Raw genomic sequence first — 55250 nt, forward strand, 5'->3', positions numbered from 1 at the left:
GGAGACAGGTCAGGAATGCCCGCGGAACCCTCCAGCCCCGGGGCGATCTCCTTCAGGTCGATCCCCGCACAAAACGCGGGATCAGCGCCGGTGAGGATGACCACGTCGACGCCATCGTCGGCGTCGGCGTCACGCAACGCGGGAAACAGCTCGTCCCGCAACTTCGTCGACAACGCGTTGCGCACGTTGGGCCGGTTCAGAGTGAGGGTGCGGATCCGGTCCGAGGTGTCGATCAGCAGCACATCATCAGCAGCCACGGCGTTGAGCCTATCGTCGGTGGCATGTGCCGAAACATCACAGAGCTTCGCGGGCTGCAGCCCGCTGCCACCGGCGAAGAGATCGAAGCCGCCGCCCGTCAGTACATTCGCAAGGTCAGCGGAATCACGAGGCCGACCACAGCTAACGCCGACGCGTTCGAAGCAGCGGTCGCCGAGGTCACCGCGATCACCACACGCCTGCTCTCCGAGCTCCCGGCGCGCAAGCAGCCCCCGAAGACGGTGCCGCCGCTGCGCAGGCCGGAAGTACGCGCTCGAGCGGCGAGGAGCGCTCGCGCGAAGAGCAAAACGACCGGGATCTAGCGCTGTCGCGAATGCCGCGCGTTCGGTGGGCGGCCGCGCGCTGGCGCACGGCAGCGCTGGCGCTGTTCGTGATCAGTGTCGCCGCGAGGCTGGCGGTCACCTGGGTCAGCGGCGGGGATTTCGTCGACCTTCATGTGTATGTCGAAGGCGGCGCTAGCCTCACCGACGGTTCGCTCTACTCGTTCTTCTACCAAGTACCGCCGATGACGCTGCCGTTCACCTATCCACCGTTCGCGGCGATCGTCTTCTATCCGCTGCACCTGCTGCCGTTCGGGGTGGTCGGGTTCTGTTGGCAGGCCGGCATCATCGCCGCGCTTTACGGTAGCGTCGTCATTGCGCTGAAACTGATCGGCCGCCACAACACGAGCGCCGCGTTGGCCGTGACGGCGGTCGCGATCTGGACCGAGCCGCTGCGCGGCGACTTCCTATGGGGTCAGATCGGCGTGCTGCTGATGTTCGTCACGCTGTGGGCGGTGTACAGCAAGCGGTGGTGGCTCTCGGGTCTGCTGGTCGGGCTGGCCGCCGGCGTCAAACTCACGCCGGCGGTGACCGGCCTCTACCTTCTCGGTGAGCGACGCTGGCGGGCCGCCATCTTTACGTCGCTCGTGTTTTCGGCCACCGTGCTCGTGGCGTGGCCGTTCGTCGGCTGGAATACAGTCAGCCGCTACTTCACGACGACCGTGCTCGACAGCCATCGGATCGGCTCGATGGGCGACTTCGGCAACCAGTCCTTGCGCGCGGCGTTGGCTCGAATTGCCGGCCACGACATCGGAAGCGCGGTCTACATCGCGGTCGCGGCCGCCGCGCTGCTCTCGTTCTTCGCTTGGCGCGTAATCACTTCCACAGACGGCGACCATCGCGATCGACTCGGAGCCGTCTTAGTCATCCAGTTGTTCGGCCTGATGGCAGAGCCGGTGTCGTGGACACATCACTGGGTGTGGTTGGTGCCGCTGGTGCTGTGGCTCGGGTTCGGGCCGCTGTGCCGAGTCCGGGGTGCCCGCACCCTCGCCGCGGTGTGGTCGTTGATCATCGTCGTCCAGATCCCGTCGCTGCTGATTCTCGCCCAGACGCAACCATGGCAGATCGCTGCGCCCTGGTATCTGGCCTGGCCGGCAGCGATCTACGCGGCGATGTCCTTGATGACGCTCGGCTGGATCGCGGTCACCCCGCGCCGGGCGGGATCCCCCGCGCGGTCGGCTCTTAGAACTTGTAGTAAGGAGCCAGCTGGTTGGCCCGCATCATGTTCTCGGCGGGGCAGTCGACGTCGGGATTCGAGTAGATCGGCGAGTAGAACAGCGACTGCTGGATCACGCCGTAGCTGGTCTTGAACGTCACCATGCAGGAGAACCACCAGCGGTTATTCCAGTCGGTCGGCTTCATCACCCAGAACCATGCGGCGCGGTGGCCGTTGACTGTGGTTTCGATGGAGTCGGGGGGAAGGCTTTGGTCGTAGGTGCGCCAGTAAATCGGCTCGATCGTCATCTGATAATTGGCCGAGTCGTAATGACAGCGCTGTCCTTCTTCGGCCTCGGGCGGCGTGAAGCCCAACCCGAGTTTCTGGATCACGTCGATTGGGATGTCGTCGCACGGAGCAAACTGCGCTTTAGCGTCGATGGTGTCGATCACCGGCCACTTGATGGTCGTACTCGGGCTATCCATCGGCAGGGCGGTGGACCGCAGCTGCACATCACGGTTTCTGGTGAGGCCCCCAGGAGACGTTTGCCACACCACCACCACGGCGGCCACCAGCACGCATAACACCGCAAACAGCCGCAACTTGGTCGCCATTCGCACCCCCTCCGATGGACGGCTGCCGTTTGCGCCCCTCGGGGGAGTGTAACGGCGCGGCCGACCAACAGGAACCTGTTCTAGTTCACTTACCCTGGACAGTTGTGGCGACCGCGAATCCGACGCTCTGGGCAGTGAGTGACCTGCATACGGGTCACACCGGCAACAAGCCGGTGACCGAGTCGCTGTATCCGTCATCTCCGGAGGACTGGCTGATTGTCGCCGGCGACGTCGCAGAACGCACCGACGACATCCGCTGGTCGCTGGATCTGCTGCGGCGCCGGTTCGCCAAGGTGATCTGGGTACCGGGCAATCACGAGCTGTGGACCACGGGTAAGGACCCGGCTCAGGTATTCGGCCGCGCCCGCTACGACTACCTGGTCAACATGTGCGATGAGATGGGGGTGCTGACCCCGGAGCATCCCTATCCGGTGTGGACCGACGCGGGCGGCCCGGCGACGATCGTGCCGATGTTCCTGCTGTACGACTACTCGTTCCTGCCCGAGGGTGCGACCACGAAAGCCGAGGGGCTCGCGATCGCGCGGGAGCGCAACGTCGTGGCCACTGACGAGTTTGTCCTGTCGTCAGAGCCGTATGCCACCCGCGACGCGTGGTGTCGCGACCGCGTGGCGTCCACACGCAAACGGCTCGAGCAGCTGGACTGGATGACGCCCACGGTGCTGGTGAACCACTTCCCGCTGGTGCGCGAGCCGTGCGAGGCGCTGTTCTATCCCGAGTTCTCCCTGTGGTGCGGCACCACCGCGACCGCTGACTGGCACACCCGCTACAACGCGGTGTGCTCGGTGTACGGGCATCTACACATCCCGCGTACGACCTGGTACGACGACGTCCGCTTCGAGGAGGTGTCAGTCGGCTATCCGCGAGAGTGGCGGCGCCGCAAGCCCTATCGGTGGCTGCGGCAGGTGCTTCCCGATCCCGAATACCCGCCGGGTTACCTCAACGAGTTCGGCGGCCATTTCGAGATCACCGCCGAGATGCGCGCCAATGCGGAGCGGATGCGGGCGCGGATCGCCCAGCGGTTCGATTCGCAATGACTGTGTCTTCACGGCTGATCACAGCCGTTGTGCCCGACTTCGTCGCCACGGCCGAGCTCTACTCGGATCCGCCGGGTCTGGTCCCCCTGCCCGATGAGGAGCCGCTGATCGCGCGCTCAGTTGTCAAGCGGCGCAACGAGTTTGTCACCGTGCGGCACTGCGCACGAATGGCGCTGAGCGACCTCGGCGTCGCACCTGCGCCGATTCTGAAGGGGGAGAAGGGCGAACCGTGCTGGCCCGACGGTGTCGTGGGCAGCCTCACGCACTGTGACGGCTATCGCGGCGCGGCGGTCGGCCGCGTCGATACGGTCCGCTCGGTGGGCATCGACGCGGAACCGCACGGGGTGCTGCCCGACGGCGTGCTCGACGCGGTGAGCCTGGGCGTCGAACGCACTGAACTGGCCGCCCTGCCCGCCGGGCTGCACTGGGACCGGATCCTGTTCTGCGCCAAAGAGGCGACGTACAAGGCGTGGTTCCCCCTGACGCGCCGCTGGCTGGGCTTCGAGGATGCCCACATCGCTTTCGGCATCGACTCCGACGGCGCCACAGGCGAATTCGTGTCCGAGATCCTGATCGACCCGTCGGCCCTGTCGGGTCCGCCGCTGACCACGATGCGCGGTCGCTGGACAGTTCGCGACGGGTTGGTGTTGACGGCGATCGTGCTGTGAGCCCACAACCGGGTTTGGTGATCGTCGATAAACCGTCGGGCATGACCAGCCACGATGTCGTGGGCCGCTGCCGGCGAATCTTCGCCACCCGCAAGGTCGGTCACGCAGGCACCCTCGACCCGATGGCCACCGGTGTGCTGGTGATCGGGATCGAGCGGGCCACCAAGATCCTCGGCCTGCTGATTACCTCGACAAAGTCCTATGCCGCCACCATGCGCCTTGGCGCGAGCACGACGACCGACGACGCCGACGGCGAGGTCCTAACGACTGCCCCGGCGGGAACGGTGAGCGATGGTCAGATCGCGGCCGCGATCGCGGGGCTACGCGGCGAGATCAGCCAGATCCCGTCGACCGTCAGCGCGGTCAAGGTCGCCGGCCAGCGCGCATATCGGCTGGCGCGCGAAGGCCAGGCCGTCGAACTCGCGCCCCGCAACGTGCGCGTCGACCGCTTCGACGTGGTGGCCATCCGTCGCGAAATCGATGTGGTCGATGTTGACGTCGAGGTCGACTGCTCGTCAGGAACATACGTGCGCGCGCTGGCCCGCGATGTCGGGGCGGCGGTGGGCGTCGGTGGGCACCTGACGGCACTGCGACGTACCCGGGTCGGACGTTTCGGCCTCGCCGAGGCGCACACGCTTGACGCGCTGACCGACGAGCCGCGCCTGAGCTATTCACTCGATGACGCGTGCCTGCTGACGTTTCCCCGCCGCGACCTCACGGCAGAGGAAGCGACCTCTGCCAGTCACGGCCGACCCCTACCGCCAGCGGGCATTGACGGCATCTACGCGGCCACCGCGACCGATGGCCGCGTGATCGCGCTGCTGCGCGATAAGGAGGATCGCACCGCGTCCGAGGTGGTGTTGCGGCCCGCGACGCTCGCGTAAACCTCGGGCCTAGCAGGGGACAACCCAAATCGATTCCGCCGCAGGGCTTCCCAACTCGACAGTGTGGTCCTCGGAGGCGGGGTCGTGGCCATCGCCGATGGCCACCGACACCGTGCCCGCGAAATCGCGGCGTGCCAGCACGGTCAAGTGCGAGTCCAGCGCAATGCCGACAGCGTCGAAGTAACGCAGCATCTCTGGATCCGCGTCCGAGATGCGCGCCACGGAGCCGTGCTCGCCGTCCCCGCACGTCGACAGCTGCCGAGCCGGTGGCGTCGGCACCTGCCCGTCCAGCGTGGGGATCGGATCGCCGTGCGGGTCACGTTTGGGATGGCCGAGCTTGGCATCGATGCGCGACAGCATCAGATCGCTTACGGCATGTTCGAGAACCTCGGCTTCGTCGTCGACCTCGTCCCAGCTGTAGCCGAGCATCTGCACCAGGAACGTCTCGAGCAGGCGGTGGCGGCGGACCACCGACACCGCGGCGCGGCGGCCTCGCTCGGTCAGCGTCACGGCGCCGTATTTCTCGTGTTCGACGAGGCCCTGGTCGGCCAGCTTGCGGATCGACTCCGACGCCGTGCTCGCCGAGACGCCAAGTCGCTCGGCGAGCATCTTGGTGCTGATTCTTTCGCCGGACCACTCCTGGACCTTCCAGATCACGCGGAGGTAGTCCTGCGCCACTGACGTCAGCCCACGGGCGTCGTCGGCTGCGGTCACACGTCAAAGTTTATGCACTTCGGATTCAGATCGGGGACCTCGCGGGGCGCGGTGTCGGGTGCGTAGGCTTGCCGCTGTGCAGCGCTGGCGTGGCCAGGACGAGATCCCAAGCGACTGGGGGCGGTGCGTCCTAACTATCGGGGTGTTCGACGGTGTGCACCGGGGTCACCAGGAGCTGATCGCGACGGCAGTCAAGTCCGGGCGAGAGCGCAACGTGCCGACCGTGTTGATGACCTTCGACCCGCACCCGATGGAAGTGGTGCACCCGGGCAGCCACCCGGCACAGCTGACCACGCTGACCCGTCGCGCCGAACTGGTCGAGGAGCTCGGTGTGGACGTGTTCCTCGTGGTGCCGTTCACGCCGGAGTTCATGAAGCTGACTCCGGACCGCTACATCCACGAGCTGCTGGTCGAGCGTCTGCACGTCGTCGAGGTGGTCGTCGGGGAGAACTTCACGTTCGGGAAGAAGGCCGCGGGCAACGTCGAGTTGCTGCGCCAGGGCGGTGAGCGGTTCGGATTCGCGGTGCAGGCGATGTCGCTGGTTGCCGAGCATCACGACAACGAGACGCTGACGTTCTCGTCCACCTACATCCGATCCTGTGTCGACGCCGGTGACGTGGTGGCCGCCGCCGAGGCGCTGGGCAGGCCGCACCGTGTGGAGGGCGTGGTGGTCCGCGGCGACGGGCGCGGGAAGGTTCTCGGCTTCCCCACCGCCAACGTTGCGCCGCCGATGTATTCGGCGATCCCGGCCGACGGCGTGTACGCGGCGTGGTTCACGGTGTTGGGGCATGGACCGATCGTCGGCACAGTCACGCCGGGCGAGCGCTACCAGGCCGCGGTTTCGGTCGGCACCAACCCCACGTTCTCAGGCCGCACGCGCACCGTCGAGGCGTATGTGCTCGACACCTCCGCCGATCTGTACGGCCAGCACGTCGCCGTCGACTTTGTCGCCCGAATTCGTGGTCAGCACAAGTTCGCCGAGGTCGCCGACCTGGTCGCCGAGATGGAAAACGACACCGGCCGGGCCCGCACGATTCTGCTTGCGCAGTGATGTCCTGTTACGCTGATCCGCGATAAGGCGGCGTGCTGCAGTCCGTGGCGGCCGCGCCGAAATCCCTGATCACGGACCGAAGCATGGAGTTATTTCGTGGCGCTCACTGCCGAACAGAAGAAAGAAATCCTCACTCAGTACGGCCTGCACGAGACCGATACCGGTTCGCCGGAGGCGCAGATCGCCCTGCTGACCAAGCGGATCAACGACCTGACTGAGCATCTCAAGGTGCACAAGCACGACCACCACTCGCGGCGTGGCCTACTGCTGCTGGTCGGCCGCCGGCGCCGGCTGGGCAAATACCTCTCCGAGGTCGACGTGGAGCGGTATCGCTCGCTGATCGACCGCCTCGGCATGCGCCGCTGAAATCTTGGCCTAACCCGGCGTCTGGCGCCGTACCGGGAAAACGGGTTGCGAGCAGCAGCGGTGTACAGTATTGGCGTTCCGAGCCAGCCGGCTCGGACTCGCGTGTCACGTCAGTGGTCATCCTGAGATCGGGCGGTCATCGGTAGTGGCGGCCGGACTTTAGCCGGCCGCTTCGATCGACGGCCGTAGCCATAATCAGGCCGATGCCGTTCAGGTTGCCCGCCACTGCAGGACAAGCGCGAAGACAACCGAACGAAGGAAAGGCATGCACTTTCATGTCTGTAGCTGAAATCGACGAGGGCGTGTTCGAATCGACCGCCACCATCGATAACGGGAGCTTCGGCACCCGGACCATCCGCTTTGAAACCGGCCGCCTTGCCCAGCAGGCCGCCGGCTCTGTGGTCGCCTATCTCGATGAGGAGACCATGCTGCTCTCGGCCACCACCGCGAGCAAGCAACCGAAGGAGCATTTCGACTTCTTCCCGTTGACCGTCGACGTCGAAGAACGCATGTATGCCGCGGGTCGGATCCCCGGCTCGTTCTTCCGTCGCGAGGGCAGGCCCTCCACCGACGCGATCCTGACCTGCCGCCTCATCGACCGCCCGCTGCGCCCGTCGTTCGTCGACGGCCTGCGCAACGAGATCCAGGTCGTCGTGACGATCCTGTCGCTCAACCCGGACGAGCTGTACGACGTGCTTGCCATCAACGCCGCGTCGGCGTCCACCCAGCTGGCCGGCCTGCCGTTCTCCGGCCCGGTCGGCGGTGCGCGGGTGGCGCTCATCGACGGAACCTGGGTGGGGTTCCCCACCGTGGCGCAGCTCGAGAACGCAGTGTTCGACATGGTCGTCGCCGGCCGCATCGTGGGTGACGATGTTGCCATCATGATGGTCGAGGCCGAGGCCACCTCGAATGTCATCGAGCTGATCGCCGGCGGTGCGCAAGCACCCACGGAATCGGTGGTGGCCGAAGGCCTCGAAGCCGCCAAACCGTTCATCAAGAGCCTGTGCGAGGCGCAGCGGGCACTGGCCGAGAAGGCCGCGAAGGAGACCGCCGAGTATCCGGTCTTCCCCGACTACGCCGACGACGTGTCCGACGCGGTGGAATCTGTGGCGGGCGATGAGCTGACCAAGGCGCTGACGATCGCGGGCAAGACCGAACGCAACGAGCGCATCGACGAGATCAAGGGCGAGGTGCTCGCGCGCCTGGCCGATTCGTTCGAGGGACGTGAGAAGGAGATCTCGGCCGCATACCGTTCGCTGCAGAAACGGCTTGTGCGGCAACGGATTCTGAGCGATCACTTTCGGATCGACGGCCGCGGCATCACCGACATCCGCGCGCTTTCTGCAGAGGTGTCCGTCGTCCCGCGCGCTCATGGCAGCGCACTGTTCGAGCGGGGCGAGACGCAGATCCTCGGCGTGACCACGCTGGATATGGTCAAGATGGCCCAGCAGATCGACTCGCTGGGCCCGGAGACCAGCAAGCGTTACATGCACCACTACAACTTCCCGCCGTTCTCCACCGGAGAGACGGGCCGCGTCGGCTCGCCGAAGCGGCGCGAGATCGGGCACGGCGCCCTCGCCGAGCGTGCGTTGGTTCCCGTGCTGCCCAGCGTCGAGGAATTTCCTTATGCGATCCGGCAGGTGTCGGAGGCGCTCAGCTCCAACGGCTCGACGTCGATGGGCTCGGTGTGCGCGTCGACGCTCGCGCTGCTGAACGCAGGGGTGCCGTTGAAGGCGCCGGTCGCGGGGATCGCGATGGGCCTGGTGTCCGACGACGTCGACACCGCGGACGGCGGAGCGGAGCGGCGCTTCGTCGCTCTGACCGACATCCTCGGCGCCGAGGACGCATTCGGCGACATGGACTTCAAGGTCGCAGGCACGAAGGATTTCGTCACCGCGCTGCAGCTCGACACCAAGCTCGACGGCATCCCGTCCCAGGTGCTGGCCAGTGCGCTGTCGCAGGCCAAGGACGCGAGACTGACCATCCTTGACGTGATGGCCGAGGCCATCGACGCGCCCGACGAGATGAGCCCGTACGCGCCTCGCGTCACCACCATCAAGGTGCCGGTGGACAAGATCGGCGAGGTGATCGGGCCGAAGGGCAAGATGATCAACTCGATCACCGAGGAGACCGGCGCGCAGATCTCCATCGAGGACGACGGCACGGTGTTCGTCGGTGCCACCGACGGTGCGTCGGCGCAAGCCGCGATCGACAAGATCAACGCGATCGCCAACCCGCAACTGCCCAAGCTCGGGGAGCGCTTCCTCGGCACGGTGGTCAAGACCACCGACTTCGGTGCGTTCGTCTCGCTGTTGCCGGGACGCGACGGCCTGGTGCATATCTCCAAGCTCGGCAAGGGGAAGCGCATCGCAAAGGTGGAAGACGTCGTCAATGTCGGCGACAAGCTTCGCGTGGAGATCGCCGATATCGACAACCGAGGCAAGATCTCGCTGATTCTTGTCGTCGATGAAGAAGTAGCGGCCCCTGAGTCAGCCGACGCTCCGGCACCGGCGGATGTCGCGCAGACCAGCAGCTGAGCTGCGGCGCGGGATGCGCGCCGGTGACGCGCCGTCGGCGCTGCGCCGCACGACGCTTCCCGGCGGTCTCCGCGTCGTCACAGAACAGGTCCCGTCGGTACATTCCGCATCGGTCGGCGTGTGGGTCGGTGTCGGGTCCCGAGACGAGGGACCCACGGTGGCCGGCGCCGCGCATTTCCTCGAGCACCTGCTGTTCAAGGCGACGCCGACGCGCACCGCGGTGCAGATCGCGCAGGCAGTCGACGCGGTCGGCGGTGAGCTGAACGCGTTCACGGCCAAGGAGCACACCTGCTACTACGCGCACGTGCTGGACGATGACCTCGAATTGGCCGTCGATCTCGTGGGTGACGTTGTACTCAACGGCATCTGCGCGCCTAACGACGTCGAGCTCGAACGCGACGTGGTGCTCGAGGAGATCGCGATGCGCGACGACGACCCTGAGGACGCGATCGGCGACGTGTTCCTCGGCGCGCTCTTTGGTCAGCATCCTGTCGGCCGGCCGGTGATCGGCACCGTGGATTCGGTGTCGTCGATGACGCGCGACCAGCTCCACTCGTTCCATGTCCGTCGCTACACGCCCGAGCGGATGGTCGTCGCTGTCGCGGGCAATGTCGAGCATGACGACGTCGTGTCGCTGGTGCGCCGCCATTTCGGAGCCAGATTGCAGCGCGGCCGCGACGCGGTTCGCCCGCGCAAAGGTGGCACGCGGGTGGCCGCCCACCCCAGGCTGTCGCTGGGCACCCGTGACGCGGAGCAGACGCACATGGCGCTGGGGGTCCGCGCGCCTGGCCGGCACTGGAAGCACCGCTGGGCGCTCGCCGTCCTGAACCAGGCGATCGGCGGTGGGCTCAGTTCCCGTCTGTTCCAACAGATCCGGGAAGAGCGAGGGTTGGCGTACTCGGTGTATTCGACGATCGACACGTTCGCAGACACGGGTGCGCTGTCGGTGTACACGGCGTGCCTGCCGGAGCGGTTTCGTGATGTCGCGACCGTCACCACCGATGTGCTCGAGGCGGTCGCCCGTGACGGCATCACCGACAACGAGTGCCGCATCGCCAAGGGTTCGCTGCGCGGGGGCTTGGTGCTCGGGCTGGAGGACTCTGCGTCCCGGATGAACCGGATCGGCCGAAGCGAACTCAACTATGGGGAGCACCGCAGCATCGACCACACGCTTGCAAAGATTGACAGCGTCACTCTCGGCGAGGTGAACATGGTTGCTCGCCGCGTGCTGGGCGGGCCGTACGGGGCGGCGGTGCTCGGGCCGTATCAATCGAAACGTCAGCTCCCGCAACGACTTCGCAGGCTGTAGCGCAAGACATGGACATTGAGGGCAAGGTCGCCGTTGTCACCGGTGCGGGATCCGGGATCGGGCGGGCACTGGGCATCGCGCTGGCTGCGGCCGGCGCCCGGGTGATCATCAGCGACATCGACGGCGACCGGGCGGAGCAGACGGCCGGGATCATCGCAGCGAACGGTCATGCGGCGCTGGCGCGTCAGGCTGACGCGAGCGCTGACGGGGACATCGCCGATTTGATCGCCTCGGCGGCTGCCGAATTCGGCCCGGTGGACATCTACGTCGCCAACGCGGGCGTCGGCGGGGCCCCGGGGCTCGTCATTCCCGAACGCGACTGGGACCTCGCATTCGACGTCAATGTGCGGGCGCACATCCGGGCCGCGACCCAGCTGGTGCCGCTGTGGGTCGACCGCGGCGGCGGCTACTTCGTGTCGGTGGCCTCAGCCGCTGGCTTGCTCACCCAGCTCGGCGCCGCCGCGTATGCGGTGACCAAGCACGCGGCACTTGGTTTCGCGGAATGGCTTTCAATCACCTACGGCAACGTAGGAATCGGGGTCAGCTGCCTGTGCCCGATGGGCGTGGATACCCCGCTCTTGACTGAGCTGCGTGAGTCACCCGAGCCCGACGCCCGACTGGCTGGGCTGGCCGTGACCGCCGCGGGTAACGTGCTCGACCCGGATCAGGTGGCGGCGTTGACATTGGATGCGGTGCGGGAGAACAAGTTTCTGGTCCTCCCGCATCCGGAGGTGCTCGACATGTACCGGATGAAGGGCGCGGATTACGACGGCTGGATTGCGGGAATGCGCCGCTATCGGGGGCGCCTGGTCGCCGATGGCTGAGCTGTCGCGACGGCGGGCGCTCGGCGGCTTGGCGTTCGTTGCGTTGACCGCGGCCTGCTCGTCGCGGTCGGTTGCCGACCCGGGGCCGCCGGTGAGTGAGCGCATCGCCGACCTCGAGCGTCGTCACACGGCGCGGGTGGGGGTGTTCGCCGCAGATTTGGCCTCGACACGCACAGTCGAATACCACGCCGACGACGTGTTTGCGATGTGCTCAACGTTCAAGGCCTACGCGGCATCAGCCGTGCTGCAGCGCTGTGACCGGGGCCAGCTTCGCCTGACCGACACGATGTCGGTTGATCCGGGTGTTTTGCAGCCGAATTCGCCGGTCACCGAACCACGGACCGGGCAGGCGATGCCGTTGGGCGAGCTGTGCGCGGCGGCGCTGCAACACAGCGACAACACCGCGGCCAACCTGCTGCTGACCACGCTCGGCGGCCCGCCTCAGATCACCGAGTTCGCACGCAGCATCGGGGACGAGAAGACCCGGCTGGATCGCTGGGAGATCGAGCTGAATACGGCGATCCCCGCCGATCCGCGAGACACCAGCACACCACGCGCGCTGGCGCGCGGGTACCAGTCGGTCTTGACGGGAACGGTACTGGCCCCGCCGAGTCGGCAGCAGCTCGAGGACTGGATGCGGGCCAACGTCACGTCGAGTATGCGCGCGGGGCTGAACCCGGGGTGGACGACCGCAGACAAGACCGGCTCCGGCGACTATGGCAGCAGCAACGACATCGGCATCGTCTACGGTCCGGACGGCCGGAATCTGTTGTTGGCGATGATGACTCGATCAGCCACTGATGACCCAAAGGCCGACGCGCTGCGGCCGCTGATCGGCGAGCTGACCACACTGCTGGTGTCGACGCTGACAGCGTGAGGCCCGGCAGCTTCGAGAAAAGTGACACTGGGCAGCTCCTCAACTGTCAGACTTAGCCATTCGCTGAGGTCGGCGGGAGGTCCCATGTCCAAGGGGGCAGTCAATGTCGGGGGCCCCGACGGGGACCGGCGACCAATTTACGATGCGTTTCTCTCCTACGCGCATACGGATCGGGCGGTCGCGTCGGCGATCCAGGCGGGTCTACACCGAATTGCGCGGCGGCTAGGGCAGTTGCGCGCTGTGCGAGTGTTTCGCGACGACACAAGCTTGGAGGCAACCCCCGACCTATGGGGGAAGATCGTCCACGCGTTGGACGGGGCCGACTTCCTTGTCGTCGTGCTATCTCCGAACGCGGCTGCCTCTCATTGGGTGAACGAAGAGATCGGTTACTGGCTGCAGAACTGGGGCCCCGATCAACTTCTATTCGTTGTTGCGGGCGGTGTCGTGCAATGGGATGCCACCGGGAAGCGATTCGATCCGGATCTCTCCACTGCGGCGCCGCCGGTACTCAAAGAAGCGGGGGCATTACCGACGGAGCCGTTCTACATCGATGTCAGCGGTGAGGCTTCGCTAGATCTACGAAGCCCGACGTTCCGCGACAAGGTCACCACGTTGGCAGCGACGATCCATCGCAAGCCCAAGGACGAAATAGCAAGTGACGATCTACGTGAACAGCGCCGGTTCCGGCGGCTGCGCGCTGCGGCGGTCGCCGGGCTCGCGTTACTGACGGCGCTCGCGGTCGGGGCAAGTGTGTTCGCCTTCAACAAACAACACCAAGCGCTGCAGCAACGAAACGCCGCCATCGCGCTGAGGCTCAATACCGAAGCGCAGTCGATTTTGGCGGCCAGCCGAGCGGGTGGTGATGTGCGCGCGTTTCAGGAATTGCTTGCCGCGCGCACTTTGGCGCCGCCCGATGACGGCATGCTGTTGTCCGCAGCGGCAGAGCGAGCGACGACATTGACGATCGGTGACGCAGGCGATGAATTGTATGGCGTGGCGTTCAGCCCGGACGGGCGCCGCTTCGCTACCGCTGGCGCGGACAAGACGGTGCGGTTGTGGGATGCCGACAGCGGTCGGCCGGTCGGCGAACCGTTGAAGGGCCACACCGGCGCGGTGTCGAGTGTGGAATTCAGCCCCGACGGACATCACCTCGCCAGTGCAGGTATCGATCACGAGGTTCGGTTGTGGGATACCGAAACCCACCAATCTCCGATTGTCATCTCGGGCCACACGGAGTCGGTGAACGGGGTGGCGTTCAGCCCTGATGGGCACCGACTAGCGACCGCCAGCAACGACAGAACTGTCCGCTTGTGGGACGTCGACAGTGGCGTCGCTATCGGCGAACCGATGAACGGCCATACAGCCTCCGTGACGAGCGTGACATTCAGCCCGGACGGGCACCGGCTTGCCACCGGCAGCGAGGATGCGACGGTGCGATTGTGGGATGCCGAGACCGGCAAACCCCTCATGACGCTCGGCCACCCAGACTGGGTGTTCAGTGTCGCGTTCAGTCCCGACGGGCATCGCGTCGCGTCCGCTGGTCGCGGGATCAGCGAGACTGTGCGTCTGTGGGACGCCGACACCGGTCGACAACTCGCCACCCTGAGCGGCCACAGGAACACGGTCTTTGGAGTGGCGTTCACCCGCGACGGCCGCCGTCTCGCCACTGCCGGCGCCGATGACACCGTCCGATTATGGGACGCCGATACCGGCCAACCAGTCACCACTTTGCTCGGCCACGCCGGCCCGGTGCGAGGCGTGGCGTTCAGTCCCGACGGACATCGCCTCGCGTCCGCCGGGACCGACCACACGGTCCGCGTGTGGGACGTGGACAACCCTTTGTGGGGCCACACCGGCGCAGTGTTTAGTGTGGCGTTCAGTCCCGACGGACATCGCCTCGCCAGTGCAGGCGAGGATCACGAGATTCGATTATGGAATGCCTCCAGCGGAAAGCTTCTCACCAGTCTTAAGGGACACAGCGACGGTATTAACGATGTGGCGTTCAGTTCAGATGGGCACCGCATCGCATCCGGGGGAAACGATGGGACGGTGCAGTTGTGGGATGCAGATCGCTGGCAGCCGTTGGGAAGACCGCTGAAGGGCCACACCGGCCCCGTGGTTAGTGTCGCGTTCAGTCCCGATGGGCACCGGTTGGCATCTTCGGGCGTCGACGGGACCGTGCGGTTGTGGGACGTCGACAGCGCCCGGCTCCTTCGAACAATCGCGAGCCACGGGTTGGCGGTGTTCGATGTGGCCTTTAGCCCCGACGGCCACCGGTTGGCCGTCGCCGGTATAGACGATGCCGACGTCGTGCACTCCGTGCAGTTGTGGGATGCCGGTACCGGTACACCTCTGAAGATTTTCACAGGGCATGCCGACGCTGTGACCGCACTGGCCTTCAGTCCCGACGGGCGCAGTCTCGTCACAGCCAGCAACGATCAAACGGTCCGAACCTGGGACGTCGAGACCGGCCAACCGTTGAATACCTTCGAAGGGCACACCGACTCGGTGACGAGTGTGGCCTTCAGCCCCGACGGCCGCCGCCTCGCGTCCGCCAGCGCCGACGCCACGGTGCGGTTGTGGGATATCGACAGCGGCCAACCGGTCACCGAGCCCTTCGCGGGACACACCGACGCGGTGCACAGCGTAGCGTTCAGCCCCGACGGGCGTAGCCTCGCCACCGCCAGCGCCGATAAGACCGTGCGGTTGTGGCCCGCGGTCGCCACACCAGAAATGTTGTGCGACAAGCTGACTACGAATATGAGCCGAAAGCAGTGGCGTGACTGGGTATCGCCCGACATCTCATATCAACCGTTGTGCCCCCAACTGCCCATCGCCGACGACTGATCGGGGCCGCTATTGTCGAATCCATGACGCGCGATTGGGCTCCCGACGCGTGCACGCTGCCGACCGCCGAGCGTCCGCTGCGGCTGTCGGAGTTCGACGACCTCTTCGCTGACGTGCGATCACTGCAACGGCCCTCGTCGACGCAGTTAGTGCTCGTCCTTCCGCCCGAGAGCGAAAATGCAGCACGCGACCTCGCTGGACGGGAGACCGCGTGCTGTTCGTTCTTCAGCTTCGAGTTCGCTTCGGGCGACGGCGATCTCGTCATGCGAGTCCGCGTACCGCCGAACTACGTCGACGTGCTCGACGCCCTCGAGGTGCGAATCAGGCCAGCGCCGTCGCCGGATCGGTGAACGGCAACGCGAGGTCGTGCGCGACGTGTTCGTTGAGCAGCGCACCCTCGTGCGTCGAAAGACCCTTGGCCAGAGCGGCGTCCGCTTGGCACGCGGCACGCCACCCCTCGTCGGCCAGCTTGATCACGTAGGGCATGGTCGCGTTGGTCAGCGCGTACGTCGACGTCCTCGGCACGGCGCCGGGCATGTTGGCCACGCAGTAGAACACGGTGTCATGCACCTTGAACGTCGGATCGTCATGGGTGGTCGGATGTGAATCCTCGAAGCAACCGCCTTGGTCGATCGCGATGTCGACGAGAACAGCACCCGACTTCATCTGTGCGACAGTCGAATTCATGACGAGCTTGGGGGCCTTCGCACCAGGGACCAGTACCGCGCCGATCACCAGGTCGGCCTGCTCGACGGCCTGCTCGAGATCGAGCATCGACGAGTAGCGGGTTTCGATGCCGCCGTCGAACTCGGCGTCGACCTTGCGCAGGGTGTTGATGTTGACGTCGAACACGGTCACCCGCGCGCCCATGCCTTTGGCGATTCGGGCCGAGTTGAGACCGGCCATGCCGCCCCCGATCACGACGACGTTGGCAGGTGCCACGCCGGGAACACCGCCCATCAGCACGCCGCGTCCGCCGTGGCTGCGCATCAGGTGGTACGAACCGACCTGTGCCGCAAGGCGTCCCGCGACTTCACTCATCGGCGCGAGCAGCGGTAGCGCGCCATCGGCGGTTTGCACGGTTTCGTAGGCGATCGACGTCGTGCCCGAACGCATCAGCGCTTCGGTGCACGGAAGCGAGGCGGCAAGGTGCAGGTACGTGAAGAGGGTCTGGCTCTCACGCATCAGCTCATACTCGGGCTCGATCGGCTCCTTCACCTTCAAGAGCAGATCGGTGGTCTCCCAAACTTCTTCGGCGCCAGGAACGATCTCAGCGCCTGCAGCTTTGAAATCTCCATCCGAGATCGACGACCCATCGCCGGCTCCGGCCTGGATGACGACATCGTGTCCGCGCCGCGCCAGCTCTGCGACGCCGGCCGGGGTGATGGCCACGCGGTATTCGTTGTTCTTGATCTCGGTCGGGACGCCTACGCGCATGACCGCACTCCTTCGTCTTATTGGTGACTTCAGTGTGAAGAACATTCGACCGATTGGCAATTAGCCAGAATATAATTCGGTAGTATGCGTGTATGCCAGAACAAGTACCGAAACCAGGGGCAGACTCGCGGGGTGATTCGAAGAATGTTCAGGACGTCGCGATCGACGATGTCGACCGGCGCATTCTCAGCGCGTTGCATGATGATGCGCGCATTCCGAACAGTGTGCTGGCGGACATGGTCGGTATCGCGGCGTCGACCTGCCACGGCCGGCTACGTCGGCTGCAGGATGCGGGCGTGATCCGCGGCTTCTACACCGACGTCGACCCGGCGGCAATTGGGCGTCCGCTGCAGGCGATGATCTCGGTTAGCCTGCAGTCCAAGGCGCGAGGCCGGATCCGGCACTTCATCCACGAGATCCGCAAAGTGCCGCAGGTGATCGACGTCTACTTTCTCGCCGGGGCCGACGACTTCATCCTGCACGTCGCCGCCCGCGATACCGACGACCTGCGGTCATTCGTGGTGGAGAATCTCAACGCCGACCCTGACGTCGCGGGAACGCAGACGTCGCTGATCTTCGAGCATCTGCGCGGCGGCGCCCCGCTGTGATCACCATTTTCCGCGAGCGTGCGTGTCTGCGGCCGACACGCCGTAATGAGTCACAAGTTTGCGCACGTTCGCGGCCTCGTTGAGCGTGCGCGAAGTTGGCCCACGATCGGCGTGTCGCGCAGCAGACACGCACGCTCGCGGCAAGGCGGGGCGGCAGTAGGCTGCCAGCCATGCGAGTCGGAGTGCTTGGGGCCAAAGGCAAAGTCGGCGCGACCATGGCCGCGGCCGTCGAGAACGCGGAGGACCTGACGCTGTCCGCCGAGGTCGACGAGGACGACCCGATCAGCCTCTTCGTCGACAGCGCCACCGAGGTCGTCATCGACTTCACCCACCCTGACGTTGTCATGAACAATCTGAAGTTCCTCATAGACAACGGAATTCACGCTGTCGTCGGGACCACAGGGTTCACCGACGAACGGCTGGGGCAAGTCGAGGCATGGCTGGCCGCAAGCTCGGAAACGGCGGTCTTGATCGCACCGAATTTCGCCATCGGCGCCGTGCTGTCGATGCGCTTCGCGCAGGAGGCGGCGCGGTTCTTCGAGTCCGTCGAGGTCATCGAGTTGCATCACCCCAATAAGGCCGACGCACCGTCGGGGACGGCCACGCGCACCGCCAGACTGATCGCCGAGGCGCGAAAAGATCTGCCGCCCAATCCCGATGCCACATCAACGGCGCTTCCGGGCGCGCGCGGCGCCGACGTCGACGGCATTCCTGTGCACTCGGTGCGGCTCGCCGGGCTCGTCGCGCACCAGGAGGTGCTGTTCGGCACGCGGGGCGAGACGCTGACCATCCGCCACGACAGCATCGACCGCACGTCCTTCGTGCCCGGTGTTCTGCTCGCCGTGCGGCGAATTCGCGAAAGGCCGGGCCTGACCGTAGGCATCGAGCCTCTGCTGGAAATGTGAACCAGGTACGGCGCACTCAGCTCCTGATCGCGTTCCTGTGCATCGCGCTGGCCGTCTACTTCTACCTGTTGTGGAGAATCGCGGCGGCACTCGTGTTGTCCGGGCGGCCGGCTGCCGTGGGATTCGGCCTGGCGCTGATGATCCTGCCGCTGATCGGCCTCTGGGCGATGGTCAGCACGCTGCGGGCCGGCCTCGCGCACCAGCGCCTTGCCCGGATCGTCCACGACGACGGCATGGAACTCGACGTCAGCGAATTACCGCGCATGCCGTCGGGGCGCATTCGCCGCGACGCCGCCGACGAGCTGTTTCAATCGGTACGCCAAGAGGTCGAACGCGATCCCGACGACTGGCGCCGCTGGTACCGGCTCGCCCGCGCCTACGATTACGCGGGCGACCGCGCGCGAGCCCGCGAGACGATGCGCAAGGCGGTCGAGATGCAGGCCCAGGAAAAGCCATGACTCGCCGGCTCGTTCTCGCTGTCGGCGTCGTTCTGCTCAGCGGCGGACTAATAGCGCTGTCCTTACCGGTTTTCCTGAACGCTTACGACCGCTGGGGCATTCAGATCACATGTGGAACCGGGTACAAGAGTGACCTTTTCCAGGCCCAAGTCGCCGACAACGGTTACAGCGCCCAATGCATTAGCGCTCTCGCCGCTCGTCGGGCGTGGTCTGTACCGGCAGCCGGTGTCGGGACGGTCATTATTGCGGCCGAGCTGGCGTTGATCGCGCTCACCGGACTCACCCGCGTCAACCACCGATCCCGGTTGCACGGCGCGACTAAAGCCAGTCTGCGCAGCGAACTCGTCGCCGCCGTGGCCTACCTGGCGTGCCGGCCGTGGGCAGGGTTCATCCCGGCCAATCGATTCGGGGTCGCCCTCACACGTTTCAACCTGCGGGTGATCTGTTCGCTTAGCCGTCCGGTGCGCGGCTGCCGCGTCGAAGCGGTGTGCGAACCGATACGAGGTGAATGGGTGCGTGCCCCGGATACGGACGATGGTGCAGGCGTCGTGTTGCTCCTTCATGGAAGCGGATACATCGGCTGCTCGCCGAAGACGCATCGCGGCTTCGCCTCATATATCTCGCGGTATTCCAGGTTGCCGGTGTTTGCACCGCGTTACCGCCTTGCGCCAGAACACCCCTTTCCCGCCGCCGACGACGACGCTTTCGCCGCCTACCGGTGGCTGCTCGATCAAGGGTATGACGCCGCCGAGATCGCGTTGGTGGGCGATTCGGCAGGTGGTCATCTCGCCATCGCCCTGACCGTCCGAGCACACGCCGAGAATCTTCCCGCGCCGGCGGCACTCGCCCTGTTTGGCCCGCTCATCGACCCGTCGTTCAAGACCGCGATGGCTGATGCGCGGACCCAGTACAGTCCGATCGACCCGGACGTCGGACGGCGGTTCCTCGCCCTCTATGTCGGAAGTCACGACATCGACGATCCCCGGCTATCCCTGCTTCACGGACCGGTGACCGAGCTGCCGCCGATCCAACTGCACTACGGGACCCTTGAAGTCATGCGGGCCGAGGCAGAATTATTCGCAGCCCGCGTCAACCGGGCGGGCGGATCGTGCCAACAATTCGTCTGGCCGAATCTGGTGCACGGTTACTGGCTATTGCCGCGCCTGGTTCCTGAGTCGATGGAGAGCCTTCGCATTGCGGGCCAATTCGTACACGACGCAGTTCGCTCGTCAAAGAATTCCGCTACTGATCGATCCCCGGACCCGGTGGAACCTGTTGAGCCGGGCCTACTTTGAGTCGGCGGTTTCCTGCGGCGGGGCAAGCAGCGCCACCGCGATGTTCAGCGGACCGAGCATGAGCAATGCCAAGACGAAGAACACCGCGCGGTTGTACTTCTTCTGTGCAGCGATAGACGACGCCACGCCGGCGCAAATCAGCTGATAGATCGTGGTCACCAGCACGCCGAGGATGATGAGCATCGTGACGAGATTCATCAGCCATGATGACATCCGGGCATGGACGTCGGGCGGTGTATGCCGAAAGTCGGGACCCGAGATGCCTGGACGCGCTTCGAGTGAATCGCGCGAACGAGAAGATGCCCGTGGCGCAGCACGACCTAAGGAGGCTCACCTGTCGGCCACACTGTTGATCGTTCACCACACGCCGTCGCCGCACACGCACGAGATGTTCGAGGCGGTCATCGCCGGTGCCACCGACCCCGAAATTGAAGGCGTGGAGGTCGTTTGGCAACCCGCGCTCACGGTCTCGCCGGTCGAGATGCTGGACGCCGACGGCTACCTGTTGGGCACCCCGGCCAACCTCGGCTACATGAGCGGCGCACTCAAGCAATATTTAGCCGGTTACCCCGCTAAAAGTGATGAGGCCAGCGAGTGCCGCGACTGCTGATCATCCACCACACCCCCTCGCCGCACTGCCAGGAGATGTTCGAGGCGGTGTTGGCCGGGGCGACCAACCCAGAAATAGAGGGCGTAGAGGTCGTCCGTCGACCGGCGCTTACCGTCTCACCGGTCGAGATGCTGGACGCCGACGGCTACCTGCTGGGCACCCCGGCGAACCTCGGTTATGTCTCGGGCGCTATCAAGCACGCGTTCGACCAGTCGTATTACCAATTGCTCGATGCCACCCGTGGGCGTCCGTTCGGCGTTTACCTACACGGCAACGAGGGCACCGAGGGAGCCGAGCGGGGTCTCGCTGCCATCACGACTGGGCTGGGTTGGGTGAAAGCCGCTGAGACCGTGGTGGTTTCGGGGAAGCCGAGCAAGGCCGACTTGGGATCGTGCTGGGAACTCGGCGCGACGGTCGCGGCTCAGTTGATGGCTTAGTCGCCCCACATAGCCCTAACGCGAGGGGTCCGTCTGGATTGCCGAGCCTTTGCCGTGGCCCATGACCGTGCGTAGAAACCGCCGGTCCGGGTGAACGGCCTCAGCAGCTGGTTCAGAGGTATACCCGAAGGCTCAACCGGATCGGGATGCCTCGTCCCCTTGGGGGTGGCATCATCTGGCGAGGCGGCTCGGCCTGCGTACTGTCTGCATGATTTCGCCTCCCGCGATCTTGCGGCGATGTCAGCTTGCAGGCCGCTCACCGGCTGCGACTTCGTCGGGAAAGCCGTCGTAATACGGGACGTAGCCCTCCTCGCGACCGTTGAGCACGTAGACCGGATCGTCGACGTCGGGTCCGTATCCTTGCTCGCGCAGATCGACCTTCTTGGTCTTGACCGTCGCAGTGTGCTCCAGCGAATCGACGACCCTTATGAACAGCGGCACCGCGTAGCCGGGCAGGCGGTCGTACACGGTATGGGCCAGCGACGCGCCGTCGAACTCTGTGCCGTCTTTCAACACCGCGGCCGCCATCCCGACACGCCCGTCCGCGCCGGGCACCTTCACCCCGAAGACCGTCACCGCCTCGACCCCCGGGTCGGCCGCCACGGCGGCCTCGACGTCCGTCGTCGCCACGTTCTCGCCCTTCCATCGGAAGGTGTCACCGAGCCGGTCAACGAACACAGCGTGGCGCCAACCCTGTGGGCGCAGTAGGTCACCGCTGTTGAGCCACACGTCACCGTCGCGAAAAGCGTTGTGAATCAACTTCTTCTCGCTGGCTTCTGGGTCGGTGTAGCCGTCGAACGGCTGCGCCTTGGTGATTTTGCTCAACAGCAGACCGGGATGGCCGCGACGCACTTTGCGGACCCGGCCGTTCTCATCGCGAACCGGCTCGCCGGTCTCCGGGTCGTACTCGACGAACGCGACCGCGGTAGGACAGAGGCCAGCGGTCTTGGGAATGTGAAAGATGTTGACGAATCCCGTGTTTCCCTCACTGGCCCCGTATAACTCGAACACCTGCGGGATATTGAAGCGAGCAGTGAACTCGTCCCAGATATCCGGGCGCAGTCCGTTGCCGCCGATCACGCGCACCTTATTGGTTCGGTCCGTGTCCCTCTCCGGCTGGTTGAGCAGATAGCGGCAAACCTCGCCGATGTAGACGAAGGCGGTGGCGTCGTGCCGAGTCACGTCGTCCCAGAACCTCGAGGCCGAAAACGACCGGCCCAAAGCAAGAGTGGCCCCTGCGCTGATCACTCCCGACACCGCGACGGTGAGCGCGGTGTTGTGGTACAGCGGCAGGCAGCAGTACACGGTGTCGCTGCTCTTCAACCGCATGCCCAGGGCGCCGGACCCACCCATCGCGCGCAGCCACCGGTAGTGGGTCATGACACTGGCCTTCGGGGCGCCGGTGGTGCCGGAGGTGAAGATGTAGAACGCGGGATCCTTGGCCAGCACCGACGACGTCACCGCCGGGTTGTCGTTGGGCGCGTCGGCAGACAGGCGATCCAACTCGTCGATGGTCACGGTCTCGGCGACTTCCGCCGCTGATTCGTCGACCGCAGAAAGCAGGTCCTCCTCGCCGACGATCGTCTTGGCATGCAACAGCCCGACGCTGTGTGCCAGCACGTTGCCGCGCTGCTTGTGGTTCAGCATGCCGGCGATCGCGCCGAGTTTGACCGCCGCGAGCATCACGAGCAGCGTTCGCGCCGAATTGCGCATGATGATGCCCACGACGTCACCGCGACCGACGCCGCGTTCGCCCAGCGTGGCCGCGTAGCGGTTGACGGTCTCATTGGCCTCGCGGTAGGTCAGCGCTTCGTCGTCGAAACGGATGAAAACGTGGGCGGGGTAGCGCGCCGCACGGTCTTGGAAGACCCGGCCGATCGACTTCTTCGTTGACCCGCGGACGAGAAAAGCTGTGAGCGTGCCCCGCGCAACGACGGGCGCGTCCAGAACCAAGGCAGGCAGCCGCGCGGCGATGTCGGTCAGCCCGACGGTGTCACCGGCCATTGGCGCCAACTATCACCGATTCCCCCCGGCTCAGTCCGAGTGCTTGGCGCGTCGCCGCCACCACACCTGCGTCGCCCGCTCCACCGGCGCACGCAGCACCACGGTGGCGACTTCGGCCGGCCACAGCCACCACGGGGCGATCGTGCGGGGTCTATCGGTGATTGCCTTCGCAACGATGTCCGCGGCCTGCTCGGCAGATAGGCCGGGCGCGTTGCGCAGGCTCTTGGTCGGTTCCATCATCCGGGTGTTGATGAGTCCGAAGTAGATGGATGTGACGTCCACTCCGTCGGCGTGCAGCTCGGGTGCAACGCTGCGCAGCCACATGTCGAATGCCCCCTTCGAGGCCTGGTAGGCGCCCCACCGGGGGCCCGGCGGGGTGCGGACACCGACGCTCGAAACGTTTACGATGTGCCCGCTGCCGCGCCGCCGCATCTCCGGAACCAGTTCCAGCAGCAGCCGAATGGGGCCAAGGTAGTTGACGCCGATCGTGCGGTCGAAGTCGTGCGGTCGCTCGTACTGTTCGTGCAGCGACCGGCGGATCGACTTGCCCGCGTTGTTTACAACGATGTCCGGCGCGCCATGCTCGGCGCGGATGCGTTTCGCCAATTCGGCGACGGCGGCCTCGTCGCTGACGTCGGCCGGGTAGCTCACCGCATTCCCGCCGTCGGCGGCGATCGTCGCCTTGAGTTCGTCGAGTTTGTCCGCCGATCGGGCCGCGAGCAGCACGGTCGCTCCCGCCGAGGCGAGTTTGCGTGCGGTGGCCTCGCCTATGCCGAACGAGGCGCCAGTGACCAGCACGATCGCGCCCGACACCGCGTCATGCAATCGGTCGGGGTCGGATGCTCGCGGATGGTTCACGAGCATCCCGAGCACTATTCCGGCTGAGCTCACGAAGTGGGACTTCCCACGATGCCGCCTGATCAATCCTGGGCGTCACCGTGACGGTCAGCGGCGGGATGTCGTCACCGGTGTCGACGAGTAGCCCATGCCGCCGTACAGCTCGCCGCCGCAAAGACGGCCTCCAATCCTGTGGGGAACTCGGCGCAACCGTCGCCGCGAGGTTGATGGACTGACTGGGCACAAACCGGGCCGTGGCCGACGAAAAGCAGATAGCTTGCGGCCATGAAGGTCGCACGAGCAGTCGCCCCGGTCGCGGTGCTGGCCGCGGTCTTGGCCGGTTGCACGAAGCAACAGCCTCCCGCCCCGACGCCGACACCGACGCCGCCTCCCAAAGTGGCAAGCCAGATCGACCCACGATGGATGGGTTTCGACAAGATCCAGCCGTGGAACTGGGAGGACAGCGATCGCAAGATCACGAAGGATTTCCAGCAGTTCGGCTTCCGCCCGGCCGGTGAAACCGAGCTTCCCCGCGGCTGCAACGGCTGCGGTGAGCAGCCCGCGACCGCACGAGTGAGCATCTATGTGCCGGGCAAGGTCGATCCGGCTGATCCGCGGACGGGCCAGCCGGTCGGGGTGAGTGGCCGAGACGGTTTCTTCCGCCCCTCCGATGGATCGCAGGACGCGATCCTCACGTGGCAGTACGCGGACAACGCATGGGCGACAGTGCGCGGCACGACCACCGCCACAAGCAATGTCGACCGCCTGATGGAGCTGGCCCGCGCCTTGAGGCCCGACGATCGGACGCCCGTGCGGGTCCCGCTGAGCCTGGCGAATCTGCCCGCCACCATGCCGCTGGCGGAGGTGGGCACCGAACCCGCGCCGTATGGCACCACCCTGCTGTTCGGAGCGTGCGAACCGACCGGCATCCCGCCCGAGTGCACCGACAAGTCGGACCATTTGCGGGTGCAGATCTGGCAGGCGGACGGCTACAGCGGGCATATCAACGAGCAAAACGCGGTCGCCGTGAAGATCGGCGGAAAGGACGGCAAGTACGACAAACGATCGAGCGAGGCCGCCGTGCAGGTTCAGGCCGGCATGCTCGTCGTCTTCTCCCTCAGCGACTCAGAGGGATTCCCCAATGCGGCCGCCCAGCTCGAGGACATTCTCGCCAACGTCGCGTGGGCGCCGGATCCGGGCAACAAGGCGACCTGGCAAGCTGTCACCGACTGGACGAAATAGCCAAACAGCGCGATAGGTAGCGATCTATGCCTGGTATTTCCCAAATCGCATTAGGCGCTGCCCCGGTATTCGGTGGCGCGCTTCTCGGCGTCGCGGCCGGACAGATCAGAGGACCGGACTTCCGCGGCCAGATCAAGTCCGATCTCGAGCTGCTCGCACAACTTCCGCCTGAGGAAACAGAGCGCCGAGCCGCACTTCGGGCCACGATCGACCAACGCATCGACGATCTCGTCGCGGCGAACAACCGAAGCCGCGCGCTGCGGGCAGCCGCGGCAAGCTACGAGGGCAACTGGCGAGACATCGTGTTGTTCCTGTGCGCGTTGTTGTTCACCTACATCTGGTCCCAGAAACAACCTCACGGATCCAACTGGCTGCCCTTGCTGATCGCGCTCATCCTCGCGTGCGTGGTGACAGCGTTCTACGCATTCCGCGGCCTAAGCAGAGCTCTAGTCCAAGTGCTCCGCAGGCGATCGAACTAGTCCGGCAAGGCCGCCGCGAACAGCTGCTGCAGCGCCAGCCAATGGCGCTCCGCGGCTCTCGCGTCGTACGGCGCATTATCGGGTACCGCGAAACCGTGTCCAGCGGAATAGGTTTCGATCGTGTGCGCAACGCCGGCGGTTTCCAGGGCCTTCTCGAGGGTCTCCGCGTTATCGAGGGTGAAGCTGCCGTCGTTCTCCGCGGCAGCGACGTAGACGGTCGCTGTCATCTGGTCGGCGAGCAGGTGTGGGCTCTCGGGGCTGTCGGCCACCAGGCCGCCACCATGGATCGAACCAGCGGCGGCCACCCGCTCGGGAACCCGCCCCGCGACAACCAGAGACATCCGGCCGCCCATGCAGTATCCGCACACACCGAAGCGATCGCCTTTGACCTCGGGACGGCCCGCGAGGAAGTCGAAGAAGGCGACAGCATCGGCGGTCACCTTGTCGTTGGTCAGGCTGCCGATCATGCCGAACAGCCGCGCACGCTCGTCGGCGTCGCCGAACACCGTCACCATGTCGAACGGCTGCCAGTCGCCGTCGCGGTAGTACACGTCGGGCAGCAGCACCGCGAACCCGAAGCCGGCCAGGGTGTCGGCCATTTCCTGGAACGTCGGTCGCACCCCGCCGGCGTCGGGGAACATGACGACGCCATGCCACGGGCCGGTCCCGTTGGGTGTGTGAAGGGTGACTGGGCAGGAACCGTCAGGTGTCGTGACGGTCGCGGAGACGCTCGGCATGCTTCCGTTCTACTCGACCGCTCGCGAAGTAAGCTGACCGGCGTGCCGATCGCCACGCCCTACGAGGATCTGCTGCGATTAGTGATGAAGTCCGGCACGGCGAAATCCGACCGCACGGGCACTGGAACGCGAAGCCTGTTCGGTCAGCAGATCCGCTACGACCTGGCGGCGGGCTTCCCGCTGATCACCACAAAGCGGGTGCACCTCAAGTCGATCATCTACGAGCTCCTCTGGTTCTTGCGCGGCGACAGCAACATCGACTGGCTGCACCAGCATGGCGTCACCATCTGGGACGAATGGGCTTCGGAGACAGGCGATCTCGGGCCCATCTACGGCGTGCAGTGGCGGTCGTGGCCAACGCCGTCGGGCGAGCACATCGATCAGATCAGTGCGGCGCTTGAGCTTCTGCGCACCGACCCCGATTCGCGGCGGATCATCGTCTCGGCATGGAACGTGTCCGAGATCCCGCAGATGGCGCTACCGCCGTGCCACGCGTTCTTCCAGTTCTACGTTGCAGACGGGCGACTGAGTTGCCAGCTGTACCAACGCAGCGCCGACCTGTTCCTGGGTGTGCCGTTCAACATCGCCAGCTACGCGCTACTGACCCACATGATGGCCGCGCAGGCAGGGCTCGGGGTCGGGGAGTTCGTCTGGACCGGAGGCGACTGTCACATCTACGACAACCACGTCGAGCAGGTCACCGAGCAGCTCGGCCGCGATCCGCGACCATACCCTGAACTCGTTCTGGCCCAACGCGATTCGCTATTCGACTACACCTACGAGGACATCGTCATCCGCAACTACGATCCCCATCCTGCGATCAAGGCGCCTGTGGCCGTATGACGGGGCGTCCATCGTCGGCGACGGTGGGCCTGATCTGGGCTCAAACGACATCGGGAGTGATCGGCCGCGCCGGCGCCATTCCGTGGCATCTTCCCGAGGACCTTGCCCGCTTCAAGGAACTCACGCTGGGCCACACCGTCGTCATGGGCAGGCGGACGTGGGAATCGCTGCCGTCGCGGGTGCGGCCGTTGCCTGGTCGGCGGAATGTCGTACTCACCAGGCAAGCTGATTACGTGGCAGAAGGCGCCGATGTCATCACGTCGCTTAAAGATGCGTTCATCGACGGCGGCCGCGTCTGGGTGATCGGCGGTGCCGAGATCTATCCGCTGGCCCTGCCGCACGCCTACTGCTGCGAGGTCACCGAGGTCGATCTCGATCTGCCCCGCGAGGGCGACGACGCCGTCGCCCCGGTGCTCGACGAGGGCTGGCTGGGTACCGACGAGGACTGGCAGGTCAGCAAGGCCGGCCTGCGGTACAGGTTCAGCAGCTACATCCGCGTATGACGTCCCTGACGGCCGACCAGGCGAGGCGGGTCGCCGTTGCCGCCCAGGGCTTCACCGAACCGAAGCCGCAGGGCGCGGTCAATCGAAGCCATCTGCGGCGGTTGATATCGAGACTTCAAGTGCTGCAGCTTGATTCGGTGTCGGTTGCGGTGCGTGCGCACTACGCGCCGGTGTTCAGCCGGCTCGGCGTCTACGACCGCGCCGCCCTCGACCGTGCGGCGTGGAGTCACAGTTCTCGGTCCCCGCGACTGCTGGTCGAGTACTGGGCGCACGAGGCCGCGCTGATGGCCGTCGACGATTGGCCGCTGATGCGCTGGCGGATGCGCGAGTACCAGCACGGGCGATGGGGCAACGTCAAGAAGAACCCGAAGCTCGCCGAGAGCATCGTCGCCGCCGTCGGCGAACTCGGTCCAAGCACGGCCGGTCAGATCGAGGCGCACCTCGCCGCAAAACCCCGCGGACGCAAGGGCACGTGGTGGGACCGCAGCGACACCAAGTGGGTGGCCGAGGCGCTTTTTGCGTCAGGCGTCCTGACGACGGCGACGCGCGTGGGCTTCGCCCGCCATTACGACCTCACCGAGAATGTCCTGCCGCCCGAGGTGCTGGCGCGGCACATACCCGACGACGAGGCGGTCCGGGAGCTGACGTTGCGAGCGGCCACAGCATTGGGCGTGGGCACCGAGGCCGATATCCGCGACTACTTCCGGTTGTCACCGAAACAATCGAAAGCCGCGATCGCCGATCTGGTCGAGGAGGGGGAACTCGAGCGGGTCGACGTCGCCGGCTGGACTGCGCCCGCCTATCTGCGCGCCGGGCAGATCATTCCGCGCAGCCATCGGGGCACCGCGCTGCTGTGCCCGTTCGACCCGCTCATCTTCTTCCGGCCGCGCGTTGAGCGGGTGTTCGATTTCCGCTATCGCATCGAGATCTACACGCCTGCGCACAAACGCCAGTACGGCTACTACGTGTGGCCGTTCTTGCTCGACGGCAGGCTGGTCGGCAGGGTCGACCTCAAGGCCGAGCGCGCGGGCGACGCACTCGTGGTCGTCGGCGCATTCCTTGAGCCGAACGAGCGGCCGGCCCGCGTGGCCGCGGCGTTGGTTACCGAATTGACATCGATGGCTGCGTGGCTCGATCTGGGAAAAATCACCGTGGGCGAGCGCGGCGATCTGGTGGAGCCGCTGGCGCTGGCGCTGGACTGAGACGCACAGGCAGCTCAAAGCGATCGCCTCTACAGTGGGTGTAGTGGACGATCGTCCCAGAATGCAGCTGAACCGGAGAACATTCGTCGGCGCCTCCATCGCCGTCGGCGGCGCGGCCGCGGCCGGTCCATTGATCGCAGGTTGCTCCGACGAAAAGCCCCACGACGACAGCCAGTCGTCCGTCGTTCACATGAAAATCAACGGCCAGCAGCGTGAGATCACCGTCGACAATCGCACGTCGCTGCTGGACATGCTTCGCGAGCGGGCGGGTCTGCCTGGAACCAAGAAAGGCTGCGATCAGGGGGCTTGCGGCGCGTGCACCGTCCTCGTCGACGGTAAGCGGATCAACTCCTGTCTGACGCTGGCTGTGATGCACGACGGTGCCGCCGTCACCACCATCGAAGGGCTGGCCCAGGGCGGCCAGCTGCATCCTCTCCAGCAGGCGTTCATCGACGAGGATGCGTTCCAATGCGGCTACTGCACGTCAGGTCAGATCATGTCCGGCGTTGGGTGCATCGCGGAGAAGCACACCGGTTCGCCCGCCGAGATCCGGGAATGGATGAGCGGCAACATCTGTCGCTGCGGCGCCTACACCAACATCGTCAACGCGGTCGCGACCGCCGCCAAGGCCCGCTAGGCCTCATGTTTCCGTTCCGCTACTCCAAGGCGACCGACGAGCAGTCCGCGCTGGCGGCCGCCGCATCGGGCGCGCGTTACATCGCAGGGGGCACCACCCTGGTCGATCTCATGCGAGAAACGGTGGAGCGGCCGGACGCGGTCGTCGACATCAACGGCCTGCCGTACACCCAGATCGATCTGCAGCCGGGGAATCTGCGCGTCGGTTCACTCGTCCGGATGTCGGATCTGGCAGCGCATCCCGCTGTGCGACAACAGGTTCCGATGATCGCCCAGGCGCTGGAACTCAGCGCGTCGGCTCAACTGCGCAACATGGCGTCCATCGGGGGCAACCTGATGCAACGTCCGAGGTGCCTGTACTTCCGTGACGTTTCGGCGCAGTGCAACCGCCGTACGCCCGGCGCAGGCTGTGCGGCGATCGGGGGCCGCAACCGCACCCACGCGATCCTCGGCACCAGCGACCAGTGCGTCGCGACCCACCCGTCGGATCTCGCGGTGGTCCTCGTGGCGCTCGACGCCGCAGTTGTAGCGCGGGATCGTAACGGGGAAAGGCGGATTCCAGTGTCGGACTTCTTCCGCCAGCCCGGCAGCACACCGCAGAACGAACATGACCTGCGGCCAGGGGAGCTGATCGTGGCCGTCGACGTGCCGCTTGGTCCCGAAGCCCGGCGTTCCGGATATCTCAAGGTGCGCGACCGCGAGTCCTACGAGTTTGCGTTGACGTCGGCGGCCGTCGCGCTGGATATCAGCGGCGGTGTGATCCGTAGCGCGAGGGTCGCCGCGGGTGGCGTCGGGACGGTGCCGTGGCGGTTGCCCGCGGTCGAGAACGCGCTGCGGGGCAAGCCGCCCAGTCCCGACCTGTTCCGGGCTGCGGCCGCGCTGGCCGCAGACGGCGCAAAACCCTTGTCCGAGAATGGGTTCAAGGTAGAGCTAGTCAAGCGAACCGTCGAGAGGCAACTGAACACCGTCGCCGCGTTGCCGTGACGCACCCCGCTGGTCGCCGGCGAGCTGAAGGCTTCAGTTGAGCGGAATGGCGTTGTCGGCCTTCGAATCTTGGTAAGTCTGTGAGAGTTCATCGTATCGGCTGCGGATTCGCTGCCTCTGTTCTTGCAATGCGGCGCGCTGCGGCTCCGGCGTGGATTCGATGAGGTCAGTAATCGAGTACGACGTCCAGAACGCATTGCTTCGGCGGTATCCGCCGGGCTCGAGGCCGAACACTTCCTTCAGAATCCGCAGATCATGCGGGATGGCGAAACTGTCCCTCGAGTCCTCGTGGCTGTAGAAGTAGTAGTAGTTGTCAAAGCCGGTCCAGGTGATCGCAGACATGCAGAGCGTGCAGGGTTCGTGCGTGGTGAGGAACACAAGATCCTTGGTCGGCGGCCGCTCGGGCAGAGCGTAGAACTGGTTGAGGGTGCTTATTTCGCCGTGCAACAACGGATTCCCGATCTCGTTGTTCGTGCCTGCGACAACCAGCGACAGATCTGACTTTCGCAGAATCGCGGCGCCGAAGACCTTGTTTCCCTCCGCGACACCCCCTGCCGTCAGAGGCAGAATGTCGTATTCGATGACGTCGAGCAGAACAGGCGTGATCGTGTCGGCGGCGATAGCTGCTCCTAGGTCGTGTGCTCACTTACCTTGCGGGTAATCGACTTGCTCCCATGCTGCCACGACGATAGGGGCATGTCTGCCGAAAACGCGCGTCCGCCGGTTCTATTGATCCATGGCCTGTTCAGCAACCCCACGTTGATGGCCGACTGGGTGCAGCTCCTGGAATCGGCCGGATACACCTGCCACACGCCTGCGATGCCGGGGCACGAGCCCGTCGACCGTGATGTGCTGAGTCGAATCACGCTGTCGGACTACATCAATAGCGCGCTAGCGGCCTACGACGCGATTGACCGAGCGCCGATTGTGATCGGGCACAGCCTCGGAGGCCTGATCGCCCAACACATTGCCGCTGCGCGGAACCCGCGAGCAGCCGTGCTGCTGGCCCCGGTGCCGCCGGGCGTGCTGTGGCCGCAACTGCGTTCACTGCCACGCCTGTTTCCGCTCATGCCAAGCCTGCTGGCCGGGCGTCCAGTGCGGCCGTCAAATGCGACGTTTCGCGCGATCCCGCTGAACGGCCTTGCCGACGACGAGAAAACGGCGATCATCGCCAGGTTCGTGCCGGACTCGGCGCTCGTCTTCAGGTCGATGAGCTTGGGCACACGCGACACCAGGGTGGACGCCAAGTCGGTGTCGTGTCCCGTGCTGTGCGTCAGCGGCGGCGTCGACCGCAACGTCGCGCACTGGATCTCGCGGCGGATCGCGCGCAGGTACGGCGCCGAGCACCATCATCATCCGGGGTTGCCGCACTGGATCGTCGCGCGTTCAGCGTTGACACAGGTGGCGCCGCCTGTGCTGAGTTGGCTCGACGCGGCGCTGCGGGAGAGGCGTGTTGTCGCGGGCTAGGGTGGGCGCGTGGCTGAGACCGCGCCGCTTCGGGTGCAACTGATCGCCCAGACGCAGTTCCTGGCACCGCCGGACATCCCGTGGAGCACCGACGCGGACGGGGGACAGGCGCTGACCGAGTTCGCGGGCCGGGCGTGTTACCAGAGCTGGTCGAAGCCGAACCCGAAGACAGCGACGAACGCCTCCTACCTGCGTCACATCATCGACGTCGGGCACTTCTCCGTGCTCGAACACGCGTCGGTGTCGTTCTACATCACCGGCCTGTCGCGGTCCTGCACCCACGAGCTGATCCGGCATCGGCACTTCTCGTACTCGCAGCTGTCCCAGCGGTTCGTCCCCGAGGCCGACTCGCAGGTGGTGCTGCCCCCGGGCATGGAGGACGACCCTGAGGTGCAAGAGCTGTTCCTCGCGCACGCCGACGCCAGCCGCGAGGCGTACACCACGCTGCTGGCCAAGCTCGAGGACAAATTCGCAGGTGAACCCAACGCCGTCCTGCGGCGCAAGCAGGCGCGCCAGGCGGCCCGGGCGGTGCTGCCCAATGCCACCGAAACCCGCATCGTCGTGACCGGCAATTACCGTGCGTGGCGCCATTTCATCGCGATGCGAGCCAGCGAGCACGCCGACGTGGAGATCCGCCGGCTGGCGATCGCCTGCCTGAGGCAACTCGACGACCTCGCGCCTGCGGTTTTCGACGACTTCGAGATCGCGACGCTGGCCGATGGCACCGAGGTGGCTACCTCTCCGCTTGCAACAGACGTTTAGGCGAACCAAAAAACGTTAGGCAGCCCAGGTAATCTAGGAACCCGTGAGTACCAGCGGAATGGATGTCGGCGCGCGACTTGGCACAGTTCTGACCGCGATGGTGACGCCGTTCAAGGCCGACGGTTCGCTGGATACCGACGCCGCCGCCCGGCTCGCCGCCCATTTGGTCGATTCGGGCTGCGACGGCCTGGTTCTCTCTGGCACCACAGGCGAATCGCCGACCACCTCCGATGACGAGAAGCTCGCGTTGCTGCGGGCGGTGTTGGACGCCGTCGGTGACCGCGCCCGGGTGATCGCAGGGGCCAGCACCTACGACACCGCGCACAGTGTGTCGCTGGCCACGGCGTGTGAGGCCGAGGGTGCGCACGGTCTTCTCCTCGTCACCCCGTATTACTCGCGGCCGTCGCAGGCCGGGTTGCTTGCCCACTTCACGGCCATCGCCGATGCGGTGTCCGTGCCGATCCTGCTGTACGACATTCCGCCGCGGTCCGTTGTCCCGATCGAGTCCGACACCATCCGCACGCTTTCGCAGCACCCCAACATCGTCGGTGTGAAGGACGCCAAGGGCGATCTCAACGCCGGTGGTGTCCTGATGGCCGAGACTGGGCTTGCCTTCTACTCCGGCGACGATGCGGTCAATCTGCCGTGGCTGGCGATGGGAGCCACGGGCTTCGTCAGCGTCTGGGGTCATGTGGCCGCGAGTCAGCTGCGAGACATGTTGGCGGCGTTCAATTCTGGCGATATCGCCACAGCACGCAAGATCAATGTCACGCTCGCACCGCTGGCCGACGCGCAGGCGCGCCTCGGGGGCGTGACGATGTCCAAGGCGGGTTTGCGTCTGCAGGGCATCGAGGTCGGCGAACCACGGTTGCCGCAGGTGCCTGCGACCGCCGATCAAGTCGAAGCGCTCGCCGCTGACATGCGCGCGGCCGCGGTACTTCATTGATAGGCCAGGATCTCAAGCCTCCAGAACCCCTGGAGGCCGGTGCCCTGCGAGTCACCGCGCTTGGCGGCATAAGCGAAATCGGCCGGAACATGACCGTTTTCGAGCATCTCGGCCGGCTGCTGATCGTCGACTGCGGTATCTTGTTCCCGGGCCACGACGAGCCGTCGGTCGACTTGATTCTCCCCGACATGCGGCACGTCGAGAACCGGCTCGACGAGGTCGAGGCGCTGTTGCTCACCCACGCGCACGAGGACCACATCGGTGCCATCCCGTATCTTCTCAGGCTGCGTCCCGACATTCCCGTGGTCGGTTCGAAATTCACACTGGCGCTGGTGGCGGAAAAATGCCGTGAGCATCGGATCAAGCCGGTGTTCGTCGAGGTCGCTGAAGGCTCCCGCACCTCTCACGGCGTGTTCGAGTGCGAATTCTTCGCCGTCAACCATTCGATACCTGACGCGCTGGCCATCGGGATCCGTACCGGCGCGGGCACCGTGCTGCACACCGGCGACATAAAGTTCGACCAATTGCCTCTGGATGGCCGTCCCACCGATCTGCCCGGCATGTCACGGCTGGGTTTCACAGGAGTCGACCTGCTCCTGGTGGACTCGACGAACGCAGAACTGCCCGGGGTCGGCCCGTCGGAAAGCGAGATCGGTCCCTCGCTGCACCGGCTGATCCGCTCGGCGGACGGTCGAGTGATCGTAGCCTGCTTTGCCTCGAATGTCGCTCGGGTGCAACAGATCATCGACGCATCGGTATCACTGGGCCGGCAGGTGGCGTTCGTCGGCCGATCGATGGTGCGCAACATGGGCATCGCCCGCGAGCTCGGATTCCTGAAGGTGGCCGACGACGACGTCATCGAGATCGGCGCCGCGGAGATGATGGCTGCCGAACGGGTGGTTCTGATCACCACCGGCACTCAGGGCGAACCGATGTCGGCGTTGTCGCGGATGTCGCGCGGCGAGCACCGCAGCATCACGCTCACATCAGGTGACCTGATTGTGTTGTCGTCCTCGCTGATTCCGGGTAACGAGGAAGCGGTGTACGGGGTCGTCGACGCCCTGTCCAAGATTGGCGCCAGGGTGGTGACCAACAACCAAGTGCGCGTGCATGTCTCGGGACACGCGCATGCCGGGGAGTTGCTGTTCCTGTACAACGGGGTTCGGCCACGCAACGTGATGCCTGTGCACGGCACGTGGCGGCACCTGCGCGCCAATGCCGCGCTCGCGGCGAAGGCCGGAGTGCCCGAGGAGTCAATTCTACTGGCGGAGAACGGCGTCAGCGTCGATCTGGTCGCCGGTCGCGCGCGGATTTCGGGAGCCGTCCCGGTCGGCAAGATGTTCGTCGACGGGCTCGTGCTCGGGGATGTCGGCGACGCGACGCTGGGAGAGCGGCTGATCCTGTCGTCGGGGTTCGTCGCGATCACGATTGTCCTGCAACGGGGGACGGGCCGGCCCGTTGTCCCGGCGCACCTGTATTCCCGCGGTTTTTCCGAGGACCCCAAAGCGCTCGAATCCGCGGCCCGCAAGGTCGATCAGGAGTTGGAAGTACTTGCCGCCGAACGGGTCACAGAGCCCTCGCGCATTGCGCAGGCCGTGCGTCGAACGGTCGGCAAGTGGGTGGGGGAGACCTACCGTCGCCAGCCGATGATCGTGCCGACCATCATCGAGATCTAGGGTTTCTCCGCGTAGACGAACCATTCGAGCTCGGACGCGGCGATATCGCGCTGAGCCGGTCTGATGTAGTGCTCCGACATGTACTCCGGGCCGGCCTGCTCGATCATCCGCCAACCGAAGCCTTCGAGAAAGTCCGCCACGTCCTCCGGCCGCATGCCGAATTTCCACACCTTCCTACGTTGCCGGAAACGCTTGTACAACAAGGTCGCCCCGTACATGTTCAACCCGTCGATGAACTCCTTGCGGACATAGGTCAACACCAGACGACTCCCGGACGGGACACCCCGCAGCGCAGTGAATGTCGCTCTGACCGCGTCCTCGGTCAGGTATTGCGTGACGCCTTCCCAGACGAAGAACGTGCGGGCTCCAGCGGAATAGCCATGCTGCGTCAACGCGCCCAACAAGTCGTCGCGCTCGAAGTCCAAGGGCACCAAGTGAACCGAGCGGGGAAGGACATCGAACACTCGGCGCAGGACGTCTTTCTTGCGTTCGATGTTGACTGACAGGTCGACTTCGAAGACGGGAATGTCGGATCGTCGGGACAGCTGGTAGGCCCGAGTGTCCATGCCCGCGCCGAGAACGACCACGGCGTCGATGCTCTCCAGCGCCTCAGCGAGTTTGTCATCGATGTATCGCTTGCGGCCCGCCACGACGGCCCACGAGCCCGGCACCACCCGTTCACCGGCCGAGATCGTCAGGCGACGCAGCGGCGGCCACCGCATGGCGCGGACTATCGCGCGTTGACCGGCAGGCAGAAACGACAACGCGAGCTCGTCGTCGACCAGGCGGCGCTGGCGGTTCGTACTGTTCGATGGCCACCTGAACCATCGGACCGTAGGCGGTCTGCGCGGCGGGATTTCGCGCCATCGTCAGCGCTTGTTGAGGTATCCGGCGTCGACGGGCAGTGCCACCCCGGTGATGTACCTCGCCGCGTCGGATACCAGCCACGCCACGGCGTTAGCGACGTCGTCGGGCTCCAGCACCTGCACTGGCAGCGCATTTCCCAGGTCTTGCGGCGCGTCGGAGGCATACAGGTCGGCCAACCAGTTACGGATGAACTCGTTGTTGATCATCGGCGTGTCCACCCCGGCAGGATGCAGCGAGTTGACCCGAATGCTGTACGGCGCCAGATGGTTTGCGTACACCCTCATGAGCCCGACCATCCCGTGCTTGGCCGCGGCGTAGCCGATCGACCCGGCGTCGGGACTGCCGACACCCGCCAGCCCGGCCGCTGAACTGATGAGCACGATCGACCCGCCGTTGCCCTGTTCGACCAATGTGCGCTTGGTGGCCTCGACGGTGTTGTGTGCGCCGGTGAGATTGACGTCGATCACGTCGCGCCAGCCTTCCTCACCGGCCTGCATCGGGGCGATCCCGGCGTTGGCGATCACGATGTCCAACCGTCCGAGCTGGTCGAGCCCTGCACTCAGCGCCGTGCGCAACGAATCCAGCTCGCGGACATCCGCCTGCGAAGCCACAATCCGGCTGCCCACTTCCTCCACGAGCTTCACCGTCGCCGCCAGATCGTCGGCAGTTGCCATCGGGTAAGGGACGGAAGCGATCTGGTCACACAGGTCGACCGCGATGATGTCAGCGCCCTCCGACGCCAGCTTCACCGCATGAGCCCGGCCCTGGCCGCGCGCGGCGCCGGTGATGAAGGCGACCTTGCCGTCGAGAGTGCCAGTCATCAGGGACGCAGCTGACCCTTGCTCGGATCGCCGGCGACCACGGGCTGCAGCATCTTGATGTCCGGCGCTCCGTCGAGGTGATCGCCCACCTCGCCGAACATCGTCGTGACACCGGGCGCCGCGCTGTGAGCCTTCAGTGCGTCGGCATCGGCCCACTGTTCGACGAAGACGAACGTGCCGTTCGTTTCGTGCAGAGCGTAGAGCTCGCAGCCCGGTTCCTCGTGTACTGCGTCGACGGCCCGTTTGCACGCATCGCGCACGGTGTCCACGGATTCGGGCTTGGCGGTAAAGGTGGCGACGACGACGATGGGCATGCGTTCTCAGCTCCTTCGATGAGGTGGAATCGCTTCACCGTATCCGTCAGACAGATGAACCCGGCCTGCCCCTCGCCGAAATTCACGTTATGTAGAAGAAGTGCGAGTAGCCGCCCGCATAACGTGAATCTCGGCGAGTGCTGCCACCAACAGCGAGTGACCAGTGTGGCGAATGGTGCGAATGTGGCCATTGCGACTAGGCTTGCCACCATGCCAAGCAAGACCGCCGCGCGCTCAGGAAGCCGAACGTCCAGGTCAAGGGGCAGTTCACGGAGCAACCCGCGGTCGGCGCCGCGTCGGAAGCCCGTCAAAAGGCGCAAATCGTCTGGCGGCGGGATTTCGGCTGGGGCGGTCGCGGTGGGCCGGGGCGCTCGTGCCGCATGGTTGATGGTGGCCAGGAGTGCCGGGTCGGCCGCGCGTTCGGTGGGTCGCGCCCGGGAGATCGAGCCTCACCACCGGCGCGACGGGATCGCGCTCGCGCTCCTGGGGTTGTCCGTGTTGATCGCCGCCAGCTCCTGGGCCGACGCTGCGCGGCCCGTGGGGCAGTGGGTGGACACGGCCCTTCGGATACTCGTGGGCTCCGGCGTAGTGCTGGTGCCGCTCGTCGCGATCACTGTGGCCGTCCTGTTGATGCGCACCGAGCCCGACCCGGAAGCGCGGCCACGGCTGGTATTGGGAGCCGCGATGGTCACATTGTCGGCGCTTGGGCTGTGGCATCTGTGGGCCGGTTCGCCTGTCACACCGGAGGGCCGGCAGCACGCAGGCGGTTTCGTCGGCTTCGTGATCGGCGGTCCGCTCTCCGACGGTGTCACCGCATGGATTGCGGCCCCGCTGTTGTTCATTGGCGTGCTTTTCGGCGTTCTGCTGCTATCCGGGACGACGGTGCGTGACGTGCCTGCGACGGTGCGCGCGATGTTCGGGGTCGGCGCACTGGGCGCGTCGCCGGCCTACGCCGACGACGGCTATTTCGACGACGAGGCCCAGGCATGGAGCACAGATCCGCACGACGACTATCCACCTGACGACGACGCGCCGACGACGCCGGAGCTGTTGGTGGAGGAACCACCGGTCGACGTCAAACCCGCACGGCGCGCGCAGAAACCGGCCCGCTCGCAGCCGACGGGCAAAGAGCCGGCCACTGTGGATCGCGTCGTCGAAGGCCCGTACTCGCTGCCGTCGCTGGACTTGCTGATCGCCGGTGACCCGCCGAAGAAGCGTGGTGTGGGCAACAGTCACATGGCCGACGCGATCTCATCGGTTCTGACGCAGTTCAAGGTCGACGCGGCGGTCACGGGATGCACGCGAGGCCCGACGGTGACCCGCTACGAGGTCGAGCTGGGGCCGGGCGTCAAGGTCGAAAAGATCACCCAGCTGCAGAGGAACATCGCGTACGCGGTCGCCACCGAGAGCGTCCGCATGCTGGCCCCCATCCCGGGCAAGTCGGCTGTCGGCATCGAGGTACCCAATATCGACCGGGAGATGGTTCGGCTCGCCGACGTGTTGACCGCTTCTGCAACCCGCCGCGACCACCATCCGCTGGTGGTCGGGCTGGGCAAAGACATTGAGGGCGATTTCATCTCGTGGAACCTCGCCAAGATGCCGCATCTGCTCGTCGCCGGCTCGACGGGGTCGGGCAAGTCCAGCTTCATCAACTCGATGCTGGTCTCGCTGCTGGCGAGGGCGACCCCGGACGAAGTCAGGATGATCCTGATCGATCCGAAGATGGTCGAACTCACGCCGTACGAAGGCATTCCGCATCTGATCACCCCGATCGTCACTCAGCCGAAGAAGGCCGCGGCTGCGCTCGCGTGGCTTGTCGAGGAGATGGAACAGCGGTACATGGACATGCAGGCCTCACGCGTGCGCCACATCGACGACTTCAACGCCAAGCTCAAGTCCGGCGAGATCACCACGCCGCTGGGCAGCCAACGCGAATACCGGCCCTACCCCTACGTGGTCGCGATCGTCGACGAGCTCGCCGACTTGATGATGACCGCGCCTCGCGATGTCGAGGACGCGGTCGTGAGGATCACGCAGAAGGCCAGGGCCGCGGGCATCCACCTCGTGCTCGCCACCCAGCGCCCGTCGGTCGACGTGGTGACGGGTCTGATCAAGACGAATGTGCCGTCACGATTGGCGTTCGCCACGTCATCGCTGATCGACAGCCGCGTCATTCTCGACCAGCCGGGCGCCGAGAAGCTGATCGGTATGGGCGACGGCCTCTTCATGCCGATGGGCGCGAACAAGCCGGTCCGCTTTCAGGGCGCCTATATCAGCGACGACGAGATTTACGCGGTCGTCGCCGCCTGCAAGGACCAGGCGGAGCCCCAGTACACCGACGGCGTCACGTCCACCAAGCCCACCGGCGAGCGCACCGACGTCGATCCGGACATCGGCGACGACATGGACGTCTTCCTGCAGGCCGTCGAGTTGGTGGTCTCCAGCCAGTTCGGCTCCACGTCGATGCTGCAGCGCAAGCTGCGGGTCGGATTCGCCAAGGCCGGCAGGCTGATGGACTTGATGGAGACGCGAGGCATCGTCGGACCGAGTGGAGGTAGCAAGGCGCGCGAGGTGCTGGTCAAGTCCGACGGACTCGCGGCGACACTGGCCTCGATCCGCGGTACCGGCGGCGCAGGGGATGAGTGACGTCTAGAGCATCAACAGCATTCGCGAATTGCCGAGGATATTCGGCTTCACGTAACTGAGGTCGAGAAACTCCGCGACGCCGGTGTCATACGAGCGGCACATCTCCTCATAGACCTCTGCGGTGACGGGAGTGCCCTCGATCTCGACGAACCCGTGCAGTTTGAAGAACTCGGTTTCGAAGGTCAGCACAAACACGCGCTGCAGCTGGAGTTCGCGTGCCACTTGAAGAAGCCGGTCGACGATCGCGTGGCCGACGCCGTGCCCTTTGACGGCCGGGTGCACTGCCACTGTGCGCACTTCGCCGAGGTCGGACCACATGACATGTAAAGCGCCGCAGCCGATCACCTCGTCGTCGAGTTCGGCGACCCAGAATTCCTGGACTGCTTCGTAAAGCGTCACGAGGTTCTTTTCCAAAAGGATTCTGCCGGCGTAGTAGTCGACAAGGCTCTTGATGGCCGGGATGTCCGATGTTCGGGCGCGCCGGATCAGCAACCGCTTGTCGCGGTTTTCGGGCGGCGGTGACCCCTCCGGGAACGGGGAATCGGTCACAGGGCACACGACCTGCACAGTATCGGTACCATCCGAACCGACCGGCAACCCGTATTCTGATGCCGTGCCAGCGCCTTCCCCGCGAGACCCGGCGGCTGTGACCCCGTCGCAGACTGCGCGGCTGGTCAACGTCGCGAATGCGTTGACAATTCTCCGATTGGTGTTGGTGCCGGTCTTCCTTGCCGCGCTGTTCGCCGATGGCGGGCACGAAACCCGCTGGCGGATTGCCGCTTTCGTTGTGTTTGCGGTCGCCATGATCACCGATCGCTTCGACGGAGCGTTGGCCCGCAGCTACGGGATGGTCACCGAGTTCGGCAAGCTCGTCGACCCCATCGCGGACAAGGCGCTGCTGTGCGCGGCGCTGATCGGGCTGTCGCTGCTGCACGAGCTGTGGTGGTGGGTGACCGTGGTGATCCTCGTGCGCGAGATCGGCGTCACGGTGCTGCGGTTCGCGGTGCTGCGCCGCGGCGTCATTCCGGCAAGCCACGGAGGCAAGCTCAAGACGCTGGTGCAGGCGATCGCGATCGGTTTGTTCATCCTGCCGCTGTCGGGTGCCTGGCACACCGCCGCGACCGTCGTGATGGCCATTGCGGTCGTGCTGACGGTCGTTACCGGCATCGACTATGTGGTCCAGGCGGTCAGGGGCACCCAGAGGCAGCCTGCCGCCGAGTCGTGAGCCGGGAACCATCTCGCCTGTGGCTGACGTTGCCACTAGGTAGGGTTTTCAGCCAGTGAAGGAGTACATCATGGCAGCGTTGCTGCGCGAGGTGATCGGCGATGTGCTTCGCCGGGCCCGCACGTCGCAGGGGCGGACCCTGCGTGAGGTTTCCGATTCAGCGCGAGTGAGTCTGGGCTATCTGTCAGAGGTGGAACGCGGTCGTAAGGAGGCCTCGAGCGAACTGCTGACGGCGATCTGCGGCGCGCTGGCAGTACCGCTGTCCGAGGTGCTGACCGTTGCTGGGCGGCAACTGGCGAAGCAGGAGCTCCGGCAGGAGGCCTCGGCGGCGATGAGCCGCTTGCGCGAAGAGCAGAGTGCACAGCACATTGATGTGGCCACCAAGGTCGTCATCCCGCCGGTCGTCTCAATGGCCGTTGCCTGACCCGGTGCGCGGGGAGTACCTGACCAGATAAATTGGGCACGACGCGCACGTTAGTTCGGCACACCGACTAGAAGACACGAAGGCGGAAGCAACTCATGGCCAATCCGTTCGTCAAGGCCTGGAAGTACTTGATGGCGCTGTTCTCCTCGAAGGTCGACGAATACGCCGATCCGAAAGTGCAGATTCAGCAGGCCATCGAGGACGCGCAGCGCCAGCACCAGGCGCTGAGCCAGCAGGCCGCACAAGTCATCGGCAACCAGCGCCAGCTCGAGATGCGCCTCAACCGCCAGCTCGCCGACATCGAGAAACTGCAGGTCAATGTCCGTCAGGCGTTGACCCTGGCCGACCAGGTGACGGCTCAGGGCGACGCGGCCAAGGCGACGGAGTACACCAACGCCGCGGAGGCGTTCGCCGCCCAGCTCGTCACGGCGGAGCAGAGCGCAGAAGACCTCAAGGGCCTGCATGATCAGGCGCTGCAGGCCGCCGGGCAGGCCAAGAAAGCCGTCGAGCAGAACGCGATGATGCTGCAGCAGAAGATCGCCGAACGCACCAAGCTTCTCAGCCAGCTGGAGCAGGCGAAGATGCAGGAGCAGGTCAGTGCGTCGCTGCGGTCGATGAGCGATCTGGCCGCCCCGGGCAATACGCCCAGCCTCGACGAGGTCCGCGACAAGATCGAGCGCCGCTACGCCAATGCGCTGGGATCAGCTGAGCTTGCCCAGAACTCCGTACAGGGCAGGATGATGGAAATTCAGCAGGCCAGTGTGCAGATGGCCGGACACTCACGGCTCGAGCAGATTCGCGCATCCATGCGCGGTGAGGCGTTGCCTGCCGGCGGCACCGGTACGACGGCGACGCCCACACCCGCCGCTCCGGCAGAACAACCTGCGCCGCACAACCCGATCAGTCAGCCATAGGACGCGGCAGTGGCGGTGAAAGCACAGGCCATGAGCCTGCTGCAGCGCGGCATCGGCACTGCCAGCGAATACGCTGATTTGGCTGCTCACACGATGCGCCGGGCCTCCGATCCGCGGGCCAAGCTGTTGCGTAAGCGCCGCTGGGCGCTGAGGTTGAGCTTGTTTTTGACGGTCGCCTGCGGGTTCTGGTCGCTGGTCACCCTGTTGCTGGCGACGTGGAACATCCCGGCGTGGGCGCTGATCATTCCCGGCGCAATCGCGGCCGGGGCGGCGTGGCTGGCCACGCTGTCGTGGCTTCGCTTCCGCTGGTTGCGGAAAGAGCCGCTGCCAGCGGCGCGCCCGGGGGTCGTGCGCAAGCTGCCGCCCGCCGGCTCGGCGGCCCGCGAACCGATGACCGCGCTCGCGGCCGCCGAAACTGCGATGTTCTCTCTGCTTGGTGTCATCGAACGTGCTCAGCTGTTGCCGAACACCGAGATTCGGGAAGTCACGCACGCAGCCAACGCCGTCGCTCAGACGATGTCTGCGACGGCAACAGACATCGCGTCGATGGAGAAGGCCATGCGGGCCACCCCGTCGTCGCGTAGTTCACTGGCGTCGACGGTCAAAGCGTTCGCCGCGCAGCTCGACCAGGGGGTGCGGCAGTACAACGAAATGGTCGATGCTGCAGCGCAATTGGTGTCGACATCAAGCTCACCGATGTCGCGTCAGCAGTACCGCAACGAGCTGACCGGTGCCACGGACCGTCTGCTGGGCTGGGCGCAGGCGTTCGAGGATCTGACCCCGGCGCGGCGGCTGATCGGCTAGAGCGACCGCCGAAGAGCCGGTATCGCGATTGCGAACAACGCGCGGACGCTGCTCTTGAGCATGTCGAGAAAGTCGAAGTAGTCCCGCCATAGCGTGATTCGGCCGTCTCTGACCTCGAACACTCCGCATACCCAGAAGGCGGGTGCAAACGGACCGAATCTGATCACATCTGTGCGCTCGGTGAGCACTGCGGACCCTTCGGTGGCGATGCGGTGGATCTTCACGTCGAAGCCCGAGTTCGGCCGGTCCAGACCCCGCATCATCTTCATCGTCCGCTGCCGACCGCGGATGGTCGGCAGGCCGACGTTCTGGTAGACGAGGTCGTCGTCGAGTGCGGCGTCCGCAACGTCGAAGTCCTTGTCACGTAGTGCGTAGAGAAAGGTCTCGACGACACGCGCATTGTCCGTTGTCACTGATTGCTGGGGCAGCTGGTCGGTCATGCTGGCCAGCGTAGTGACGTTGGGGTGTGGCAGGGTAGGCCGGTGCGTGTGGCCGTGGTGGCCGGGCCGGATCCTGGGCACTCGTTTCCGGCGATTGCGCTGTGCCTGAAGTTCTTGGCCGCCGGCGACCAGCCGACGTTGTTGACCGGCGTTCAATGGCTCGACACCGCCCGAGCCGCCGGTCTCGAGGCCGTCGAACTGCTCGGCCTCGACCCGATCGGTGTGGACGACGACCGCGACGCCGGCGCGAAGATCCATCACCGCGCGGCGCGAATGGCCGTGGAGAATGCGCCGCAGTTGCGTGCGCTGGCCCCGGACCTGATCGTGTCCGACGTCATCACCGCGTGCGGAGCCCTTGCCGCCGAGATCATCGATCTGCCTTGGGTGGAGCTTAACCCGCACCCGCTCTACCTTCCATCAAAAGGGTTGCCGCCCATCGGAAGTGGGCTTGCGCCGGGTGTGGGGCTGCGCGGCCGGCTACGAGACATCGTCATGCGCCGGCTCACCGCCCGTTCGTGGCGTGAGGGCCTTCGGCACAGGGCGGCGGCCCGGGTCGGTGTCGGGTTGCCGCCAACGGGCGTCGAGCCGTTGCGCCGGTTGATCGCGACGTTGCCCGCCTTGGAGGTACCGCGGCCCGACTGGCCGGCTGAGGCTGTGGTTGTCGGACCGCTGCACTTCGAGCCGACCCAGGCCCAGCTCTCGCTGCCGCCTGGCGACGGACCCGTCGTCGTCGTCGCGCCGTCGACGGCAACCACCGGCGCGCGCGGCCTGGTGGAGACGGCGCTCGAGGAGCTGGTGCCCGGAACGACGTTGCCCGATGGCGCGCGGATCGCCGTGTCGCGGCTCGACGGCGACGCGACGGCGGTGCCGCCGTGGGCGGTCGACGGATTGGGGCGCCAGGACGCACTCCTGTCCTGTGCCGACGTCGTCGTCTGCGGAGGAGGCCATGGCATGGTCGCCAAGACGCTGCTGGCGGGAGTTCCGATGGTGGTGGTGCCGGGTGGCGGTGATCAGTGGGAGATCGCGAATCGTGTTGTGCGACAGGGAAGCGCGCGGTTGATCCGGCCACTTACCGTCGAGGCATTGGTCGCGGAGGTGACGGAGGTGCTCTCGACATCGCGGTACCGCGACGCCGCCCGCAGGGCCGGCGCCAGCGCTGATAACGTCGCCGATCCGGTACAGGTGTGCCACGACGCGCTCGCGTAGCTTGGGCGCCATGCGGCTGACGGAATTCCGCGAACTCGTCACCGGGCGGTTCGGCGCCGCATACGGAGCGTCGGTGTTGGCCGACCATGTACTGACCAATCTCGGAGGCCGGACGGCGAACGAGGCGATCGAGGACGGCGTCGACCCGCGCGACGTGTGGCGTGCGCTGTGCGTCGATTTCGACGTGCCGCGCGACCAGTGGTAGCGAACTCAGGGAATTAGTACTACCGCGTGTAGTTGATCCGTACTACCCTTAGTAGTAGGAGGGCAGGCGGATGAGCCTCACACTGAGCGGCAGAGTGGCCGAACAGGCTGACGAGCGATATCACCTCGCCGCTGGCGTGAAGCGCCAGATCAACAAGGTGTTCCCGACCCACTGGTCGTTTCTTCTGGGCGAGATCGCGCTGTACTCGTTCATCGTCCTGCTGATCACCGGTGTCTACCTCACGCTGTTCTTCGACCCGTCGATGACCGAGGTCACCTACAACGGGGTCTACCAGCCACTGCGCGGGGTGCAGATGTCGCGCGCGTACGAGAGCGCGCTGAACATCAGCTTCGAGGTGCGCGGCGGGCTGTTCGTGCGACAGATGCACCATTGGGCCGCACTGTTGTTCGCGGCGTCGATCATGGTGCACCTGGCGCGCATCTTCTTCACCGGCGCGTTCCACAAGCCGCGAGAGGCCAACTGGGTGATCGGCTCGGTGTTGCTGATCCTGGCGGTGTTCGAGGGCCTGTTCGGCTATTCGCTGCCTGACGACTTGCTGTCGGGTGTCGGCGTGCGGGCCACGCTGTCGTCAATCACGTTGAGCATCCCGGTGATTGGTACGTGGCTGCACTGGGCGCTGTTCGGCGGCGACTTCCCCGGTCAGATCCTGCCGCGGCTGTACGTCATCCATGTGTTGTTGTTTCCGGCGATCATGTTGGCGCTCATCGGCATTCACCTCGCGCTGGTGTGGTATCAGAAGCACACCCAGTTCCCGGGCGCTCGGCGCACCGAACGCAACGTGGTCGGCGTGCGAATCGTGCCGGTGTTCGCGGTGAAGTCCGGCGCGTTCTTTGCCATGGTCGTCGGGATTCTGGGCCTGATGGGCGGGCTGCTACAGATCAACCCGATCTGGCAGATGGGGCCGTATCAGCCCGCTCACATATCTGCGGGCTCGCAGCCGGACTTCTACTTGATGTGGACAGAAGGTTTCCTGCGGGTCTGGCCGGCGTGGGAATTGAACCTCGGCCGGTATACGGTGCCCGCGCCGTTCTGGGCGGTGCTGTTCATCGGCACGGTGTTCATCCTGCTGATGGCCTGGCCGTTCATCGAGCGCCGGGTGACCGGTGACCGGGCTCACCACAACCTGCTACAGCGGCCACGGGATGTGCCGGTGCGCACGGCAATTGGCGCGATGGCGATCGCCTTCTACATGGTGCTGACGTTGAGTGCGATGAACGACATCATCGCTTTGAAGCTGCACATCTCGCTGAACGCGATGACGTGGATCGGCCGTATCGGCATGGTGGTGGTGCCGCCGCTTGTCTATTTCGTGGCTTATCGGTGGGCGATCGCGCTGCAGCGCAGTGACCGCGAGGTGCTCGAGCACGGAATGGAAACCGGCATCCTCAAGCGGCTGCCGCACGGTGCCTACGTCGAATTGCACCAGCCACTGGCGGCTGTGCCGCTGGACTACCAGGGTGCGCCGGTGCCCAAGCGGCCGAACAAGCTGGGGCTGGGTGGCGCGCCGGGCAGCGGTTCCCTGCTGCGCGCCGATCCGCCCGACGAGCAGCGGGCGTTGGCAGCGCTGGGGAAGCGTCGGGAAAGCGGATAACGCGCCTCGGCCGCTGTTGCTCTTCGCGCAAGCGCTCATCGGCGTGTCAACTTGAATCGAACACGTGTTCGTCTAATGTGGTCGGCATGCGGCGGCGCGATGACCAGGGCGAGCGGAGCGACGGGAAAAGCACACGTCAGATCCACTTGTCGGTGGGTGTCTCTAGCGTCACGGCCAACTGATCGAAACCTCGATCAATCGAACACCACTACTTGAGAGGCAACACTCATGACGCAGGCACCTGACCGCGACAAGGCTCTCGAGCTGGCGATGGCCCAGATCGAGAAGGCGCACGGCAAAGGATCGGTGATGCGCCTCGGCGACGAGGTGCGTCAGCCCATTTCCGTCATCCCCACCGGATCGATCGCGCTGGACGTGGCGCTGGGCATCGGCGGACTGCCGCGGGGCCGGGTCGTCGAGATCTACGGCCCGGAATCCTCGGGCAAGACCACCGTGGCGCTGCACGCGGTGGCCAACGCGCAGGCCGCCGGCGGCATCGCGGCGTTCATCGACGCCGAGCACGCGCTCGACCCGGACTACGCCCAGAAGCTCGGGGTGGATACCGACTCGCTGCTGGTGTCTCAGCCCGACACCGGCGAGCAGGCGCTTGAGATCGCCGACATGCTGATCCGGTCCGGCGCGCTGGACATCATCGTGATCGACTCGGTGGCCGCGCTGGTGCCGCGTGCCGAGATCGAGGGCGAGATGGGGGACAGCCACGTCGGTCTGCAGGCCCGGCTGATGAGTCAGGCGTTGCGGAAAATTACTGGTGCGCTGAATAATTCGGGCACCACCGCGATCTTTATCAACCAGCTGCGGGAAAAAATCGGCGTGATGTTCGGTAGTCCTGAAACGACAACGGGCGGAAAGGCTTTGAAATTCTACGCCTCAGTTCGCTTGGACGTCAGAAGAATTGAGACGCTCAAGGATGGCACCGACGCGGTGGGCAACCGCACCCGTTGCAAGGTCGTCAAGAACAAGGTGTCGCCACCATTCAAACAGGCGGAGTTCGACATTCTGTACGGCAAGGGCATCAGCAGGGAAGGCTCGCTGATCGACATGGGCGTCGACCACGGCTTCATCCGCAAGTCCGGCTCCTGGTTCACCTACGAAGGCGAGCAACTGGGGCAGGGCAAGGAGAATGCCCGCACGTTCCTGATCGAGAACGTCGACGTGGCCAACGAGATCGAGAAGAAGATCAAGGAGAAGCTCGGCATCGGCGCCGTGGTAACCAACGATGACGTCCTGCCCGCCCCCGTCGACTTCTGAGAAGCGCGAAGAGCAGGCGCGAGCGCTGTGCCTGCGTCTGCTCACCGCGCGCGCCCGCACCCGCGCCGAGCTGGAGGGACAGCTGACAAAGCGCGGCTATCCCGACGATGTCAGCACCCGAGTGCTCGACAGGCTCGGCGATGTGGGACTGGTCGACGACGCAGGGTTCGCCGAGCAGTGGGTGAACTCACGACGCGCGAACGCGGCAAAAGGCAAGCGCGCGTTGGCTGCTGAGCTGCGCACGAAGGGTGTCGACGACGACGTGATCGCTGCCGCGCTCAAAGGCATCGACGCGCCGAGTGAGTACCAGAGGGCGGCGAAACTGGTGCAATCGCGGCTGCGGCGGGAGGACCTGGACGGAGACCAGGCCAAGGTGGCGCGGCGGCTCGCGGGAATGCTGGCGCGGCGTGGCTACAGCGAGACGATGTGTTTCGACGTCGTGAAGACAGAACTGGCGCTGGAGCTGGAGCGGCGGCGGACGTAGAGACGCTAGGCGCCCAGCTCCTGGGCCGCGACTGCAAGGACATCGTCGCCCGAGCCGATCGCCACGAAATGGCCGGCACCCTCGACCGGATGCCACATGGAGCCCGGCATCCGGTCGGCCACCGTCTTGTTGATGATGTCCGGTACGAGTCGATCATCGAGTCCTTGCCACATGTGCACAGGCCGATCGATCGCGCTGACGTCGAATGCCCAATCCCGATAGAGGAGTTCGGCGTCTTGGGCCAGCCCATCTGACCCGTTTGCGAAGCATTCGGCGCATGAGTCGCCGAAGGTGGTCGCGACTTCTGGCTGTTGGAGGATCCTCCGGTCGTAGTCGTTGACGGATTTCACGATCTGCTGGATGAAGGACCGCCGGAAGCGTTTGGCCACCAACCCGAGGCTGGCATACATGAGTCGAAAGCCCGGGGTGAAGCGCAATGCGAGCGATCCGCCGAGTGCGTCGGCCTTCGACAGATATTCGGCGGCCCAGTTGTCGCCGAACGCTCCGTAGCTTCCGCCTGCGATGCTGCTGACGTGATGCAAGCGAAGCGGATCGATGTATGCGGCCGCCGCGAGTGCCCATGGGCCGCCTTCCGACCAGCCCGTCACTGCGAATTCGTGATACCCCAACGCATCGGCAACGCTGACCAGGTCATCTGCCCAGCCGCGGTAGGTACGTGCTCGCTGAGCGCTGGACTGTCCCATCCCGGGCCGGTCGACACAGACGAACCGCAGACGATTCTTCGACGCTGAGGCGGCGAATAGGTGCGCTTCGAGGCGACTGCTCGGCCCACCGTGATTGTGCATGACCAGCGGCCCGTCGGGATCGCCCACCTCGACGTACGCAAGCTCGCGGCCGTCGTTGGCCATGATCGTCGCAATGTCTGCCATTCGGCGACTCTACCGTCGCCGAAACTGAAGCTATGGCTGTGATTTTCGCTCATTCACGACCATAGCTTCAGCTTCGGCGTGCTATCACCTGATGTCGACGGATCTGACCCCGCCGCATCCGCTGGGTAGCGCCCCTTGAATGGAGCCTTCGATCCATCGGCTGCAGGCGGCGAATCCGAACCAGGCGCCCGGGGCGAAAGGACCGCTCGGGCCGAAAGACCAAGTCTGCGAGTAAAACGTGTTGTCAGCGAACGGTATGCCGAGGCAATACTTACCGCCCCCGTATCTGGGGCGCTCGCCGCCCGGGCACCAGTCGGCGGCACCGTTAGGGATGTGCGGGTCGGGCTCGGCCCAGGCAGGCGTTGTGATCGAGACCGCACCCATGATGGCGATCGCCGCCACCAGACTTGCCTTCATCATTTGCTACCCCTCGACAACCTCTTACTGGGGTTCGCTGTCCGACTTGTAGTCGTTACAACGCCGACAGCCGCCGTCCCTGCTCACCCGATCCATCGCCGAAACTGAAGTTATGGCTGTGATTTTCGCTGAATCACGACCATGGCTTCTGTTTCGTGAAGAGCCGCAACCAGCTAAGCCCCGGCGGTATCCATCTTCTGCGTGACCTCTTCCGCCGCGGCGGCCGTGCGACTGCGCCTGTTCAGCCTGCGCTCCACACGGACCGCCAGCCACGACAACCCCACGTTCACCGCGATCATCAGTACCGCGATGACGGCGAGCGCGGGAATATAATTGCTGTATTGCGCACCGATGGTCGTGCCTTGACGGACCATCTCGAGGTACGAGATCTGGTAGCCGATCGCGGTGTCCTTGAGGACGACGACCAGTTGGGAAATCAATGCCGGCAGCATCGCGGTGATGGCTTGCGGCAGCAGCACGAGCCGCATCGTCTGACCGGCCCGCAGTCCGAGAGACGACGCCGCTTCGCGTTGCCCCCGTGGCAGGGCGTTGACGCCGGCCCGCACGATTTCGGCGATCACGGCGCCGTTGTACAGCGTCAATCCCGTGACAACGCCGGCCAACGCGAGTTGCTTGGAAGGAAACACGTCGTACAGCGCGTAGACGGAGTACGAGAAGATCATCATGATCAGCACGGGAACCGCGCGGAAAAATTCGACCACGGTGGCCGATACCCAGCGGATTGCCGAGTTCGTCGACAGTCGGCCGACGCCAAGCAGGATTCCGAGGATGCCGGCAAGCACGATCGACAGCCCAGCCGCCAGCAAGGTGCCCTGCACGCCCGGCCAGATGTACGTCACCCAGAGGTTCGACGTGGTGAATGGCTTCCATTTCGCTGCTGACAGTTGGCCTTTCGCGTTGAGCTGTACGATCACAAAGCCGATGACGCCAATGATCACCGCCGCCGTGACCACGGAGGTGATGGCATCGCGGATCTTCGCCCGTGGCCCTGGGGCGTCGTACAAGACCGTCGGTTCGCTCATCTCTTGACCGCCAGTCGTCGTCCTAAGTACGTGAACAGCAATCCCAAAGGCAAAGTCAGCACCACGAATCCGGCCGCGAACACTGCACCGACCAGTAGCGTCGCCGCGAGGTTCTCATTCATTTCTTTCATCAGGAGCGCGGCCTCGGCAACGCTGATTGCCGAGGCGATCGTCGTGTTCTTGGTCAGTGCGATCAGAACTGACCCCAGCGGGGCGATCACCGAACGAAAAGCCTGTGGCAGCAGGATCATTCGCAGATTCTGGCCGAACGTAAAGCCGAGCGACCGCGCCGCCTCTGCTTGCCCGACCGGGACGGTGTTGACGCCAGACCGCACCGACTCGCACACGAACGCCGCGGTATAGATCGTCAGCCCCAGCACCGCTAACCGGAAGTTGTTCTGTTCGAGGAAGTTTGATGAGCTCCTGGATGCCAGTGCGACTTGGAGCGTCGTATACAAGCCCAGTGAGCAGAACAGCAGGATCAAGGTCAGCGGCGTGTTGCGCAAGATGGTCACGTAGGTTGCGCCCAGCCATCGCAATACGGGTACCGGCGACATCCGCATCGCTGCAAGGACTGTGCCGAGTATCAAAGCGCCGATCGCAGACCAGAATGTGAGCTGGATCGTCACCCAGAACGCCTTCAGGAACCTGGCGTGGTAGTCCTGGTAGATCTGGCCGACGGGCGCCGCGCTGGCGGCCTTGACGTCGTAGCGGTCGATCTTCGGCGGCGGGGGCGGTGTGTAACCCGACTTGCCGAGGTTCTTGTCGAATGACGTCTTCCATTGGCCGGTGTCGATGAACTTCTGTAGCGCATCGTTGATCTGCTTGCGCAGTTCGTTGTTATCTCTCGACATGCCGACGCCGTAGAGCTCCTTCGAGAAGGGGTCGCCGGCCAGCTTCAACACACCTGGGTTCTGCTCTGCGTAGCCGGCCAGGATGACGGCATCGGTGGTGACGGCGTCGACCACACCCTGTTTCAATGCCTCGACGCAGAGCCCGTAGGTGTCGTACTGCTGCAATTGCACCCCGGGATATTTCTTCTGAATGTTCTGCGCCGGTGTCGAGCCCGCGACCGAGCACAGCGTCTTGTTGTTCTGCAGCGACTGGGGGCCCACGATGTCGGTGTTGTCCGCGCGGACCAAAAGGCTCTGCCCCGTCTGGAAATAGGGCCCCGCAAACGCCACCTTTTGCTTGCGCGACTCGGTGATCGAATAGGTGCCGACGATGTAGTCGACCTGGCCGTTCTGGATCAGCGTCTCACGCAGATTCGACGGCGACTCCTTCCATTCGATCTCTTCGGGCTTGTACCCCAATTGCTCGGCGACATATGTCGCGACGTCGATGTCGAACCCGCTCAGCGAGCCGTCGGGATTGCGCAGGCTCATGCCGGGCTGGTCGAACTTCACCCCGATCGTGACTCTGTAATTAGTTCCGCAGCCCGTCAGCGCTCCCATCATCGTCAGCAAGAGTCCGATGACTGCAGCCAGGTGAATCGGTTTTCTCAGCATGGATGCGCCTAGTGACCGAGGATGTGGGCGAGAAATTCCTTGGCGCGGCCGCTTTGCGGGTTGTCGAAGAAGTCCGTCGGCGGCGCGGTCTCGACGATCGCGCCGTCGGCCATGAACACCACCCGCTTGGCCGCGCGTTTGGCGAACCCCATTTCGTGGGTGACCACCACCATCGTCATGCCCTCAGAAGCCAGCCCGACCATCACGGTGAGGACCTCGTTGATCATCTCGGGATCGAGCGCGCTGGTCGGCTCGTCGAAGAGCATCACCTTGGGGTGCATCGCCAGCGACCGGGCGATGGCGGCTCGTTGTTGCTGTCCGCCGGACAGCTGAGCCGGGTACTTGTCGGCCTGGTTGGCGATGCCGACCCGGTCAAGCAGCGCCAATCCCTCTTCCCGCGCCTTCTTCTTCGGTGTGCCGCGCACCTTGATCGGTGCCAGCGTGACGTTGTCGATGATCGTCTTGTGCGCGAAGAGATTGAAGGACTGGAACACCATTCCGACATCCGAGCGCAACCGTGCGAGGCCCTTACCCTCCTCTGGCAACGTCACTCCGTCGAGCGTGATCGTGCCGGAGTCGATGGGCTCGAGCCGGTTGATGGCGCGGCATAGCGTCGACTTGCCGGAGCCCGACGGGCCGAGGATCACCATGACCTCACCGCGGTCGACATCGAGGTTAATGTCCTTGAGGACATGCAACTCGCCGAAATGCTTGTTGACGTCTTGCAGCGAGACCATCGGGGTGGAGCGTTCCTCGGCCGGCGTCGATTCCGTCATGGGCTGACCCTACCCAGGAAATGCACAGCCTGGGCCGCTCATCTGAATTCCCCGGTAAGTTCGCGCGGCCAGCCGCTCCGTACCATGGGCACGTGACTCGGACGTACGCATCGTCTGCGGCAGCCCGGACCTATCAGGTCCGCACGTACGGCTGCCAGATGAATGTGCACGACTCCGAGCGGCTGGCCGGACTCCTGGAAGCGGCCGGCTACACCAAGGCCCCCGACGGCGCGGACGCCGACGTCGTCGTGTTCAACACGTGCGCCGTGCGCGAGAACGCCGACAACAAGCTGTACGGCAACCTCAGCCACCTCGCCCCGCGGAAGCATCGCGAGCCCGACATGCAGATCGCCGTCGGCGGCTGCCTGGCACAAAAGGATCGCGACGCGGTGTTGAGCAGGGCGCCATGGGTCGACGTCGTGTTCGGAACCCACAACATCGGCTCACTGCCGCAGCTGCTCGACCGCGCCCGGCACAACCGGACCGCCCAGGTGGAGATCGCCGAAGCGCTCGTCGAGTTCCCGTCGGCTCTCCCGGCCGCACGCGAATCCGCTTATGCGGCATGGGTTTCCATCTCCGTCGGTTGCAACAACAGCTGCACGTTCTGCATCGTTCCGGCGCTACGCGGAAAAGAAGTCGACCGCAACCCCGACGACATCCTCGCCGAAGTCTCCTCCCTGGTGGACCAGGGCGTGCTCGAGGTGACGCTGCTGGGTCAGAACGTGAACGCGTATGGAGTTTCGTTCGCCGACCCGACGCTGCCCAGAGACCGGGGAGCCTTCGCTTCGCTGCTACGCGCCTGTGGCCGCATCGGCGGGCTGGAACGGGTCCGGTTCACATCGCCGCACCCGGCAGAGTTCACCGACGATGTCATCGAGGCGATGGCCGTCACGCCGAATGTCTGTCCGGCTCTTCACATGCCGCTGCAGTCGGGATCCGATCGCGTGTTGCGCGCGATGCGCAGGTCATACCGAGCTGAGCGGTACCTTTCAATCCTTGACCGCGTCCGCTCCGCGATGCCCCACGCCGCGATCACCACGGACCTGATCGTCGGGTTCCCCGGCGAAACCGAAGATGATTTCGCCGCCACACTCGACGTGGTGCAGCAGGCCCGGTTCTCGAGCGCGTTCACGTTCCAGTACTCGAAGCGGCCGGGCACGCCCGCGGCGGAGATGCCCGGCCAGTTGTCCAAAGAGGTTGTGCAGGAACGTTATGAGCGCCTGATCAGTCTGCAGGAGCGGATCTCTCTCGAGGAGAACTGCGCCCAGGTCGGCACCACCGTCGAGGTGCTGGTGGCGACGGGGGAGGGTCGCAAGAACGACCTGACGTTGCGGATGAGTGGCCGCGCGCGCGATGGGCGCCTGGTGCATTTCGCTCCACCGGGAGACGCCCGGCCCGGCGACGTGGTCACCACCGTGATCACCGATGCCGCACCGCACTACCTGATTGCCGACGGCGCGGTGCTGACCCACCGGCGCACCCGGGCGGGTGACGCGCACGAGGCGGGCCGCCGGCCGAGCACAATTGGGCTGGGACTTCCGGGGATTGGTACGCCACCAGCCGTGGTGTCCACGGGATGCGCGCGGTGAGCAGGTCGGACAAGGACGGCGCGTTCGACGAGTTCAAGAGGGACATCGACGCCGCCGAGCGGCGCGTGGCAGGCGAAATTGATCCCGGCGCACGGGCTTTGGTGGTCGCGATTCTGGTGTTCGTGCTGCTGTTGACCTTCGCGCTGCCACACACCGGAGGCGCGCGCGGCTTCGACGCGCTGATCGGCGGTCCAGCGGCAGCGAAGGTCGGGGTCGCATTGCCGCATCGC

The 55250-nt window shown here is 65.3% G+C and carries 58 protein-coding genes and 4 pseudogenes (2 of these 62 cut by a window edge); 42 read left to right on the forward strand and 20 right to left on the reverse strand.

The annotated features are described in order from the left end of the window. Positions 1-257: the 5' end (the start) of an enoyl-CoA hydratase gene (locus QOH60_RS06340; protein ID WP_526418266.1), read on the reverse strand. The gene continues 517 nt to the left of window position 1, outside the view; the window shows 257 of its 774 coding nt (coding positions 1-257); its start codon is at positions 255-257; its stop codon lies beyond the left edge, outside the window. Between the two features lie 24 nt (positions 258-281). Between QOH60_RS06340 and QOH60_RS06345 the strand changes: the two genes are divergently transcribed. Continuing rightward, the gene (locus QOH60_RS06345) at positions 282-578 is read left to right on the forward strand and encodes a DUF2277 domain-containing protein (RefSeq protein WP_526418268.1); all 297 of its coding nucleotides are present in this window, start codon (positions 282-284) and stop codon (positions 576-578) included. 11 nt (positions 579-589) lie between these two features. Beyond that, positions 590-1714 (forward strand): annotated as a pseudogene (locus QOH60_RS06350) (mannosyltransferase); the annotation flags it as partial. Positions 1715-1778: 64 nt separating this feature from the next. On the opposite strand, the gene QOH60_RS06355 reads toward QOH60_RS06350, so the two are convergent. Next, positions 1779-2366, reverse strand: a complete 588-nt coding sequence (locus tag QOH60_RS06355) for a DUF3558 domain-containing protein (RefSeq protein ID WP_526418270.1) — start codon at positions 2364-2366, stop codon at positions 1779-1781. A gap of 104 nt (positions 2367-2470) precedes the next feature. On the opposite strand from QOH60_RS06355, the gene pptH reads away from it, so the two are divergent. The 3 genes from pptH to truB are packed head-to-tail and all read left to right on the forward strand — an operon-like array spanning position 2471 to position 4973. Then, entirely contained in the window at positions 2471-3421 is a 951-nt protein-coding gene (gene pptH / locus QOH60_RS06360) for an ACP phosphodiesterase PptH (RefSeq protein ID WP_526418272.1), read from the forward strand. Next, positions 3418-4089, forward strand: coding sequence for a 4'-phosphopantetheinyl transferase PptT (gene pptT, locus QOH60_RS06365; RefSeq protein WP_526418275.1), 672 nt, complete (start codon positions 3418-3420; stop codon positions 4087-4089). The genes pptH and pptT overlap by 4 nt, the downstream gene beginning before the upstream one ends. Then, positions 4086-4973 carry a tRNA pseudouridine(55) synthase TruB gene (gene truB / locus QOH60_RS06370; RefSeq protein ID WP_526418277.1) on the forward strand — a complete coding sequence of 296 codons (888 nt, stop codon included), beginning with the start codon at positions 4086-4088 and terminating at the stop codon, positions 4971-4973. The genes pptT and truB overlap by 4 nt, the downstream gene beginning before the upstream one ends. Positions 4974-4982: 9 nt before the next feature. Here the strand turns inward: truB and QOH60_RS06375 are convergent, their stop codons facing one another. Continuing rightward, positions 4983-5687: a metal-dependent transcriptional regulator gene (locus tag QOH60_RS06375; RefSeq protein ID WP_526418279.1), complete on the reverse strand. Its 705-nt coding sequence runs from the start codon at positions 5685-5687 to the stop codon at positions 4983-4985. Between the two features lie 76 nt (positions 5688-5763). Here QOH60_RS06375 and QOH60_RS06380 point away from each other — a divergent pair, with 76 nt between their 5' ends. The 8 genes from QOH60_RS06380 (at position 5764) to QOH60_RS06415 (ending at position 15848) form a co-directional block, all read left to right on the forward strand. Then, the gene (locus QOH60_RS06380) at positions 5764-6738 is read left to right on the forward strand and encodes a bifunctional riboflavin kinase/FAD synthetase (protein WP_526418281.1); all 975 of its coding nucleotides are present in this window, start codon (positions 5764-5766) and stop codon (positions 6736-6738) included. Between the two features lie 96 nt (positions 6739-6834). Next, positions 6835-7104 (forward strand): 30S ribosomal protein S15, encoded by a 270-nt coding sequence (gene rpsO, locus QOH60_RS06385; RefSeq protein ID WP_526418283.1) that lies wholly within the window; start codon positions 6835-6837, stop codon positions 7102-7104. A 275-nt stretch (positions 7105-7379) separates the two neighbouring features. After that, positions 7380-9641, forward strand: coding sequence for a polyribonucleotide nucleotidyltransferase (locus tag QOH60_RS06390; RefSeq protein ID WP_526418285.1), 2262 nt, complete (start codon positions 7380-7382; stop codon positions 9639-9641). Between the two features lie 13 nt (positions 9642-9654). Continuing rightward, positions 9655-10950, forward strand: a complete 1296-nt coding sequence (locus QOH60_RS06395; RefSeq protein ID WP_526418579.1) for a M16 family metallopeptidase — start codon at positions 9655-9657, stop codon at positions 10948-10950. Between the two features lie 8 nt (positions 10951-10958). Further along, complete coding sequence (locus QOH60_RS06400) at positions 10959-11774, forward strand: SDR family NAD(P)-dependent oxidoreductase (protein WP_526418287.1); 816 nt, start codon at positions 10959-10961, stop codon at positions 11772-11774. Beyond that, positions 11767-12651 (forward strand): class A beta-lactamase, encoded by an 885-nt coding sequence (gene bla, locus QOH60_RS06405; RefSeq protein WP_526418289.1) that lies wholly within the window; start codon positions 11767-11769, stop codon positions 12649-12651. Before QOH60_RS06400 ends, bla begins: the two co-directional genes overlap by 8 nt. Positions 12652-12735: 84 nt before the next feature. Further along, positions 12736-15498, forward strand: coding sequence for a WD40 domain-containing protein (locus QOH60_RS06410; protein WP_526418291.1), 2763 nt, complete (start codon positions 12736-12738; stop codon positions 15496-15498). Positions 15499-15521: 23 nt separating this feature from the next. Further along, positions 15522-15848 (forward strand): hypothetical protein, encoded by a 327-nt coding sequence (locus tag QOH60_RS06415; protein ID WP_526418293.1) that lies wholly within the window; start codon positions 15522-15524, stop codon positions 15846-15848. On the opposite strand, the gene ald is transcribed toward QOH60_RS06415, so the two are convergent. After that, entirely contained in the window at positions 15820-16935 is a 1116-nt protein-coding gene (gene ald / locus QOH60_RS06420; protein WP_526418295.1) for an alanine dehydrogenase, read from the reverse strand. The genes QOH60_RS06415 and ald overlap by 29 nt on opposite strands. A gap of 92 nt (positions 16936-17027) precedes the next feature. Between ald and aldR the strand changes: the two genes are divergently transcribed. From aldR to QOH60_RS06440, 4 genes are all read left to right on the forward strand, one after another. Beyond that, the gene (aldR, locus tag QOH60_RS06425) at positions 17028-17543 is read left to right on the forward strand and encodes an HTH-type transcriptional regulator AldR (protein WP_526418297.1); all 516 of its coding nucleotides are present in this window, start codon (positions 17028-17030) and stop codon (positions 17541-17543) included. A gap of 170 nt (positions 17544-17713) precedes the next feature. After that, positions 17714-18448, forward strand: coding sequence for a 4-hydroxy-tetrahydrodipicolinate reductase (dapB, locus tag QOH60_RS06430; protein WP_526418299.1), 735 nt, complete (start codon positions 17714-17716; stop codon positions 18446-18448). Next, a complete protein-coding gene (locus QOH60_RS06435) occupies positions 18445-18906 on the forward strand; it encodes a hypothetical protein (RefSeq protein ID WP_526418301.1) in 462 nt (153 codons plus the stop codon). Before dapB ends, QOH60_RS06435 begins: the two co-directional genes overlap by 4 nt. Next, entirely contained in the window at positions 18903-20201 is a 1299-nt protein-coding gene (locus QOH60_RS06440; RefSeq protein ID WP_526418303.1) for an alpha/beta hydrolase, read from the forward strand. The genes QOH60_RS06435 and QOH60_RS06440 overlap by 4 nt, the downstream gene beginning before the upstream one ends. Here QOH60_RS06440 and QOH60_RS06445 read toward each other — a convergent pair. Continuing rightward, a complete protein-coding gene (locus tag QOH60_RS06445) occupies positions 20193-20414 on the reverse strand; it encodes a hypothetical protein (protein ID WP_526418305.1) in 222 nt (73 codons plus the stop codon). The two genes, QOH60_RS06440 and QOH60_RS06445, sit on opposite strands and share 9 nt — an antisense overlap. 175 nt (positions 20415-20589) lie before the next feature. Between QOH60_RS06445 and QOH60_RS06450 the strand changes: the two are divergent. Continuing rightward, positions 20590-20751 (forward strand): annotated as a pseudogene (locus QOH60_RS06450) (flavodoxin family protein); the annotation flags it as partial. Between the two features lie 44 nt (positions 20752-20795). Next, the gene (locus QOH60_RS06455; protein WP_526418307.1) at positions 20796-21248 is read left to right on the forward strand and encodes a flavodoxin family protein; all 453 of its coding nucleotides are present in this window, start codon (positions 20796-20798) and stop codon (positions 21246-21248) included. Between the two features lie 240 nt (positions 21249-21488). On the opposite strand, the gene fadD6 is transcribed toward QOH60_RS06455, so the two are convergent. Together fadD6 and QOH60_RS06465 are read right to left on the reverse strand one after the other, a co-directional pair. After that, the gene (gene fadD6 / locus QOH60_RS06460; protein WP_526418309.1) at positions 21489-23252 is read right to left on the reverse strand and encodes a long-chain-acyl-CoA synthetase FadD6; all 1764 of its coding nucleotides are present in this window, start codon (positions 23250-23252) and stop codon (positions 21489-21491) included. 30 nt (positions 23253-23282) lie between these two features. Beyond that, positions 23283-24116, reverse strand: a complete 834-nt coding sequence (locus QOH60_RS06465) for an SDR family NAD(P)-dependent oxidoreductase (protein WP_526418311.1) — start codon at positions 24114-24116, stop codon at positions 23283-23285. A gap of 258 nt (positions 24117-24374) precedes the next feature. Between QOH60_RS06465 and QOH60_RS06470 the strand changes: the two genes are divergently transcribed. Both QOH60_RS06470 and QOH60_RS06475 read left to right on the forward strand, forming a co-directional pair. Further along, positions 24375-25331: a hypothetical protein gene (locus QOH60_RS06470; RefSeq protein ID WP_526418314.1), complete on the forward strand. Its 957-nt coding sequence runs from the start codon at positions 24375-24377 to the stop codon at positions 25329-25331. Positions 25332-25357: 26 nt separating this feature from the next. Continuing rightward, positions 25358-25810: a hypothetical protein gene (locus QOH60_RS06475; protein ID WP_526418316.1), complete on the forward strand. Its 453-nt coding sequence runs from the start codon at positions 25358-25360 to the stop codon at positions 25808-25810. Here QOH60_RS06475 and QOH60_RS06480 read toward each other — a convergent pair. Next, positions 25807-26547, reverse strand: a complete 741-nt coding sequence (locus QOH60_RS06480; RefSeq protein ID WP_526418318.1) for a dienelactone hydrolase family protein — start codon at positions 26545-26547, stop codon at positions 25807-25809. The genes QOH60_RS06475 and QOH60_RS06480 overlap by 4 nt on opposite strands. A gap of 42 nt (positions 26548-26589) precedes the next feature. On the opposite strand from QOH60_RS06480, the gene QOH60_RS06485 reads away from it, so the two are divergent. Genes QOH60_RS06485 through QOH60_RS06505 form a run of 5 tightly spaced genes read left to right on the forward strand, consistent with a single transcriptional unit; the run spans position 26590 to position 30715 of the window. Then, positions 26590-27390 carry a thymidylate synthase gene (locus tag QOH60_RS06485; protein ID WP_526418320.1) on the forward strand — a complete coding sequence of 267 codons (801 nt, stop codon included), beginning with the start codon at positions 26590-26592 and terminating at the stop codon, positions 27388-27390. Next, the gene (locus QOH60_RS06490) at positions 27387-27893 is read left to right on the forward strand and encodes a dihydrofolate reductase (RefSeq protein ID WP_526418322.1); all 507 of its coding nucleotides are present in this window, start codon (positions 27387-27389) and stop codon (positions 27891-27893) included. Before QOH60_RS06485 ends, QOH60_RS06490 begins: the two co-directional genes overlap by 4 nt. Continuing rightward, the gene (locus QOH60_RS06495; RefSeq protein ID WP_526418324.1) at positions 27890-29095 is read left to right on the forward strand and encodes a winged helix-turn-helix domain-containing protein; all 1206 of its coding nucleotides are present in this window, start codon (positions 27890-27892) and stop codon (positions 29093-29095) included. The genes QOH60_RS06490 and QOH60_RS06495 overlap by 4 nt, the downstream gene beginning before the upstream one ends. A 43-nt stretch (positions 29096-29138) precedes the next feature. After that, complete coding sequence (locus QOH60_RS06500; protein ID WP_526418326.1) at positions 29139-29732, forward strand: (2Fe-2S)-binding protein; 594 nt, start codon at positions 29139-29141, stop codon at positions 29730-29732. A 5-nt stretch (positions 29733-29737) separates the two neighbouring features. Beyond that, complete coding sequence (locus tag QOH60_RS06505) at positions 29738-30715, forward strand: FAD binding domain-containing protein (RefSeq protein ID WP_526418328.1); 978 nt, start codon at positions 29738-29740, stop codon at positions 30713-30715. A 33-nt stretch (positions 30716-30748) separates the two neighbouring features. Here the strand turns inward: QOH60_RS06505 and QOH60_RS06510 are convergent, their stop codons facing one another. Then, positions 30749-31336, reverse strand: coding sequence for a nucleoside deaminase (locus QOH60_RS06510; RefSeq protein WP_526418581.1), 588 nt, complete (start codon positions 31334-31336; stop codon positions 30749-30751). Positions 31337-31411: 75 nt separating this feature from the next. Between QOH60_RS06510 and QOH60_RS06515 the strand changes: the two genes are divergently transcribed. Genes QOH60_RS06515 through QOH60_RS06530 form a run of 4 tightly spaced genes read left to right on the forward strand, consistent with a single transcriptional unit; the run spans position 31412 to position 35566 of the window. Beyond that, a complete protein-coding gene (locus QOH60_RS06515; RefSeq protein ID WP_526418330.1) occupies positions 31412-32182 on the forward strand; it encodes an alpha/beta hydrolase in 771 nt (256 codons plus the stop codon). 9 nt (positions 32183-32191) lie between these two features. After that, a complete protein-coding gene (thyX, locus tag QOH60_RS06520) occupies positions 32192-32944 on the forward strand; it encodes an FAD-dependent thymidylate synthase (RefSeq protein WP_526418332.1) in 753 nt (250 codons plus the stop codon). Between the two features lie 43 nt (positions 32945-32987). Continuing rightward, complete coding sequence (dapA, locus tag QOH60_RS06525; RefSeq protein ID WP_526418335.1) at positions 32988-33890, forward strand: 4-hydroxy-tetrahydrodipicolinate synthase; 903 nt, start codon at positions 32988-32990, stop codon at positions 33888-33890. Then, entirely contained in the window at positions 33890-35566 is a 1677-nt protein-coding gene (locus tag QOH60_RS06530) for a ribonuclease J (protein WP_526418583.1), read from the forward strand. The genes dapA and QOH60_RS06530 overlap by 1 nt, the downstream gene beginning before the upstream one ends. On the opposite strand, the pseudogene QOH60_RS06535 reads toward QOH60_RS06530, so the two are convergent. From QOH60_RS06535 to QOH60_RS06545, 3 genes and pseudogenes are all read right to left on the reverse strand, one after another. Further along, a pseudogene (locus tag QOH60_RS06535) lies at positions 35563-36433 on the reverse strand (SAM-dependent methyltransferase). The gene QOH60_RS06530 and the pseudogene QOH60_RS06535 sit on opposite strands and share 4 nt — an antisense overlap. Positions 36434-36435: 2 nt before the next feature. After that, positions 36436-37254 (reverse strand): mycofactocin-coupled SDR family oxidoreductase, encoded by an 819-nt coding sequence (locus QOH60_RS06540; RefSeq protein WP_526418337.1) that lies wholly within the window; start codon positions 37252-37254, stop codon positions 36436-36438. Further along, positions 37254-37568, reverse strand: coding sequence for a putative quinol monooxygenase (locus QOH60_RS06545; RefSeq protein WP_526418340.1), 315 nt, complete (start codon positions 37566-37568; stop codon positions 37254-37256). The genes QOH60_RS06540 and QOH60_RS06545 overlap by 1 nt, the downstream gene beginning before the upstream one ends. A 210-nt stretch (positions 37569-37778) precedes the next feature. Here QOH60_RS06545 and QOH60_RS06550 point away from each other — a divergent pair, with 210 nt between their 5' ends. Further along, complete coding sequence (locus QOH60_RS06550) at positions 37779-40214, forward strand: DNA translocase FtsK (protein ID WP_526418342.1); 2436 nt, start codon at positions 37779-37781, stop codon at positions 40212-40214. 3 nt (positions 40215-40217) lie between these two features. Here the strand turns inward: QOH60_RS06550 and QOH60_RS06555 are convergent, their stop codons facing one another. After that, positions 40218-40763 carry an amino-acid N-acetyltransferase gene (locus QOH60_RS06555; RefSeq protein WP_526418344.1) on the reverse strand — a complete coding sequence of 182 codons (546 nt, stop codon included), beginning with the start codon at positions 40761-40763 and terminating at the stop codon, positions 40218-40220. A 97-nt stretch (positions 40764-40860) separates the two neighbouring features. On the opposite strand from QOH60_RS06555, the gene pgsA reads away from it, so the two are divergent. The 4 genes from pgsA to pspM all read left to right on the forward strand — a co-directional run bounded on the left by pgsA (position 40861) and on the right by pspM (position 43581). Then, positions 40861-41439: a CDP-diacylglycerol--glycerol-3-phosphate 3-phosphatidyltransferase gene (pgsA, locus tag QOH60_RS06560; RefSeq protein ID WP_526418585.1), complete on the forward strand. Its 579-nt coding sequence runs from the start codon at positions 40861-40863 to the stop codon at positions 41437-41439. Positions 41440-41509: 70 nt separating this feature from the next. Beyond that, positions 41510-41863, forward strand: coding sequence for a transcriptional regulator ClgR (gene clgR, locus QOH60_RS06565; RefSeq protein WP_526418346.1), 354 nt, complete (start codon positions 41510-41512; stop codon positions 41861-41863). Positions 41864-41958: 95 nt separating this feature from the next. Next, positions 41959-42777, forward strand: a complete 819-nt coding sequence (gene pspA, locus QOH60_RS06570) for a phage shock protein PspA (RefSeq protein ID WP_526418348.1) — start codon at positions 41959-41961, stop codon at positions 42775-42777. 30 nt (positions 42778-42807) lie between these two features. Beyond that, positions 42808-43581: a phage shock envelope stress response protein PspM gene (gene pspM, locus QOH60_RS06575; RefSeq protein ID WP_526418587.1), complete on the forward strand. Its 774-nt coding sequence runs from the start codon at positions 42808-42810 to the stop codon at positions 43579-43581. Here pspM and QOH60_RS06580 read toward each other — a convergent pair. Then, a complete protein-coding gene (locus QOH60_RS06580; protein ID WP_526418351.1) occupies positions 43578-44021 on the reverse strand; it encodes a limonene-1,2-epoxide hydrolase family protein in 444 nt (147 codons plus the stop codon). The genes pspM and QOH60_RS06580 overlap by 4 nt on opposite strands. A gap of 42 nt (positions 44022-44063) precedes the next feature. On the opposite strand from QOH60_RS06580, the gene QOH60_RS06585 reads away from it, so the two are divergent. The 5 genes from QOH60_RS06585 to recX all read left to right on the forward strand — a co-directional run bounded on the left by QOH60_RS06585 (position 44064) and on the right by recX (position 48797). Continuing rightward, positions 44064-45227 carry a glycosyltransferase gene (locus QOH60_RS06585; protein ID WP_526418353.1) on the forward strand — a complete coding sequence of 388 codons (1164 nt, stop codon included), beginning with the start codon at positions 44064-44066 and terminating at the stop codon, positions 45225-45227. A gap of 10 nt (positions 45228-45237) precedes the next feature. Continuing rightward, on the forward strand, positions 45238-45432 hold the full coding sequence (locus tag QOH60_RS06590; protein WP_526418356.1) for a DUF3046 domain-containing protein: 195 nt from the start codon (positions 45238-45240) through the stop codon (positions 45430-45432). A gap of 70 nt (positions 45433-45502) precedes the next feature. Continuing rightward, a complete protein-coding gene (qcrB, locus tag QOH60_RS06595; RefSeq protein ID WP_526418358.1) occupies positions 45503-47044 on the forward strand; it encodes a cytochrome bc1 complex cytochrome b subunit in 1542 nt (513 codons plus the stop codon). A 228-nt stretch (positions 47045-47272) separates the two neighbouring features. Next, complete coding sequence (gene recA, locus QOH60_RS06600; protein ID WP_526418360.1) at positions 47273-48313, forward strand: recombinase RecA; 1041 nt, start codon at positions 47273-47275, stop codon at positions 48311-48313. Beyond that, complete coding sequence (gene recX / locus QOH60_RS06605; RefSeq protein ID WP_526418363.1) at positions 48282-48797, forward strand: recombination regulator RecX; 516 nt, start codon at positions 48282-48284, stop codon at positions 48795-48797. The genes recA and recX overlap by 32 nt, the downstream gene beginning before the upstream one ends. Positions 48798-48802: 5 nt before the next feature. Here recX and QOH60_RS06610 read toward each other — a convergent pair whose 3' ends face one another. The 6 genes and pseudogenes from QOH60_RS06610 to QOH60_RS06635 form a co-directional block, all read right to left on the reverse strand. Continuing rightward, positions 48803-49687 carry an alpha/beta fold hydrolase gene (locus QOH60_RS06610; RefSeq protein WP_526418365.1) on the reverse strand — a complete coding sequence of 295 codons (885 nt, stop codon included), beginning with the start codon at positions 49685-49687 and terminating at the stop codon, positions 48803-48805. Between the two features lie 84 nt (positions 49688-49771). Continuing rightward, entirely contained in the window at positions 49772-50107 is a 336-nt protein-coding gene (locus QOH60_RS06615; RefSeq protein WP_526418367.1) for a hypothetical protein, read from the reverse strand. Between the two features lie 170 nt (positions 50108-50277). Beyond that, a complete protein-coding gene (locus QOH60_RS06620) occupies positions 50278-51147 on the reverse strand; it encodes an amino acid ABC transporter permease (RefSeq protein ID WP_526418369.1) in 870 nt (289 codons plus the stop codon). Continuing rightward, a complete protein-coding gene (locus QOH60_RS06625) occupies positions 51144-51818 on the reverse strand; it encodes an amino acid ABC transporter permease (RefSeq protein ID WP_526418589.1) in 675 nt (224 codons plus the stop codon). Before QOH60_RS06625 ends, QOH60_RS06620 begins: the two co-directional genes overlap by 4 nt. 39 nt (positions 51819-51857) lie before the next feature. Continuing rightward, positions 51858-52604 (reverse strand): annotated as a pseudogene (locus QOH60_RS06630) (glutamate ABC transporter substrate-binding protein); the annotation flags it as partial. Positions 52605-52663: 59 nt separating this feature from the next. Beyond that, complete coding sequence (locus QOH60_RS06635) at positions 52664-53392, reverse strand: amino acid ABC transporter ATP-binding protein (RefSeq protein ID WP_526418591.1); 729 nt, start codon at positions 53390-53392, stop codon at positions 52664-52666. 131 nt (positions 53393-53523) lie between these two features. Here QOH60_RS06635 and miaB point away from each other — a divergent pair, with 131 nt between their 5' ends. Together miaB and QOH60_RS06645 are read left to right on the forward strand one after the other, a co-directional pair. Further along, positions 53524-55020, forward strand: a complete 1497-nt coding sequence (gene miaB / locus QOH60_RS06640; protein ID WP_526418371.1) for a tRNA (N6-isopentenyl adenosine(37)-C2)-methylthiotransferase MiaB — start codon at positions 53524-53526, stop codon at positions 55018-55020. Continuing rightward, positions 55008-55250: the 5' end (the start) of an Rv2732c family membrane protein gene (locus QOH60_RS06645; protein WP_526418373.1), read on the forward strand. 354 nt of this gene lie beyond the right edge of the window; the window shows 243 of its 597 coding nt (coding positions 1-243); it begins with the start codon at positions 55008-55010; its stop codon lies off the right edge, out of view. Before miaB ends, QOH60_RS06645 begins: the two co-directional genes overlap by 13 nt.

The sequence above is a fragment of the Mycobacterium sp. genome, from assembly GCF_032159765.1.
Taxonomy (GTDB): domain Bacteria; phylum Actinomycetota; class Actinomycetes; order Mycobacteriales; family Mycobacteriaceae; genus Mycobacterium.

Bases quoted from the DNA above. Each gene is read 5' to 3' on its own strand.
- bla (WP_526418289.1), top strand. From the start codon at position 11,767: ATGGCTGAGCTGTCGCGACGGCGGGCGCTCGGCGGCTTGGCGTTCGTT.
- QOH60_RS06470 (WP_526418314.1), top strand. From the start codon at position 24,375: ATGAAGGTCGCACGAGCAGTCGCCCCGGTCGCGGTGCTGGCCGCGGTC.
- QOH60_RS06515 (WP_526418330.1), top strand. From the start codon at position 31,412: ATGTCTGCCGAAAACGCGCGTCCGCCGGTTCTATTGATCCATGGCCTG.
- QOH60_RS06465 (WP_526418311.1), bottom strand. From the start codon at position 24,116: ATGCTCGTGAACCATCCGCGAGCATCCGACCCCGACCGATTGCATGAC.
- QOH60_RS06540 (WP_526418337.1), bottom strand. From the start codon at position 37,254: ATGACTGGCACTCTCGACGGCAAGGTCGCCTTCATCACCGGCGCCGCG.
- QOH60_RS06545 (WP_526418340.1), bottom strand. From the start codon at position 37,568: ATGCCCATCGTCGTCGTCGCCACCTTTACCGCCAAGCCCGAATCCGTG.
- QOH60_RS06610 (WP_526418365.1), bottom strand. From the start codon at position 49,687: ATGGCAGACATTGCGACGATCATGGCCAACGACGGCCGCGAGCTTGCG.
- QOH60_RS06440 (WP_526418303.1), top strand. From the start codon at position 18,903: ATGACTCGCCGGCTCGTTCTCGCTGTCGGCGTCGTTCTGCTCAGCGGC.
- QOH60_RS06495 (WP_526418324.1), top strand. From the start codon at position 27,890: ATGACGTCCCTGACGGCCGACCAGGCGAGGCGGGTCGCCGTTGCCGCC.
- QOH60_RS06490 (WP_526418322.1), top strand. From the start codon at position 27,387: ATGACGGGGCGTCCATCGTCGGCGACGGTGGGCCTGATCTGGGCTCAA.
- QOH60_RS06475 (WP_526418316.1), top strand. From the start codon at position 25,358: ATGCCTGGTATTTCCCAAATCGCATTAGGCGCTGCCCCGGTATTCGGT.
- pptT (WP_526418275.1), top strand. From the start codon at position 3,418: ATGACTGTGTCTTCACGGCTGATCACAGCCGTTGTGCCCGACTTCGTC.
- ald (WP_526418295.1), bottom strand. From the start codon at position 16,935: ATGCGCGTAGGCGTCCCGACCGAGATCAAGAACAACGAATACCGCGTG.
- QOH60_RS06390 (WP_526418285.1), top strand. From the start codon at position 7,380: ATGTCTGTAGCTGAAATCGACGAGGGCGTGTTCGAATCGACCGCCACC.
- aldR (WP_526418297.1), top strand. From the start codon at position 17,028: ATGCCAGAACAAGTACCGAAACCAGGGGCAGACTCGCGGGGTGATTCG.
- QOH60_RS06400 (WP_526418287.1), top strand. From the start codon at position 10,959: ATGGACATTGAGGGCAAGGTCGCCGTTGTCACCGGTGCGGGATCCGGG.
- QOH60_RS06355 (WP_526418270.1), bottom strand. From the start codon at position 2,366: ATGGCGACCAAGTTGCGGCTGTTTGCGGTGTTATGCGTGCTGGTGGCC.
- QOH60_RS06415 (WP_526418293.1), top strand. From the start codon at position 15,522: ATGACGCGCGATTGGGCTCCCGACGCGTGCACGCTGCCGACCGCCGAG.
- pspA (WP_526418348.1), top strand. From the start codon at position 41,959: ATGGCCAATCCGTTCGTCAAGGCCTGGAAGTACTTGATGGCGCTGTTC.
- QOH60_RS06615 (WP_526418367.1), bottom strand. From the start codon at position 50,107: ATGATGAAGGCAAGTCTGGTGGCGGCGATCGCCATCATGGGTGCGGTC.
- QOH60_RS06480 (WP_526418318.1), bottom strand. From the start codon at position 26,547: ATGCCGAGCGTCTCCGCGACCGTCACGACACCTGACGGTTCCTGCCCA.
- QOH60_RS06395 (WP_526418579.1), top strand. From the start codon at position 9,655: ATGCGCGCCGGTGACGCGCCGTCGGCGCTGCGCCGCACGACGCTTCCC.
- QOH60_RS06580 (WP_526418351.1), bottom strand. From the start codon at position 44,021: ATGACCGACCAGCTGCCCCAGCAATCAGTGACAACGGACAATGCGCGT.
- clgR (WP_526418346.1), top strand. From the start codon at position 41,510: ATGGCAGCGTTGCTGCGCGAGGTGATCGGCGATGTGCTTCGCCGGGCC.
- QOH60_RS06445 (WP_526418305.1), bottom strand. From the start codon at position 20,414: ATGTCATCATGGCTGATGAATCTCGTCACGATGCTCATCATCCTCGGC.
- fadD6 (WP_526418309.1), bottom strand. From the start codon at position 23,252: ATGGCCGGTGACACCGTCGGGCTGACCGACATCGCCGCGCGGCTGCCT.
- recA (WP_526418360.1), top strand. From the start codon at position 47,273: ATGACGCAGGCACCTGACCGCGACAAGGCTCTCGAGCTGGCGATGGCC.
- pspM (WP_526418587.1), top strand. From the start codon at position 42,808: ATGAGCCTGCTGCAGCGCGGCATCGGCACTGCCAGCGAATACGCTGAT.
- QOH60_RS06635 (WP_526418591.1), bottom strand. From the start codon at position 53,392: ATGGTCTCGCTGCAAGACGTCAACAAGCATTTCGGCGAGTTGCATGTC.
- dapB (WP_526418299.1), top strand. From the start codon at position 17,714: ATGCGAGTCGGAGTGCTTGGGGCCAAAGGCAAAGTCGGCGCGACCATG.
- QOH60_RS06345 (WP_526418268.1), top strand. From the start codon at position 282: ATGTGCCGAAACATCACAGAGCTTCGCGGGCTGCAGCCCGCTGCCACC.
- recX (WP_526418363.1), top strand. From the start codon at position 48,282: ATGACGTCCTGCCCGCCCCCGTCGACTTCTGAGAAGCGCGAAGAGCAG.
- QOH60_RS06550 (WP_526418342.1), top strand. From the start codon at position 37,779: ATGCCAAGCAAGACCGCCGCGCGCTCAGGAAGCCGAACGTCCAGGTCA.
- QOH60_RS06620 (WP_526418369.1), bottom strand. From the start codon at position 51,147: ATGAGCGAACCGACGGTCTTGTACGACGCCCCAGGGCCACGGGCGAAG.
- qcrB (WP_526418358.1), top strand. From the start codon at position 45,503: ATGAGCCTCACACTGAGCGGCAGAGTGGCCGAACAGGCTGACGAGCGA.
- QOH60_RS06410 (WP_526418291.1), top strand. From the start codon at position 12,736: ATGTCCAAGGGGGCAGTCAATGTCGGGGGCCCCGACGGGGACCGGCGA.
- QOH60_RS06505 (WP_526418328.1), top strand. From the start codon at position 29,738: ATGTTTCCGTTCCGCTACTCCAAGGCGACCGACGAGCAGTCCGCGCTG.
- QOH60_RS06590 (WP_526418356.1), top strand. From the start codon at position 45,238: ATGCGGCTGACGGAATTCCGCGAACTCGTCACCGGGCGGTTCGGCGCC.